The organism is Reella acinonychis (assembly GCF_052384575.1).
GTDB lineage: Bacteria > Pseudomonadota > Gammaproteobacteria > Enterobacterales > Pasteurellaceae > JBQSUQ01.
This window is the reverse complement of sequence record NZ_JBQSUQ010000015.1, coordinates 173015-224644: the sequence shown is the minus strand read 5'-3', so window position 1 is coordinate 224644 and position 51630 is coordinate 173015. Positions and strand designations below refer to the sequence as shown.

The following is a 51630-nucleotide window of genomic DNA, read 5'->3' as shown; positions in this document are numbered from 1 at the left end:
TTTTTAGTTAGCAATAAAATGCCAGTCAATACTGGCATTTTTTATGTTTATTTCGTTAGCACTACCATATCATCACGATGAACAGCGGCAGCGCCATATTCATAGCCCAATATCTGTTCGATTTCTTGCGATTTTTTACCTTGAATCTGTAATAGAGCATCGCTATTGTAACGAGGCATACCGAGCGCAATATCTTTACCTGATTGTGTGCGGATTTTTACCACTTCTCCGCGAGAAAAACGCCCTTCCACTTTGCTAATTCCAGCAGGCAATAAGGATTTATGCTGAATAAGCACCGCACTTTCTGCGCCTTCATCAATGGTTAATATACCAGCAGATGGCGCGGCAAATAACCATTGTTTACGACTTTCCAGATGATCTTTGGCGATAGTAAATTTGGTGCCAATGGTTTTTCCATAAGCTAAATCAACAATCACATTTTGTTGATTGCCAGGAGCAATGATGGTTTCAATGCCGGAACGAGTCGCCACATCGGCTGCGGCAATTTTAGTGGACATACCGCCGGTGCCTAAATTTGTGCCACTACCACCTGCAATGCTACGAATATGATCGGTAATTTGTTCCACCACAGGAATTAATTTTGCTTCAGGATTTTTGCGAGGATCACTGTCAAATAAGCCTTGCTGATCGGTCAATAAATAGAGCTGATCTGCTTGGACGAGAATGGCGGCTAAGGCGGATAAATTGTCATTATCACCTACTTTAATTTCTGCAGTCGCCACAGCATCATTTTCATTAATAACAGGAATAATGCGGTTGTCGAGTAAGGCTTGTAAAGTGTCGCGTGCGTTTAAAAAGCGTTCACGATCTTCAATATCAGCACGCGTTAATAAAATTTGCCCAATATGAATATCATAAATGGCGAAAAGCTGTTCCCAAGTTTGAATTAACTGACTTTGTCCTACTGCAGCCAGTAATTGCTTTGAGGCAATAGTGGGTGGTAATTGCGGATGATTTAAATAATCACGACCCGCAGCAATAGCACCAGAGGTAACAATGACAATACGAAAGCCTGCTTGGTGAAGTTGTGATAATTGGCGCACAATTTCAATCATGTGGGGGCGATTAAGTTTTGGTGAACCTTGCGTAAGGGTGCTAGTCCCAAATTTAACAACAATAGTTTTATCCATTATTTTATTGTTTTGCATAGAAAATCTCAGTTAATGTTAAATGAGAATTAAATTAGCATTAAAACGTGAAAAAATCATTAAATTTGTACCGCACTTTTTGTTGATTTAAGACAAATTATGAGCAGCTTAATGGGTATATAATCATCAACCTGATTAAAATTTGTATAAGCAGGACATGAATGATGATGGAACCCGATGAAAACCAGCGCGAAATGACAAGGCTGTGTATGCTGGTGGCGCAGCTTTTGCTGCAACATGGCGTCGAAAGTAGTGTAGTGGTGCAAAGTGCGGTGCGTTTAGGCAAAGCTTTGGGCGCGGAAAATGTACAATGCGGTTTGACTTCAAGTGCAATTATGATCACGACGATTCAAAATGGGCATTGCATAACGACAATTCGCCAAAATGCTGATAAAGGCATTAATATGCAAGTGGTGACCGAAGTGCAGCGTATTGTCGTTGCTGCTGAACATCGCATTTATGATATGCAATTGGTGCGAGAGAAGTTAGAAAAAATTAAAGCACTGAAATACAATCGCTGGTTAGTGGTGTTTATGATTGGATTATCTTGTGCTTGTTTCGCTCATTTGGCAGGCGGCGATCATGTGATTTTTATGCTGACATTTCTGGCTTCTAGCGTGGCAATGTGGGTGCGACAAGAATTGGGGAAACGGCATTTTAATCCGATGATTGTGTTTTGTGTAACGGCATTTGTGGCTTCTTTGATCTCAGGCTTAGCTTTGACCTTTAATTTAGGCAATCATCCGCAAATTGCACAAGCTTCTAGCGTTTTGTTATTGGTACCGGGATTTCCACTCGTCAATGCCTTAGCAGACTGCTTAAAAGGCTATATCAGCATGGGCATTGCGCGCTGGACATTAGCCACTTCACTGACATTTGCTGCTTGTTTAGGCATTGTTCTCGCCTTGAATGTCTTACACTTGGGGCATTGGGGAGGTTGATATGGAATTATTAGGTTTATTATTGGATGACATGATTTTTGCAGCGATTCCAGCGGTGGGATTTGCCCTAATCTTCAATGTACCGCCAAAAGCGTTGATTTATTGCGCAATTTTGGCTGCATTGGGTCATGGTTTGCGCACGCTATTGTTGCATTACCATTATTCCCTTGTACTTTCTACATTATTGGCTTCTTCTTTAATTGGATTTATTGGAGTGCATATTTCACAACGATTTTTAGCACATCCCAAAGTTTTTACGGTTGCGGCAATTATTCCTATGATTCCGGGAATTTATGCTTACAAAGCCATGCTTGCCATTGTTGAAATTCATAATGAAGGTTATTCGGCGGCGCTTGCGGAACAAATGGTCAGCAACTTTTTACAAACAACCTTTATTTTAGGCGCTTTGGTGCTGGGTTTAGCTTTGCCACGTTTGTTGTTCTATCGTAATCAGCCAGTGGTGTAGTGCCATAAAAACAGTATTAATTTTGACCGCACTTTTCTTAAAAAATGGAAAAGTGCGGTTATTTTATTAACCATTTCCAAAGGAAATAACAAATGCACCCCGACAATGGAGGTAGAACCGCTAATATCAATACGCCATAGGTTGTGCCGCCTCCTAATGTTTCGCCTAGTTGGGTGAGGTAGCCAATAAATTGGTCATTAGGCAAGGTAAAGCTAAAGTAGGCGATGAGCGCAAGTACGATTGCACAGGTAATCCCTGCTACACGCATAGCTGAAATCTCGTTTTTCATATTAATTGTCCATAATTGAATTTAAATCTGTCATTGCCCAACGCGGTTTCACCTCAATAGCTAAATCCGATTGTTCGCCATGTTTAAGGCGTAAAAAACCAGTATAAGCGATCATGGCACCGTTGTCGGTGCAAAATTGCGGCGCAGGATAAAATACCTCGCCTTTTAGCTCTTGCATGAGCTCAGCTAAACTTTGGCGTAATTGCTGGTTAGCACTCACACCGCCAGCAATTACCAGTCGATTGTAGCCTGTTTCTTTTAATGCTCGTTTACATTTAATTGCGAGGGTTTCCACTACCGCAGTTTGGAAGGCTAAAGCAATATCCGCTTTAGTTTGTTCTGTTAATTCGCCTTCTTGTTGGATCGCTCGGTTGATTGTATTGGCGGCAAAGGTTTTTAATCCTGAGAAACTAAAATCTAATCCTGGGCGATCTGTCATGGGTTTAGGAAAAGTAAAACGTCCTTTTTGTCCTTGTTGTGCCAAGCGTGCTAGTGCTGCACCGCCTGGATAATCTAAGCCCAATAATTTCGCTGTTTTATCAAATGCCTCGCCAGCCGCGTCATCAATGCTTTCGCCCAATAATTGGTAGTTGCCCACATTTTTTACTTGCACTAATTGCGTGTGTCCACCAGAAACTAGTAAGGCAACGAAAGGAAACTGCGGTCTATTTTCAGCAAGTTCTAACATTGGTGCGAGTAAATGCCCTTCCATATGGTGAACACCAATGGCAGGAATATGCCAAGCATAAGCTAATGAGCGAGCGATCGTCGCACCTACTAATAATGCTCCTACCAAGCCGGGACCAGATGTATAGGCTATCCCGTCAATGTCTTCAGGTTTAAGTTGAGCTTCTTGTAATGCTTGTAGAATGAGCGGAAGTGTTTTGCGAATATGATCACGTGACGCTAATTCAGGTACGACACCGCCATAATCGGCATGCAATGCAATTTGTGTATAAAGCTGATTTGCGATTAAGCCTTGTTTCTCATCATAAATTGCCACACCAGTTTCATCACAGGAGGTTTCAATCCCTAAAATCTTCATTTTATTCTCTTTTATCTGACTATTTCTAAAAAATTGAGCCAGATTTTACCGCACTTTGCGCATTTTGCACAGAAAAGATCAAAATGAGGCTTTACTTTTGGGGCGAAGTTAGATTAAAATTGCGACCCTTATTGAGTAAGTTACTCAGTAATTTTGCAAAATTAACTTAAACTTATTTATTCAATTTTATTAGAGGTGATGGCTTATGCCAGTAATTAAAGTTCGTGAAAACGAATCATTTGACGTAGCATTACGTCGTTTCAAACGCTCTTGTGAAAAAGCAGGTATCTTAGCTGAAGTGCGTGCGCGTGAATTCTATGAAAAACCAACAACTATTCGCAAACGTGAAAATGCAACTCGTGCAAAACGTCACGCTAAACGCGTTGCTCGTGAAAATGCGCGTAATACACGCTTATATTAATTAGAGCTTATTCTGATTAAAACTCGAGTTAAACAAACCGTGAAACCTTTTGGAATCACGGTTTTGTTCATTCTGTTCTGATCTTCGTATAAGGACGCATTATGTCAGGTATGATTCCTCGTTCATTTATTAACGATATTATTGCGAAAGCGGATATTGTTGATGTGGTGAGTTCTCGTATCAAATTGAAAAAAGCAGGTACTCATAATTACCAAGCGTGCTGTCCTTTTCATCATGAAAAAACACCTTCATTTTCCGTAAGTAAAAACAAACAATTTTATCATTGCTTCGGTTGCGGTGCCCATGGCAACGCAATAGGTTTCTTAATGGAATACGATAAATTGGAATTTGTTGAAGCGGTGGAAGAATTAGCTTCCATGCTCGGTTTAGATGTACCAAGAGAAGAAAGTCGCAAAGATGGTAAACCCGCTATTAGTTATCAAACTAAGCGTGATTTATACCAATTAATGCAGGAAATCACCGCACTTTATCAAGCGCAATTACCTAAATATCCAGAGGCACAAGCTTATTTACAACAACGTGGTTTATCATCAGAAATTATTCAGCGTTTTGCTATTGGTTTTGTCCCTGATCGTTTTGATTTAGTTTTACGACAATTTGGACAAAATCAAGAAGAACAAACGCGTTTATTTGCCCTTGGTATGCTAAAACGTAGCGAGCGTGGCAAAGCCTACGATACTTTTCGTCACCGTATTATGTTTCCTATTCGTGATAAACGAGGCCGTGTCATTGCCTTTGGGGGACGAGTTATTGGTGAAGGTACACCAAAATATTTGAATTCATCAGAAACCGTGACTTATCATAAAGGAAATGAGCTTTACGGTTTATTTGAAGTCTTACAATGTAATGATGAACCAGAAAAGTTATTGGTAGTTGAAGGATATATGGATGTGGTGGCTTTGGCGCAATTTGGTGTTGATTATGCGGTTGCTGCTTTGGGAACGGCTACAACACCTGAACAAATTAACCAAATGTTTCGAGTGACAGAACAAGTTGTGTGTTGTTATGATGGCGATAATGCGGGTAGAGCAGCGGCTTGGCGTGCATTAGAAAATGCTTTGCCTTATTTAGAAGATGGGCGACAGTTGAAATTTGTCTTTTTGCCTGATGGGGAAGATCCAGATACTTATATTCGTCAATATGGTAAGCAACAATTTGAAGAATATTTAGAGAATGCGCAATCTTTAAGTGATTTTTTATTTGAACATCTATTATTAGATGTCAAATTGGATAGTAAAGAAGGGAAAACGAAGCTAGCTGCTCTAGCAATTCCTTTAATTTCCCGTATTCCAGGCGAAATGTTACGCATTTATTTACGCAATATTTTGGCAAATAAATTAGGCTTGATCGATCCAAATATGATTGATTCATTATTGCCAAAAGCGCAAGAAACAAAAAGTGCGATTAAAAAAATGCCAGAAGTTAAACGCACACCAATGCGAATTCTGATTGCATTATTATTACAAAAACCCGCATTAGCCAATTTAGAATATGACGTGTCGATTTTCAGTAGTTTAAATGAGCCTGGCTTGGAATTATTTGATAATTTGACCGCACTTTGTCGTGAAAATTTAGGGATAAGCTTAGGGCAGATATTAGAATATTTTCGAGATTCTGAATATTACCAGCCTCTTGAAATTCTTGCGACTTGGGATCATTTAATCAGTGAACAAAATATTGATGAAACCTTTTCTGAAACACTCGCATTTTTGTTTGCCAAAATTGTCAATACCAGAGTGGAGCAATTAATTGCAAAACAGCGAGAACAAGGTTTAGATGAAACAGAAAAATTAGAGCTTGTTCAATTATTAAAGAATCTTCCAAATAAATAATTAGTGAAACTATCACAACAATGATAAAATCCACAAAATTTTATTTTCTATTTTAACGAATTTAATACAAGTAAAGGCGGAGCCATTATGGAGCAAAATCCACAATCACAATTAAAATTGTTAATCGCCCAAGGGAAAGAGCAAGGCTATTTAACCTTTGCTGAAGTAAATGACCATTTGCCAGAAGATTTGGTCGATACGGATCAAATTGAAGATATCATTCAAATGATCAACGACATGGGGATTCAGGTTTTAGATGTCGCCCCAGACGCAGATGATTTGATTTTAAATGAAAATCTTGAAAATATTACGGATGATGATGTTGTAGAAGAAGCGACCCAAGTGCTTTCAAGTGTAGAATCTGAGCTTGGACGTACAACAGATCCTGTGCGTATGTATATGCGTGAAATGGGGAGTGTGGAGTTACTCACACGCGAAGGCGAAATTGATATTGCTAAACGTATTGAAGATGGTATCAATGAAGTGCAAAGTGCAGTTGCAGAATATCCAGAGGCGTTGGTTCATTTACTTGAGCAGTATGAACAAGTGGAAGCAGGTGCAGTACGTTTAGCTGATTTAATTACTGGTTTCGTTGATCCTAATGTGATAGCAGAAGAAGAACTTTCTGATATTGAAGAAATGGAAGATGATGATGAAGAAAGTGATAGCGAGGTTGAATTAGAAGACGATGACGAAAATGAAGAGAGTGAAGAAAGCGAATCTAGCTCTGATGATAGTGATAATGCCATCGATCCTGAAGTTGCTCGTGAGAAATTTACTTTATTAAAAGAACAACATAAAAAAACAACAATTGTTATTGAGAAACATGGACGTACTAATAAAAAAGCGCGTGCAGAAATTCAAGCATTGTCTGATATTTTCACTCAATTCCGTTTAGTTCCTCGTCAATTTGATTTATTGGTGATCTCTATTCGCGATATGATGAAGCGGGTTAGAACAGAAGAACGTAAAATTCAACGTTGGGCAACAGATTATGCAAAAATGCCTAAAGACGATTTTTTGAAAGCTTTTACTGGTAAAGAAACAACAGATAGTTGGTTGGTTAAAATTTTAGATGGCAAGAAACCTTATGCTGAAAAACTAGCGGATTATGCTGATGATATCAGATTATCTATTGCGCGATTACAACAAACGGAAGTAGATACGAAATTAACTATTGCACAAATTCGCGAAATTGGTGAACGTGTTGCACAAGGTGAATTAAAAGCTCGTCGTGCGAAAAAAGAAATGGTCGAAGCCAACTTACGTTTAGTGATCTCAATTGCTAAGAAATACACGAATCGTGGTTTACAATTTCTTGACTTAATTCAAGAAGGTAATATTGGTTTAATGAAAGCGGTGGATAAATTTGAATATCGCCGCGGATATAAATTCTCTACTTATGCAACTTGGTGGATTCGACAAGCTATTACACGTTCTATTGCGGATCAGGCGCGTACTATTCGTATCCCTGTGCATATGATTGAAACTATTAATAAATTAAACCGTATATCACGCCAAATGCTACAAGAAATGGGACGAGAGGCGTCACCTGAAGAATTAGCAGAACGCATGGGTATGCCAGAAGATAAAATTCGTAAAGTGTTAAAAATTGCTAAAGAGCCGATTTCAATGGAAACACCGATTGGCGATGATGATGATTCACATTTAGGAGATTTCATTGAAGATAGCACATTAGAATTGCCATTAGATTCTGCTACGGCACAAAGTTTACGTGCAGCAACGCATGAAGTTTTGGAAGGACTAACTCCTCGCGAAGCGAAAGTATTACGTATGCGTTTTGGTATTGATATGAATACAGATCATACTTTAGAGGAAGTGGGTAAACAATTTGATGTAACTCGTGAGCGTATTCGTCAAATTGAAGCAAAAGCATTGCGTAAGTTACGCCATCCGAGTCGTTCAGAAACATTGCGTAGTTTCTTGGACGAATAATTGCTTAAATTTTATGAAAGAAGTATCAATAAATGTAAAAGCCCTGTATAATAGCGGGGCTTTTTTGTATCCCGTTTTAGCGTGCGGCTATCAAAAGTGTTTTGAAGTAAGCTAAAAGTGCGGTCAAAATTTAGAACATTTTTGCTAGTCGCAAATTGGACGCAAAAAAGAAATGAAATCATTTAGTTAGAAAAGGAAAACATTGTGAATCCAATTGTAAAACAGTTTAAATACGGTCAACATACCGTAACATTAGAAACCGGTGCTATTGCTCGTCAAGCGACAGCTGCAGTTATGGCAAGTATGGATGATACAACGGTATTTGTTACTGTTGTTGCTAAAAAAGATGTGAAAGAAGGTCAAGATTTCTTTCCATTGACAGTTGATTATCAAGAACGTACTTATGCAGCAGGTCGTATCCCAGGCGGTTTCTTTAAACGTGAAGGTCGTCCTTCTGAAGGTGAAACCTTAATTGCGCGTTTAATTGACCGTCCTATTCGCCCATTATTCCCAGAAGGTTTCTTGAACGAAATTCAAATTATTGCCACCGTGGTGTCTGTTAATCCACAAATCAGTCCTGATTTAGTTGCAATGATCGGTGCTTCTGCTGCCCTTTCTTTATCGGGCGTACCATTTAATGGTCCTATTGCTGCAGCACGAGTTGGTTTTATTGATAACCAATTTGTATTAAATCCAACGATGTCAGAACAAAAACTAAGCCGTTTGGACTTAGTGGTTGCTGGTACAGACAAAGCTGTATTAATGGTTGAATCTGAAGCAGATATTTTAAGCGAAGAGCAAATGCTTGCGGCGGTAGTATTTGGTCATCAACAACAACAAGTAGTGATCGAAGCCATTAAAGAATTTGCTGCAGAAGCAGGTAAACCACGTTGGGATTGGGTTGCGCCAGAACCTGATACAGCTTTAATTGGAAAAGTAAAATCAATCGCAGAAACACGTTTAGGTGACGCTTATCGTATCACTGAAAAACAAGTGCGTTATGAGCAAATTGATGCAATTAAAGCCGATGTGATTGCGCAAATTACTGCTGAAAACGAAGAAGTCAGTGAAGGAAAAATTATTGATATTTTCACCGCACTTGAAAGCCAAATTGTACGTGGACGTATTATCGCAGGTGAGCCTCGTATTGATGGCCGTACGGTTGATACAGTGCGTGCATTAGATATTTGCACTGGCGTATTACCTCGTACCCATGGTTCTGCGATTTTCACTCGTGGTGAAACCCAAGCATTAGCCGTTGCAACATTAGGTACTGAGCGTGATGCACAAATTATTGATGAATTAACTGGCGAAAAAGCGGATCATTTCTTATTCCATTATAATTTCCCTCCATATTCTGTGGGCGAAACTGGTCGTATTGGTTCACCAAAACGTCGTGAAATTGGTCACGGTCGCTTAGCTAAACGTGGTGTGGCTGCAGTTATGCCAAGTATCACTGAGTTCCCTTATGTGGTACGTGTGGTGTCTGAAATTACTGAATCAAATGGTTCTTCATCAATGGCATCAGTATGTGGTGCGTCACTTGCATTAATGGATGCTGGTGTACCAATTAAAGCAGCGGTTGCAGGTATTGCAATGGGCTTAGTGAAAGAAGAAGAGAAATTTGTGGTGCTTTCCGATATTTTAGGTGATGAAGATCACTTAGGTGATATGGACTTCAAAGTGGCTGGTACACGTGAAGGGGTAACAGCATTACAAATGGATATCAAAATTGAAGGTATTACACCAGAAATTATGCAAATCGCATTAAATCAAGCTAAAAGCGCACGTATGCATATTTTAGGTGTGATGGAACAAGCAATTGCCGCGCCTCGTGCAGAAATTTCTGATTTTGCACCTCGCATTTACACGATGAAGATTGATCCGAAGAAAATCAAAGATGTAATTGGTAAAGGTGGCGCAGTAATTCGTGCATTAACAGAAGAAACTGGCACATCAATTGATATTGATGATGATGGTACAGTGAAAATTGCTGCTGTTGATGGTAACGCAGTAAAAGCAGTAATGGCTCGTATTGAAGATATTACTGCAGAAGTAGAAGCTGGTGCTATTTATAAAGGTAAAGTAACTCGTTTAGCTGATTTTGGTGCTTTTGTTTCTATCGTTGGCGGCAAAGAAGGTTTAGTTCATATTTCTCAAATTGCTGAAGAACGTGTTGAAAAAGTGAATGATTACCTTGCAGTAGGACAAGAAGTTCAAGTGAAAGTAGTGGAAATTGATCGCCAAGGTCGTATCCGTTTAACCATGAAAGAGCTTGTAGCAAAAGAAAATACTGCACCAGCAACAGAAGAAGTTGCTGAACAAAACGTATTTGTTGAATAAACATAATTTGTAGAAAAAAGACCGCACTTTGTTGTTCTTAAGCAAAGTGCGGTTAATTTGTGGCAAATTATAAAGGTCTAATAAAGGCATTATAGGCAATGATACCGTTAAACTGGTTGATTAGATTAGGTAAATTTGGCTCGGGTTTATTTTTTATTTTATTTTTATCTGGCTGCGTCAGTAGCAATGGGTTTGTGTCTAAAAATAAAATTACCTTAGCCGAACAGTATCCGAATGTGCATTTTGATCAAGAAGTGATGATTGCACGTTTGAGCCAAATGTTAATTATTGGGCAATTGTCAAAAGAAGAACGCGCGAGTTTACATTTTGAACGTGGCGTTCTCTATGACAGTTTAGGGCTTTGGGCATTGGCACGCTACGATTTTACCCAAGCTCTGTCACTGCAGCCGAAAATGGCGGCGGTGTACAATTATTTAGGTTTATATTCATTATTGGATGAAAACTATGATAGTGCATTAGAAGCATTTAATGTGGTGTTTGAATTAGATCCGAATTATGAATATGCGCATTTAAATCGTGGGTTGAATTTTTATTACACTGCTCGCTATGCAGTTGCACAACAGGATTTTATGCAGTTTTATCAAGCAGATAAACAAGATCCTTATCGTGTAATTTGGTTGTATTTAAATGAGCTTAAATTTAAACCCAATGAAGCAGAACAGAATTTAGTGCAGAGAGCCGAAGGGCTTTCCACTGAATATTGGGGCACTTTTGTTGCTCAATATTATTTGGGCAAATTATCACTGCAAGATTTATTAGACAAAGCGAAAAACTTTGTGGATCCGCAATCTCCTCAGTATGCAGAGATTTTAACAGAAACCTATTTTTATCTAGCAAAACAACAACTCAATCAGGATAATTTGGCTGAAGCGGAAACGCTATTCAAATTGGCTGTGGCAAATCAGGTGTATAATTTCGTTGAGTATCGTTTTGCATTGTTTGAGTTAGCAAAATTGAAAAATATTGACGCTAATGATCAAACGGAAGTGGCGAAGCAGCAAGAATAACCCAAATTATTGGGCGTATCGCATAAAAGTGCGGTGTATTTTTGCATAATTATACAACTGGAAGCGATTGAGCTTTCCTTATTTACAATTCGAGTATTTTAATGACTGAAACAAAAATGACTTTTGGCGACTTAGGCTTGCCAGAATTTATCCTTTCTGCTGTTGCAGAAATGGGATTTGAAACCCCTTCTCCAATCCAACAAGCTTGTATTCCCCATTTATTAAATGGACGTGATGTGCTGGGTATGGCGCAAACGGGAAGTGGTAAAACTGCGGCGTTTTCATTGCCTTTATTGGCGCAAATTGATGCCGAAGAAAAATATCCGCAAATGTTGGTCATGGCACCAACACGTGAATTAGCCATTCAGGTGGCAGACGCTTGTGAACAATTTAGTAAAAATGCCAAAGGCATGCGTATTGTGACCTTATATGGTGGTCAACGTTACGACATCCAATTGCGCGCTTTACGTCAAGGTGCACAAGTGGTTGTTGGCACACCAGGACGTATTTTAGATCATATTAATCGTGGAACCTTAGATCTTTCTGCGTTGAAATTTATCGTGCTTGATGAAGCAGATGAAATGTTGCGTATGGGCTTTATCGAAGACGTAGAAACCGTAATGGCTGAGCTACCAGAACAGCATCAAACGGCATTATTCTCGGCAACAATGCCAGAGCCAATTCGTCGCATTACCAAGCGTTTTATGACCGATCCACAAGAGGTAAAAATCCAATCAACTCAGCGCACTAACCCAGACATTAGCCAAAGTTGTTGGTATGTGCGCGGTTTCCGTAAAAATGATGCCTTATTACGTTTCTTAGAAGTAGAAGATTTTGATGCGGCAATCGTGTTTACTCGTACCAAAACAGGCACATTAGATATTACCGAATTATTAGAAAAACATGGCTTCCGAGCGGCAGCATTGAATGGTGATATGACACAACAAGCGCGCGAACAAACGTTAGATCGCTTACGCAATGGTAGCTTGGATATTCTTGTGGCAACAGATGTGGCAGCACGTGGTTTAGATGTTGAGCGTATCAGCTTAGTGGTGAACTATGATATTCCGTTAGATGCGGAAAGCTATGTACACCGCATTGGACGTACGGGACGGGCAGGTCGTTCAGGAAGTGCGATTTTATTTGTTGAGCCAAGAGAACGCCGTTTATTAAGCAATATTGAACGCTTAATGAAAAAGCCAATTGATGAAGTGGATTTACCAAATCATGAACAATTGCAAGAATGTCGTCGTACTAAATTTGTGCGCAACATTACTAAGCAATTAGAACATCATGATTTGGAACAATATCGTGGTTTGATTGAAGATCTTTTCACCGCAGATCAAGATTTAGAAGATATTGCCGCGGCAATGTTAATGTTATTGCAAGGCAAACAAAAACTGATCCTTCCGCCAGATCCTCCAATGGAAAAATCAAGTCGTCGTGAGCGTGGAGAACGTCGTGGTGATAGACGTGAGCGTCGTGAAGAACGTCGTGGCTATGGCAACCCAATTCCAATGGATTTATACCGTATTGAAGTAGGACGTGCAGATGGCGTGGACGTGCGTCACATTGTTGGTGCAATCGCTAACGAAGGTAACATTGACAGCCGCAATATTGGTCATATTAAATTGTATGATGATTATTCCACTATTGAGTTGCCAAAAGGCATGCCGAAAGAGCTATTACAGGTATTCAACAAAACACGTGTTCTAAATAAACAAATTCGTATGACATTTGTAAGTGATGGCGGAGAACGCAGTGGTCGTGGTCGCGATGATCGTCGAAGCGGACGTCGTAATGAGGGTGATTTTAAGGGCGGACGCAAAAACTCCTCAAAAAATGACCGCACTTTTAAAGAAAATGGACGTCGAGAGTTTCGTGAAGACTCGAAAGGAAAACGTCGTAGATAATAAATAAAATAGGCACTGTTTAGTGCCTATTTTTGTTTTAGATTAAAGAATATCTAACAATTCTACTTCAAATACTAATACGCTAAATGGTGGGATTGAGGCGCCTGCGCCACGTTCGCCATAGGCAAGGTTGTGTGGAATGGTTAAGCGCCATTTTGAACCCACTGGCATAAGTTGTAAGGCTTCTGTCCAGCCTGCAATAACGCCACTCACTGGGAATTCAGCTGGTACGCCACGTACAACCGAGCTATCAAATGTCGTACCATCAGTTAATGTACCAGTGTAATGTACGCGTACTTTATCTTGCTTAGTTGGTTTTGCACCGTTTCCTTCCACTAGAACTTCGTATTGTAAGCCGCTTTCAGTCACTTTTACGTTATCTTTTTTCGCATTTTCAACTAAGAAATTTCTGCCTTCTTCTTCAATTTGTTTAAATTTGGCTTGTGCAGCTTCTTCCGCTTTTTGTTGTAATTGTTGTAATGCTTGAGAAACTTCGTTTAAGTCTAAAGCTGGTGGATTTTGGTTTAAGACATCATAGATACCTTTTGCTACCGCTTCAGCTGAAACGCCAAGCCCACTATCAGCAAGCTGTTGACCGATTTGTAAACCGATACCGTAGCCGCCTTTCTGTTCTGTACTTTCTAATTTGATTGAATCAAAAATTGACATAATGTTTCCTTTTATTTTTTATAAGCTAAAATTTCGCCAACACGCGTTTCGCTATCGACAGTTAAATCCTGTGGGAATGTCACACGATCTTGTTGGAACAAGTTGATCACAGTCGAACCCAATTGGAATGCGCCCATTTCTTGTCCTTTGCTCAATTTGATTGAGCCATCGTAATGCCATGTTTGTACGCTATTTGGACGTGGCGGATTGATAACCCCCGCCCAAGCGGTGCTAATACTTGCCGTAATGGTTGCTCCAACTAGAATTTGTACCATTTGACCAAATTCAGTATCGAAGACACAGATAACGCGTTCATTACGCGCCAGTAAATTTGGGATATGTTCATTTAAAAATGGGTTAACGGAGAACAAATCGCCGGGTACATAAATCATTTTGCGTAAGGTCGCATCACAAGGCATGTGTACGCGATGATAATCGCGCGGCGATAAGTATATAGTGGCGAAGTCTCCATTTTTAAAGGCCTGTGTTAATTCTTCGTCGCCAGCTAGCAAATCTTTTAGGCTAAAACTATGCTCTTTGGCTTGTAGCATGGTCTCATCAAAAATATGGCCACATTGGCTGATTTTCCCATCAGCAGGGAAGCAAAGTGCGGTGGAATCTTCATTAATTTTTCGTACACCTTCTTTTAACGGGCGAATAAAAAATTCGTTAAAGGTGGCGTAATCACTAAATTCTGGCTTCGCTGCTTCTTGCATATTAATTTGATATTTTTTAGCAAATAATTTAATGATGAAATGTGTCACAACACCCCATTGCTGTTTTGCCAGCCAACCTGCTGCTTGCGTGAGGTATTTTTGTGGCATAACATATTGAAAGGCAATTTTGACACGCTTCCAATAGCTGAGATTTAAGGTTTTTTCTAATAAATTCATCATGTTCCTTTATTTTGTAATATGAATTGATGGGCGATTATAGCAAGTTATGCTAGGGTTTTTAATAAAGATTTTTCATTTTAGGTCAATTTTAGTGTAAAAAATGATAATTTCCTTTGACTATTTTACTCGCAAAAGGTAATATTGCCGCCCTATGCAAAAGGTAAAACTACCCCTCACTGTTGACCCAGTAAAAGACGCTCAGCGTAGATTAGATTATGAAGGCTATTATGCCGCTGATCAGCTTAAGCGTTTATCTGCGTTAGTAGTAAAAGTGCTCAGCGATGCACAGGTAACATTATCGTTTTTCATTGATCCACAAAAATTAGTTGTGATGAAAGGACGAGCTGTTGTCGATGTTGAACTTGAATGTCAACGTTGTAATCAACCTTTTATTCAAACCTTGGAATGTGAATTTAGTTACAGCCCAGTGGCTAATTTAGATAAGATTGATGAATTGCCAGAAATTTATGAACCCATTGAATTTAATGAATTTGGGGAAATAGATTTAATTGGTACGATTGAAGATGAACTAATTTTATGTTTGCCGATTGTGCCGATGCATGATTCTGAACACTGTGAAGTGTCCGTGGCTGAACAGGTTTTTGGCGAATTGCCAGACGATTTGGCAAAAAAACCGAACCCGTTCGCTGTATTAGCTAGTTTAAAGCAAAAATAACTTAAATTTAGGAGTATAGCCAATGGCTGTTCAACAAAATAAAAAATCTCGTTCACGTCGTGATATGCGTCGTTCACATGATGCGTTAACTACTGCTGCTGTATCTGTAGATAAAGCAAGTGGTGAAACCCATTTACGTCACCACGTTACTGCTGACGGTTTCTACCGCGGTCGTAAAGTGATCAACAAGTAATTCCGATTATAAGGAAATAACTTGAGCCGTCTAACCCTAGCGTTAGATGTGATGGGCGGGGACTTTGGTCCCCGTATTACTATCCCCGCATCCATTCAAGCGTTGGAAAATGATCCAATGCTCACTTTGCTTTTATTCGGCGATAGCCAGCAAATTAATCCCTTACTTGATTCCCTACTGAAAAAGAAATCTCACTTAAAAGAACGTTTAGTGATTTGCCATTGTTCTCGCGTGATTGGTAATGATCAAATGCTTTCCTCTGCTTTACGTCATAGTAAAGGTTCTTCCATGCGTTTAACTATTGAGGCAGTGCAACGTGGTGAAGCTCAAGGTTGTGTAAGCGCAGGCAATACAGGTGCATTAATGGGATTGGCAAAGGTAATTTTACAGCCATTAAAAGGCATTGAACGCCCAGCGTTAATTGCGCTATTGCCTTCTCTGAATGGCGGAAATAGTGTTATGTTGGATTTAGGGGCAAACATTGAATGTAGCGCAGAAAATCTTTATCAATTTGCGTTAATGGGTGCAATTTTTGCAGAAAATCGGCTAAACTTAGTTTATCCTAAAATTGCCTTGCTCAACATTGGCGTAGAAGAGATTAAGGGGCATCAATCTATTCGTGATGCGGCGAAAATGTTAACAAAAGACACCGCACTTAATTATATCGGCTTTATTGAAGGCAATTATTTATTAAATAATAAAGCGGATGTGATTGTAAGTGATGGATTTGCTGGAAATGTGGCGTTAAAAACCTTAGAAGGTGCTGCAATTAATGTGATTAGCCTACTAAAAGGAAAGTCACGCAATTATTTGTTGAAACCTTTGTTTAGTTGGCTAATTCGTCGATTATTTAAGGACAGTTACCAACGGTTAAGAGAAATTAATCCAGATCAATACAATGGTGCATCTTTAATTGGATTGACTGCTGTGGTTGTTAAAAGTCATGGTAGTGCCAATATTGAAGCCTTTGCTAATGCAATTAAAGATGCTGCATTACAAGCCCGTCAGCAGATTCCACAAAAGATTTTGGACGGTTTACAGCGATATTAGAATTTACTGAATTGAATGAAGACGAGAAAGATATGTATAGCAGAATTTTAGCCACAGGAAGTTATTTACCAAGTCAAATTCGTACGAATGCTGATTTGGAAAACATGGTTGATACCTCTGATGAGTGGATTTTTACCCGTTCAGGTATGAAGGAAAGACGCATTGCTGCTCAGGATGAAACTGTTGCAACAATGGGTGCCAATGCTGCGCAAAAAGCCTTACAAATGGCCAATATTGATGCAAATGATATTGATCTCATTGTGGTAGGTACAACTACAAATTCCCATGCTTATCCAAGTGCAGCTTGTCAAATTCAAGGGATTTTAGGCATTAAAGATGCGATAGCTTTCGATGTAGCTGCAGCTTGTACTGGTTTTATTTATGCTCTTTCTGTTGCGGATCAATTTGTGCGTAATGGTCAAGCGAAAAAAGCGCTTGTTGTTGGCTCAGACTTAAATTCTCGTTATTTAGATGAAACCGATCGTAGTACCGTAGTGCTATTTGGTGATGGTGCTGGTGCCGTTATTCTTGAAGCGAGCGAACAACAAGGTATCCTTTCAACACATCTCCATGCTTCCGCTGATATGGACAATATGCTGTCTTTACCACAACAAAAGCGCGGTCAAGAACGTTCAGGTTTTATTGAAATGCAAGGCAATGCCACTTTTAAACTTGCGGTTCGCCAATTATCTAGCGTGGTTGAAGAAACCCTTGAAGCCAATCAGTTACAAAAATCAGATTTGGATTGGTTAGTTCCTCATCAAGCGAATTTACGTATTATTAGTGCAACAGCACAAAAATTAGAAATGGATATGTCACAGGTTGTGATTACTCTTGATCGCTACGGTAATAATAGTGCAGCAACTGTGCCAGTAGCGTTGGATGAAGCTGTTCGTGATGGACGAATTCAACGAGGACAATTATTATTGCTTGAAGCCTTTGGTGGTGGTTGGACTTGGGGTTCAGCATTGGTACGTTTCTAACAAATTAGTTATAATCTTCAAAATTGGTGCGGTAACGCACCATTTTCATCATTAAAAAGGATCAAATATGAAAAAATTTGCAATGGTTTTTCCAGGACAGGGTTCACAAGCAGTTGGTATGTTAGCTGAACTGGCAGATCAATATCCAGTTGTTATTGAGACGTTTAAACAGGCTTCTGATGTATTAGGTTATGATTTATGGGCATTAGTACAACAAGGACCAGCTGAAGAACTCAATAAAACTTGGCAAACTCAACCCGCACTTTTAGCAGCCTCTGTAGCGATTTATCGTGTATGGCAACAAAAATATCCAGAGTTAACACCTTCAATGATGGCAGGCCATAGCTTAGGTGAATATTCTGCGTTAGTTTGTGCGGGTGTATTAGATTTCCAAGATGCAATTAAATTAGTAGAATTACGTGGAAAACTTATGCAGCAAGCGGTACCAGAAGGTACGGGTGCAATGTATGCGATTATTGGTTTAGATAATGATGCTATTATCAAAGCTTGTGCTGAAGCAGAGCAAGGTGAAGTGGTATCTGCAGTGAACTTTAACTCGCCAGGACAAGTGGTTATTGCAGGTGCGAAAGCGGCTGTTGAACGAGCAGCAACAGCTTGTAAAGAAGCGGGTGCAAAACGTGCATTACCACTAGCAGTAAGCGTACCTTCTCATTGTGCGTTAATGAAACCAGCAGCAGATCAATTAGCAGTATCTTTAGAAAATATTGTGATTAAAGCACCTGCATTTGATGTGATCAATAATGTGGATGTGAAAGCGGAAACAGAAAATACTGAAATTCGCACCGCACTTGTACGCCAACTTTATAGCCCAGTTCGTTGGACTGAAACTGTAGAAAAAATGGCAGCGAATGGCGTTGAAGTTTTAGTGGAAATGGGACCGAATAAAGTATTAACTGGTTTAACAAGCCGCATAGTGAAAGAGCTTTCAGCTGTGGCAGTGAATGATATTAAATCATTAGATAATGCACAAGAAGCGTTATCTTAATAGGGCGAAAGAAACAACGATTTAATTTTAAGGACAACATAAGATGAAAGGTAAAATTGCATTAGTAACGGGCGCGACTCGTGGTATTGGCCGAGCAATCGCGGAAGAATTAGCAGCTAAAGGCGCATTTGTTATTGGTACTGCCACTTCTGAAAAAGGAGCAGAAAGCATTTCGGCTTATTTGGCAGAACAGGGCAAAGGTCTTGTATTAAATGTTTCAGATCATGCCTCAATTGAAGCAGTGTTAGAGCAAATTAAGCAAGATCATGGCGATATTGATATTTTAGTTAACAATGCGGGTATTACTCGCGATAACTTATTAATGCGCATGAAAGATGAAGAATGGTTTGATATTCTACAAACTAATTTAACTTCTGTTTTCTATCTTTCAAAAGCTATGTTACGTTCAATGATGAAAAAACGTGCTGGTCGCATTATTACAATTGGCTCTGTTGTTGGTTCAATGGGTAACCCAGGACAATCAAACTATTGTGCAGCTAAAGCAGGCTTAATTGGTTTCAGCAAAGCATTGGCCAAAGAAGTAGCTTCACGTGGAATTACTGTCAACGTAGTGGCGCCAGGTTTTATTGCTACTGATATGACGAATGCATTAACAGAAGAGCAAAAAGCCGCAACCTTGTCAGCTGTACCTGCAGGTCGCTTAGGTGAGCCAAAGGATATCGCAAAAGCAGTGGCATTTTTAGCCTCTGATGATGCAGGATATATTACTGGTACAACATTACATGTTAATGGCGGTATGTATATGGCTTAATCCTTAGGGATAAAGCTAGCCAAAATAAATATGAAGTGTTAGAATTCCAATTACTATGTAACTCAAAGCTGACTTAAGGTTATGTAGTTGGGAACACATAGCAGTATTTTTAATATGTGTTGTTTACAAAAGTGCGGTGTATTTTTTCATAATTTGAGGTTTGACCTTGTGAGAAAACACTTGCAACTTTTATAAAAATACATACACTTATAGCCCTAACCCTTTGGGCAAACTACAATAGGAAACAAACATGAGCATTGAAGAACGCGTAAAAAAAATCATTGTTGAGCAACTAGGTGTTAAAGAAGAAGAAGTAAAATCTGAAGCTTCATTCATTGAAGATTTAGGTGCTGACTCTTTAGATACAGTTGAATTAGTAATGGCTTTAGAAGAAGAATTCGATATCGAAATTCCTGATGAAGAAGCTGAGAAAATTACAACAGTTCAATCAGCGATTGATTACGTTCAAAATAATCAATAATTTCATAATTAGGCGGTGGATTCACCGCCTAATTTTTTATTGAATTAATTTTCCTTTCGGATTAAGTAAATTCCTGTCTTTTTGGCGACTTTTCTCAAATTCTTTGAGGGATTGTCCCTGTTTCAAAATATGTGGTGTGACAAAAATCACTAATTCCCGTTTTTTGTGTTTTTCAATTTCTTTACTAAATAGTTTTTTCACCACTGGGATATCACCGAGTAGAGGGACTTTATCAATGCCTTTTGTCATACTGTCTTGAAATACACCACCTAACACAATGGTTTCCCCATCTTTTGCGAAAACTTGTGTATTAATTTCTTGTTTATCAATGGTAAGTATTTCACCTTCTCCTGAATGAACAAATGGTCCAGGGGAATTTTGACTAACAATCAGATCCAATAAGATCGAATTATCTTGTGAAATATGCGGGGTAACTTCAAGTCCTAAAACCGCTTCACGAAATTCCACACTTTGCGAGCCGCTCTTTTCATTAATTGAAATATAAGGAATTTCAGTACCTTGCTTAATACTGGCGGATTTTTTATTGGTTGTCAGTAATTTAGGACTTGCAATGATTTTGACATTATTTTCTCTTTCGAGTGCTGTCAGTTCTAAATCCAACAATCGACCATTGATTTTAGCTACCTGTAATGCGATAGACCCAGCTGGCGTATTGACAGCACCAAAGTTCACATTCAAATTCTCTGCTATTTGATTAAAGCCATTAGCTACTAAGCCGCCTGATACCTTATGGGCTTGTTCAGTTGGGGTAAATAACCCCCAACGAACACCTAATTCTTGCAAGCTCTCATCGGAAATTGTCACTATTCTTGCTTCAATGGCAATTTGTTCTATGGGTTGATCTAATTGTTTGATAAGTTTACGAATATGCTGGAGTGATGAGAGTTCGTCTTTAATAATAAGCAGATTGCTTCTATCATCAAAAGCGATACTGCCATTAGCGGTCAGTAATGAGCCGTTGCCTGTAGTTAAAGATTTCATCACTTCTGAGGCTTTAGCAAAATGAAGTTTGATGGTTTCTGTTTTCAGATTCGGTTCTGTAGATAAAGGATTCAAAGGGATATTTGGATCGGATGATACTATGGCACTCGATGTCGTGGCGCTTAAATAATAAATACCATTTTCCTTATTCAGTTCCAGATTTTTTATTTTGGCGACTGATTTTAATAATTGCTGCAAGTTCGTTTTTTCTAGCTGCAAGGACAATGTGCCTGTTAGCTCATCATCAATGATCAGATTTGTATTATAATCAGACGCAAGTTGTTGCAATGTTGCCACTAATGGTGCTTGTTTTAATCGAATGGAGAAGCTGTCTTGATCTGATGATTGCGCAGCAAAGGCATAGGTAAAAATACAGAAAAATACACCGCACTTTTTTATAACATTTTTCCACTTCATTGTTTTCTCCTATAATTTTAATTTCATTATTTCGCTATTGATGCAATCTTTTTTCCAGACTTTAAATTGCGCCTCATTTTTATCAATTTTTGCTAACTGATAGCCTTCTGAACCGATAAAATCCTCTATTGTTGCTGTCGTGATAACCTGTTGGTCGTTTAATAATAAAATATGTGATTTCTCCGCTATTAAAATGCCTATCATTTTGAGTTGCTTAAAGTTGGTATCTGCCAACAATGTGTTTTTATCCTGATGGCATTGAGACACAACCTGTGTTTTGACAGTATTTATTGTTGCAGGTAAATCCCTACTATTTTTGTCAAAAGGATCATTGGCGTGCGCTACGAAGGGCAAGAGAGTTAATAGCAAAATACGTATTTTCATTGTGATTCCTTGTTTGGTTGTAGTTGTAATAAGATGTCACTTTCAATTGAATATTCTTTCTCTTCTGTTTGCTGAATTTGTAGAGAAATTAGGCGTAAATTCGGATGTTGAGCTAAAAGTGCGGTCAAAAAATCGCGTAAATTGGGAAAATTACTTTCAATATTCAGCACAAGCTGTGGTGTTTTATCGAAAAACCATTGGTTTGTGTTCAAATGAATTGAAGCGGAGAGTTGTTGTATTGACTGATTAATTGGCAATAATAACTGTGTTAGTTGCGGTGTAATTTGATGTTGTTCCGCTTGTTGTTTAAGGCTTTGTAGTAAGCGTTGCTTATGTTCTAATTCTGAACGAAGTTGTTGCTCATGTCGTTGAGTTTGTTCTGCTGTTTGATAGTTTTTCCAAGCTGTTTTTGCAGGCATATAGCAAATGATCAGGCTTAGCAACAATAATAGACCAATCTGTTTCGCAAGAGAAAGGGCTACCCATTTTCCCCAATGGTTATCTGGATTATTCAATATCGTCTGATTCATCATTCGGCTCCATACCAGTTAAACGTAATTTAAATTCAAAAAGTAAGCTTTCGTTTGTTTGTGGCGAAAACTGAGCCAATTGTAAATGGGGGATACTGGGTTGCTCTTTTAAATAATGGTGAATTTGCTCGAATTCAGTTTGGTTACTTGCCATACCAATCAATGATAATTCCTTTGCAGTAAAGTTTAATGTTGTTAATTCCCCTTGTTGTATTGGAAGGGAAGAGAGTAATTGAAAATGTTGACTGACTACATCAGATGCTATTGCTACGCTATCTTGCGTTTGTTTATGTTGTAAGCGTTGTTGTAACTGTTTTAATTTTTGTTCAGTTTGAGTTAGTTGTTGTGTGAGATTTTGTTGTATTTGTCCTTGGGTTTGTTGCGCTGAAAAATGATGTGAGATTGTCGTGAGTACAAACCAACTGCAGCCCCATATTATGCAGAATAGGAAGAATAAAATGATGCTATGACGACTACGTTTTTTATGTAAACTAAGACGCCAAGGTAAAAGGTTAACTGAGGTTTTCATTCTGAATAACATCCTTCTGCCATAATGCTGCACCTAAAGCGATCAGAGGAAATTTGGTCTCAATGACTTGATAATCTTGTTGCAAATCAATTGGCGTTTGTTGGGTTTGATAAAGTAATATATGACCAATATCTTCTTGATAACGTTGAATAAATTGATGATAAAGTGCGGTTAAATCTGCGTTAGTTTTGTGCATAATTTGCCATTCATAAGATTGATTGCGTGCGATTATACAGTGTTGTTGATCAGAATAAATCACTAGGGATGGTGTGCCTGATTGTTCCAGCTGCAAATAGTGAATGGCTTTAAAGAGACAATGAATAGCTGTATCTAACACCTCAATTTCTAAGGGCGCAAATAGAGCTAAATGCTGTTGTGCAATTTGAATTCTTATGGCGAAGATATCCAATCGCAATCCTTGTTTTAATGGTGTGGTGGTGTAATCAAACCATAATTCATCTAAGGGAACGGGCAACTCTTTTTCTAAGCTATAACGACATTGATGTTCACATTCTTGCTCATTTAGATGATGGGGCAAAATCAGTGACTTTTGCCAAATTTGATGAGGCAGAAGGGCGGTAACAAAGCATAATTTTATTGGCAAGTTGGTAGATAAAGAGGATTGTACTTTTTCAATGATAATTGCTGCAATTCCCTGTTCAATATGCTTATTCAGTAGGCAAAAGTGCGGTTGATTTTTGTCATTAAACCAAACAAATTCAAAATTATCCTCCGTCAACCAAACGCCAACTTGGATTTTTATGAGTTTCTTTATCTTTTTGAGCATGGCTATTCCTCTTGATGTTTTTGCTTTTTTTGCTTTCGCTCAACGCCATTAGTCTTTATACTTATTGCACAGAAAGAAGTATTCCCGAGAATGTTAATTAACACATTTATTTAGAGAGCGTTTTGGAATGAAGATCGCAAAATTGATATTAAGTACCTTACTCACATTGGTTGTGGTAGGATGCGTTGCTGTTGGTTTGTTTTATATGCATATCAAATCTAGCTTGCCAGATGTGGAAAGCTTAAAAACCGTTGAATTACAACAACCTATGCAGATTTTTACTGCTGATGAGAAACTTATTGGTGAAGTGGGGGAACAACGCCGTATTCCAGTCAAATTACAGGATGTGCCGCAACAATTAATTAATGCCATTATTGCAACAGAAGATAGCCGTTTTTATGAACATCATGGTTTAGATCCTGTGGGCATTGCACGAGCTGTGACCGTAGCGATTAGTAATCGAGGTGCTTCACAAGGGGCAAGTACGATAACGCAACAATTGGCACGTAATTTCTTCTTAACACCAGAGAAAACATTGATCCGTAAAGCAAAAGAAGCTTTTTTAGCGGTTGAAATTGAAAATACATTAACAAAAGATGAAATTTTAGAACTCTATCTAAATAAAATCTATTTAGGCTATCGTTCTTATGGTGTTGCAGCTGCAGCGAAAACTTATTTTGGTAAGAATTTACATGATCTTTCGTTATCAGAAATCGCAATTATTGCAGGCTTACCAAAAGCACCATCAACAATGAACCCGTTATATTCTGTAAAACGAGCAGAGAGTCGTCGTAATGTGGTTTTAGGACGTATGTTAGAAATGAAGTTTATTAGCCAAGCGGATTATGATTTGGCGACTAAAGAACCTGTAGTGGCACGCTATCATGGCGCTGCATTGGAATTTAGAGCGGATTATGTAACAGAAATGGTACGTCAAGAAATGGTTCGCCGTTATGGTGAAGATGTGTCTTATAACCGCGGCTATCGTGTTTATACAACTGTACTTTCCAAGGATCAATATGAAGCACAAAAAGCTGTGCGCGATAATATCATTGCCTATGATGTACGCCATGGTTATCGTGGTGGTACGGCATTATGGTCACCATCTGAGAAAGCTTGGGATAGTGAAAAAATTATTGATGAATTGCGTAAGTTACCCAATTCATATCCATTTATTCCAGCAGCAGTGCTAGAGGTTGGAAAAAGTGGTGCTCAATTACTATTAAATAATGGTGAAAATGTCACTTTATCTCATCAAGCAATGGCTTGGGCGGGTAAAAAAGGTGTCAAAAAAGGTGAGCAAATTTGGATTAGAAAAAGAGATAATGGCGAATGGACTTTAGGGCAAATACCAGAAGTTAATTCAGCGTTAGTTTCTCTAAATAGTGATAATGGTGCCATTGAAGCATTGGTTGGTGGTTTTAGTTTTGAACAAAGTAAATTTAATCGCGCAACTCAATCACTGGTACAAGTGGGCTCAACAATTAAGCCATTTATTTATGCGGCTGCTTTAGAAAAAGGTTTAACCTTATCTAGTGTTTTACAAGATTCTCAAATTATCATTAAAAAGCCAGGTCAACCAGAATGGCGACCTAAAAACTCACCTAATGTTTTTGAAGGTGCTATGCGATTACGTGTGGGGTTAGGCAAATCTAAGAATATGATTGCAATTCGTGCAATTCAAATGGCAGGGATTCCTTTTACTGCAGAATTTTTAGAACGTTTTGGCTTTAAACGCGATCAGTATTTTGCCAGTGAAGCTTTAGCATTAGGTGCAGCATCCTTTACACCGCTCGAAATGGCAAGAGCTTATGCGGTATTTGATAATGGTGGTTTCTTAATTGAGCCTTATTTGATTGAGAAAATCTTAGATAATACGGGCAAAGTTATTTTTGAGGCAAATCCAAAAATTGCTTGTATCACTTGTCATGACATCCCAACTATTTATAGCGAAACGGATGAAAAAATTGATGGTTTTGCAGAAAATACCAAGATTGTTGAAAGTGGTGATGTCGCTGTTAACAAAAGTGCGAATATAGAGGAAGAAGTCGAAGCGCTGAACGATGATAACCCGGAATTAAGTGGTAAAGATGGTCAATTAAAAGCAGAAGATCTTAGCGTAATTACCGCAAACAAAATTGAAAATTCAGATGTAATCTATGCACCTCGAGTAATATCTGGTGAGCTTGCTTTTTTAATTCGCAGTGCGTTGAATACGGCTGTCTTCGGTGAAAAAGGTTTGGATTGGAAAGGCACTAGCTGGCGTATGGCGAAAGAATTTAAACGTCGTGATATTGGTGGAAAAACAGGGACAACCAATAATTCAAAAGTCGCTTGGTATGCGGGCTATGGCGCGAATTTAACTACAGCGGTCTATATTGGCTTTGATGATAATAAACGTAACCTAGGTAAAGGTGAAAATGGGGCGAAAAGTGCAATGCCAGCTTGGATTACTTATATGAAAGCCAGTTTAAGTGATTTGCCTGAACGTCAATTAGAGTTACCACCAAATATTGTGGAAAAAAGCATTGATATTGGTTCAGGATTATTATCTTCAGGTGGCAGAGTAGAGTATTTCATCAAAGGCACTGAACCGAAACGGGCATTTGTTCAAGAGAAAGGTTACTATGTGCCACCAGGTTTACCTTCTAGTAGCCCAACACATAGAGAGGAATTATTCTAATGGGATAGAAAGTAAAAAAGTTAGCAGATAAGCTAACTTTTTTATTAATACCTAATAGCTAGGTCAGTCGATTGGATAGAAAAAGTGCGGTAAATTTTACCGCACTTTTTGTTTGAATTAATTGAATAAACGACGTTGTTTTTTAATTCTGCCACCGAAAATTTGGCTTAGTAAAATAATCACTAATAACACAGAATACACAGCGAAAATAAAAACAAGCCACTGTACCATAGTGAAATCTAAAAAACGCCAGCCAATTTCAGTACATAAACCTGTTGGATGAAATACATCAGGTAACCATTTATCCAATGGTAAAGTAGCAGGAAAATCAACGGTAACTGGACACTGATCCCATGGTTTTGGATCTAATTGATATCCAACATGTTTTGTTGATAACAAGAAACCTTGAATAGCACCCCATAATCCTAATGCTAATGCGATAAGTCGCATAATTAGATATCGAGGTGCGATCAATCCCCAAATGCCAGCGATTCCAACGCCAAATAAGGCGACACGTTCATAAATGCACATGACGCAAGGTCTTAATCCCATTCCATGCTGGAAATAAAGTGCGGTAGCTTCTAGGCAAATTACTGAAAAAAGTAATAAGAGCCAAGTTCCACGTTTAGTTGAAAGCACTTTAATTGAGTTGAACATTTGGTTTCCTTTTCTTGTTTTGTTATGCACCTTAATGCGCTACAGTACCAACTGCATTGAGCGGAATATGAGGTTCACTAACCAAACCTAATTCCATGAGCCATTGTGTTACACCAGGTAGAAAATATTCCACTGCTAGCAAGCCAACGATAGATAATACGATAGTATAAGGCAATGCCATATATACCATTCTGCCGTAGGATAAACGAATTAATGGTGCAAGTGAAGAGGTTAATAGGAACAAGAACGCGGCTTGACCGTTTGGCGTTGCAACTGAAGGTAAGTTTGTCCCAGTGTTAATTGCTACTGCTAAAAGTTCAAACTGCTGTGCTGAAATACTGTTGTTGATTAATGCTTGTTTTGCTTCATTAATATAAACCGTTGCAACGAATACGTTATCTGAAATGGCAGAAAGTACACCATTGAAAATATAGAATAACAATAATTGTACGTTTTCCGCTGCATCTAATACGTAAGTAATAATTGGTGCAAATAAATGTTGATCAATAATTACCGCTACCACCGAGAAGAAGACAACGAGTAATGCAGTGAATGGTAAGGATTCTTGGAATGCTTTACCTAATTCATGTTCGCTAGTTACACCACAATAAGCAGTTGTTAAAATGATGACACTTAAACCAATTAAACCAACTGCGGCAAGATGGAATGCTAAACCAATAATTAACCAAACACCCACAAACACCTGTACTAAGAGTTTGACGCGATCTTGGTTTGTCATCTTCATTTCGTTGTTATGATCATATTTGGCTAAGATTGACCAAACTTCACGCGGTAATTTAGCGCCATAACCGAATAAGTGGAATTTTTCTACGACGATACAAGTGAGCAAACCACAAACCAATGTTGGTAAGGTCACAGGCAACATACGTAAGAAGAACTCTTTAAATCCCCAGTTTGCTTGCTCTGCAATAATCAGGTTTTGCGGTTCACCAACTAATGTCATTACGCCGCCTAACGCTGTACCTACAGCCGCGTGCATTAATAAACTACGTAAAAATGCGCGGAACTCTTCCAAAGTTTGTGCATTATTTTTAATTTTGTCATCATTAGTAATATCGGATGGATCTTCAAAGGTTCCACCTGATGCCACCTTATGATAAACACCGTAGAAACCCATACCAACGCTAATAATAACTGCAATCACTGTTAACGCATCTAAGAAAGCAGAAAGGAATGCAGCGCTTAAACAAAATGAAATGGAAAGGACGAGTTTAGAATGGATTTTAAGTAATAATTTGGTAAAGACATAAAGCAATAATTGCTTCATAAAGTAAATACCGGCAACCATGAACATTAATAACAGGATAACTTCAAAGTTTGCCATGATTTCAGCTTTTACGTGTTCTGGGCTGGTCATGCCAATGGTGACTGCTTCAATGGCCAGCATACCACCTGGTTGTAGTGGATAGCATTTTAACGCCATAGCTAATGTAAAAATAAACTCGACGACTAATAACCAACCTGCAATAAAAGGATTCATCCAGAAAATAACAGGGTTGATTAATAAAAATGCAACAATAGTTACTTTGTACCAATTTGGACTTTTACCCAAAAAGTTGTTCATAAATGCTTGAATATAGCTCATATTAATTTACATCCTTAATATATGTTTTGCATATCTATTATTTTAAAGTGATAATATCTTGCTATTTTCACTTGTAAATGAAAAAATTGCCAGCGTATTCACTCATTTTGAGTATTTTTTTGATCTAAATTAAAGAAAAATAAAGATGACAAACCAACAAATTTTGTTAAAAGCACAAAGTCCAGCCGCTTTAGCGGAAGAATATATTGTTCAATGTATTTGGAATAATCATTTCCCAGCAGGCTCTGATTTGCCTGCGGAACGTGAGCTGGCGGATAAAATTGGTGTCACTCGCACAACCTTAAGAGAAGTATTACAACGTTTAGCAAGAGAGGGTTGGTTAAATATTCAACATGGTAAGCCAACTAAAGTGAATCAGATTTGGGAAACGGGTGGCCCAAATATTATTAGTACCCTTATCCAACTTGATCGTAGCCTGATGCCAACCATTATTTCGAATGTGGTGTCGTTGCGTACCAGAATGGCGGAATACTATATTCCAGAAGCGATTCGCACCAATCCTGAGGCTTCGCTGAAATTATTTGAAAATTTGACCGCACTTGAGGACGACGCTCAAGCTTATGCCGAGTTCGATTATCAATTATTCCGTCAATTCACCTTTGTGGGTAACAAACCTGTTTATGGCTTAATTTTAAATAGCTTTAAAGCGATGTATCATCAAGTGGCGAAGTTGTTCTTTTCTAATCCAAAATCACGCCAGCTTACCATGGCTTTTTATCTGTCATTGCTCCAAGCTTGCGAGGCAAAAGATTATGAAAAAGCAGCGGTTTGTATGGCGACAAATCGTGAGAGTAGTACGGCAATATGGCAAGAAATGCTGAAACATTTACCAGATGATTTTGGTTTATAATTCAAAACTAAGATGAAAGACACCGCACTTATTGACTTATTTCTCAATGAACTTTGGTTAGAAAAAGGCTTATCAGATAATACGATTCAGTCTTATCGCCTTGATTTAACCGCGTTGTCTGATTGGTCTGCGCAACAAACCTTAACCTTACTAGAATTAGATAGCATCCATTTACAGCATTTTTTAGGCGAACGTGTAGAAAAAGGCTACAAAGCAACCAGTACCGCGCGTTTATTAAGTGCGATGAGAAAGCTCTTTCAATATTTGTACCGAGAGCAATATCGTCAGGATGATCCCAGTGCTATATTAAGCTCGCCTAAATTGCCTAGTCGTTTACCTAAATATTTGAGCGAAGAACAAGTAGGGGATTTGCTGAATTGCCCCTGCACCGATGAGCCTTTAGAACTGCGTGATAAAGCCATGTTGGAATTATTGTATGCGACAGGGCTGCGCGTCACAGAATTGGTATCTTTAACCATGGACAGTATCAGCTTGCAACAAGGGGTTGTTCGCGTCATTGGTAAAGGTAATAAAGAACGCATTGTGCCTATGGGCGAAGAAGCAGCCTATTGGGTTAATCAGTTCGTTTTATATGGTCGCCCTATTTTATTGAATGGGCAAAGTTCAGATGTGGTTTTCCCTAGCAAGCGCGCAGTACAAATGACAAGGCAAACTTTTTGGCATCGCATAAAACATTATGCCATTTTGGCAGATATTGATAGCGACAGCCTTTCTCCTCACGTACTACGTCATGCATTTGCCACCCATTTAGTCAATCATGGTGCTGATTTGCGAGTTGTGCAAATGTTGTTGGGGCATAGTGATTTATCAACGACACAAATTTATACCCATGTCGCCAAAGAACGATTAAAGCGTTTACACGAAAAATTTCATCCCCGCGGTTAACAAAGTGCGGTGGAATTTGTCTAAGTTTTCGTATTTGGCAGTTTATGCATAAAAATACGGAAAATATTTCCCTTTTAGGTTGAAAAACAGGGCAATTTATTGCGATAATCTCGCAGTTTAGGAGATCTCATTTTATTGAGCTTTGTTGAAGCGATAAGAGATCACATTTTTACTCGAAGAATTTAAAAAAGATAATTAACAATGGCAGAAAAACGTAATATTTTCTTAATTGGACCAATGGGGGCTGGAAAAAGTACCATTGGCCGTCAATTAGCACAACAACTCAGCATGGAATTTATTGATTCTGATACTGAAATTGAAACACGCGCGGGTGCTGATATCAGTTGGATTTTTGATTTAGAAGGCGAAGAAGGATTTCGTAAGCGCGAAGAGCGTATTCTTAATGAGTTGACGCAAAAGCAGGGTATTGTACTTTCAACTGGTGGCGGTGCAGTTGTTTCCAAAGATGCACGTAATTATTTATCTGCACGTGGTATTGTTATTTATTTACAAACAACAGTAGATAAACAATATGAGCGTACTTTGCGTGACAAAAAACGTCCTTTATTGCAAGGCGTGGAAGATACACGTCAAGTATTAGAAGATTTAGCAAAAGTACGTAACCCATTATATGAAGAAATTGCAGACATCACATTACCAACGGATGAGCAAAGTGCAAAAGTGATGGCTAACCAGATTATTGATCTTATTGATAATTTTCATGGCTAATTAAGGATAAAGGTGCCGATAATGCAGTGTGTAAAGGTTGAGTTAAAAGAACGTAGTTATCCAATTTATATTGGTGAGAACTTGCTGACTGATACTTCAGTTTATCCACTGAAATCTGGTGATAAAGTGATGATCGTCACTAACCAGACCATTGCACCTTTATACTTAGAAACTGTTACTCATACCTTGCAACAAATTGGTTGTCAGGTAAGTCATGTGTTGCTTTCTGATGGGGAAAAATATAAAAGTCTTCAATCATTAGAGCAAATTTACACCGCACTTTTAACTGAAAATCATGGACGTGATACCACTATTATTGCTTTAGGTGGTGGTGTTATTGGCGATATAGCAGGTTATGCAGCGGCAAGTTATCAGCGTGGTGTTCGCTTTATTCAAATTCCAACCACATTATTAGCACAAGTAGATTCATCGGTAGGCGGTAAGACAGCAGTAAATCATCCATTAGGTAAAAATATGATTGGTGCTTTCTATCAGCCAGCAGCAGTGATTATTGATACTTTAACGCTTAATAGCTTGGCTAAACGTGAAGTCAATTCGGGACTAGCTGAAGTGATTAAATATGGTGCTATTTTAGATGTGGATTTTTTCCAATGGTTAGAGCAGCATATTGATAGCTTAGTTGCACTAGAACAAACTTCGTTACAATATTGTATTGCCCGCTGTTGCCAAATTAAAGCGGATGTTGTGGCTCGAGATGAAACTGAAAAAGGCGATCGCGCTTTGTTAAATTTAGGTCATACCTTCGGTCATGCCATTGAAACACATCTTGGTTATGGCAATTGGTTGCATGGTGAAGCCATTGCGGCTGGGATGATGATGGCTGCTGCGCTATCGGAAAAATTAGGTCATATTTCTATTGCAGATGTTGGACGCTTAGAAAAATTATTGGCGCGAGCGAATTTGCCAACAGTTAGCCCTGATACCATGCAACCTGAAGATTACTTACCTCATATGATGCGCGATAAAAAAGTATTGGCGGGTAAGTTACGCTTAGTTTTATTACAATCGTTGGGACAAGCTTATGTAGCAACAGACACAGATAAAAACTTGGTGTTAGCCGCTATTGAAGCTTGTTCTCAATTAGATTAGCCCTTATTCAAATGCCAAAATCAGTTAAAGGGAAGGATGTACCAATCGTTAAAAAACATCGCTCATTTTTGAAGTGGGCTGGTGGAAAATTCCGTTTAACTGATGACATTAATCGTTTATTGCCCAAACATAAAAAATGCCTTGTTGAACCTTTTGTTGGCGCAGGTTCTGTTTTTTTAAATAGTCAATTTGAACGCTATGTGCTCGCGGATATCAATCCTGATTTGATCCATCTTTTTAATACGGTTAAACAAGACGTGGATCGCTATATTGACGCATTAAGTCCCATCTTTTTTCATAGCAATGCGAATACAGCGAGCTATTATTACGCGAAAAGAGATGAATTTAATCAATCAACCGATCCTTTCTGGCGTTCTGTATTATTTGTGTATCTCAATCGATTTGGTTTTAATGGGCTTTGTCGTTATAACGCCAAAAATGAATTTAATGTGCCTTTTGGTTCCTATGCAACACATTATTTTCCTGAAAAAGAATTGCGTTTCTTTGCGGAAAAGGCACAAAGTGCGGTGTTTATTTGTGCAGATTTCCACCATACTTTCGCTTTGGCGGATGAAGATTCTGTTATTTATTGTGACCCTCCTTATGCGCCTTTAGAGCAAGATTCCAATTTTACGCAATATTCAGGTCATGATTTTGGCTTACATCACCAGCGAGCATTAGCGGAATTAGCCAAACAAACTCAACAAGAACGCCATATTCCTGTGTTTATATCTAACCATGATACTTCCTTTACGCGTGAGATTTATCGCGATGCTTATTTGCGTAAAATCAGAGTGCAACGCTCAATTAGTCAACGTTCCGATAAACGTATTAAAGTTGGGGAATTGATTGCATGTTTTAAAGTGAAGTAAATGTTACAAATTTTCATTCTATTTTGATTAAAGTTTACACTTTGTGATATATAGCTTTCATTTTTTCTGAAAACTGTTACACTTTCCAAAAAATTATCGATGATAAGGAAAGTGACTATGCAACATAACCCTTCTTCTGCACCTTATGCATTATCTGCAACTGCAATGCCTATTTTGCTATGCGATTTTTATAAAGTTTCTCATCGTGAGCAATATCCTGAACAATCACAGGTTATTTATAGCACCTTCACGCCACGCAGCAATAAACTTGCGCCTCATATTGATCGTGTTGTTTGTTTTGGTTTTCAAGGCTTTATTATTAAGTATCTCATCAATTATTTTAACCAGAACTTTTTTGCTCGCCCTTTAGATGAAATTCTCAATGAATATATTGATTTTATTGACCGCACTTTAGGCATGAAAACAACGGGAGAGCATATTGCCCAATTGCACAAGCTTGGTTATTTGCCTTTGCGCATTAAAGCTATTCCTGAAGGGCAATCTGTGGCGTTAAAAGTGCCAGTAATGACCATTGAAAATACGCATAAAGATTTCTTCTGGTTGACCAACTATATTGAAACGATGATCAATGTTTCTTTATGGCAACCAATGACATCGGCTTCAATTGCCCGTCTTTACCGCAAAACATTATTACAATATGCGCAAGAAACCTGTGATAACCAAGATCATATTCCTTTTCAATCCCATGATTTTTCTATGCGTGGAATGAGTTCGTTAGAAACCACGGAAAGTTCTGGCGCTGCACATTTAACTGCGTTCTTAGGCACTGATACCATTCCTGCGATTTCTTATGTTGAATATTATTATGGCTCAAAAGAACTGATTGGTACTTCCATTCCTGCTAGCGAACATTCTGTGATGAGTTCGCATGGCGTGGATGAATTGCCAACTTTCCGTTATTTAATGAAAAAATTCCCTAACAATATGCTATCGATTGTGGCTGATACAACGGATTTTTGGCATAACATTGGCGTCAATCTCCCTATTTTGAAAGATGAAATTATGGCGCGTCCAGACATGGCAAAAATTGTTATCCGCCCTGATAGTGGTGATGCCATGGATATTTTATGTGGTAATCTCAATGCAGAAACAGAAATTGAACGCAAAGGTTTGATCGAAAGCCTATGGGATATTTTTGGTGGCGTGGTGAATAGCAAAGGCTACAAAGTATTAGATCCACATATCGGTGTTATTTATGGCGACGGTGTGAATTTCGAGAAAATGATCAATATTCTCAATGGACTGAAAACAAAAGGTTTTGCTTCAAGTAATATCGTATTTGGCGTAGGTTCTCGGACTTATCAAAGCAATACGCGAGATACCTTAGGTTTTGCAGTAAAAGCCACTTCCATTATTATTGATGGCAAAGAAAAAGCCATTTTCAAAGCACCAAAAACCGACGATGGTTTGAAAAAATCGCAAAAAGGTCGCGTCAAAGTCTTGGATTGGGATCATTATATTGATGGACTTACCGCAGATGATGATTTCAGTGATGACAAGCTGCAACTCATTTTTGAAAACGGTATGCTACATAATCTCACAGACTTTGACCAAATTCGTCAACGCGTATTCGCTCAATGTTAAAAGTTATACAAAAAGTGCGGTGAAAAAGACCGCACTTTTTTATTGGCAATAGGAACTTTCCTATGTACGAAAAACTCTAAGTGAACGCTTTTTATATGCTTTTATTTTGGAGTTTAGCTATGAAATTGAAAAGACCTGCTGTGTCCTCTTCAATATTAATATTTTGGGTATCACTTTATTTTACTGTGGTACTAAATTATGCCTTTTACCGCAAAGTATTATCAGTCAATCCGCTAACAAATAGTCCAACGGATTATTTTATTTATACCATGCCCTTAGTGATTTTTGTCATTCTTAATGCGGCATTTCAGCTTATTGCAATCCCTGTTCTGCACAAAGTTATCATTCCTTGTTTAATTGTGATTAGCGCTGTTGTTGCTTATAACATGGTCTTTTTCGATATTTACTTTGATGCCACGATGTTGACGAATGTATTGCAAACAAATGCCGCGAAAAGTTTAAGGTTGGTTACCACGAATTTTGTGGTTTGGGTTGTGGGTTTAGGTATTATTCCTGCATTGCTCTATTGCTGGGTGAAAGTGCGCTATCGCCTTTGGTGGAAAGAAAGTGCGGTGCGTTTAGGCTTAATTTTATTATCCGTATTAGTGTTTGCGGGCGTTGCTAAAGTGTTTTATCAAGATTATGCCGCTTTTTTCCGTAACAATAAAAGCATAACCCATTTACTTGTACCTTCTAACTTTATTGGCGCAACCATTAAAAAGAGCAAAGAATGGCGTGAAAACAATATGCCTTATTTGCAACAAGATTTAGCAGTCGCACAAGATAAACCTGATCATTATCGCCATGTTACAGTTCTCATTGTTGGCGAAACGACAAGATCGCAAAACTGGGGATTAAATGGTTATGCTCGTCAAACCACCCCATTGTTAGCGAAACGAGGCGATCAAATCATTAATTTCAAAGATGTATCAAGTTGTGGTACCGCAACCGCGATTTCGGTGCCTTGTATGTTTTCCACATTGGATCGTAAAGATTTTTCTAATACACAAGCAGATCATCAAGACAATTTATTAGATGTGTTGCAACGTGCAAATGTTGATGTGATGTGGTTAGAAAATGATTCGGGTTGTAAAGGCGTGTGTAAGAACGTGCCTAATATGGATGTCACAGAATTAAATTTAGCGGAGTTTTGCCATAATGGCGAATGTTTAGACAATGTTCTATTGACGAAATTTGATGAAATTGTCAATAAAAGCCAACGCGATCTTTTATTAGTGTTACATACGATTGGTAGTCATGGACCAACTTATTATGAGCGTTATTCTCCGGAATATCGCCAGTTTACGCCAACTTGTGATACTAATGAAATTAACAAATGTTCAAATCAAGAGCTTGTCAATACATATGATAATGGAATTTTGTATATTGATCAGTTCATTGACAAAGTTATTGCTAAATTAGAAAAACGTGATGAATGGGAAAGTGCGGTGCTTTATGTGTCAGATCATGGTGAATCCTTGGGCGAAGATGGCGTTTATTTACATTCTGCACCTTATGCGATTGCACCGAAAGAGCAAACAAGCGTTCCTATGGTTATGTGGTTTTCACCAACTTGGCAAAAATATGAAGGCGTTGATTTAGCATGTTTACGTAAAAATGCAGCGGAAAAATCCTATTCTCACGATAATATTTTCAGCACCGTTTTTGGTTTGATGGATATGTCGCATATTAGTGATACTTATCGTCCTGATATGGATATTATTAAGGCTTGCAAGAAATAAAGTAGAAACAAAAAGTGCGGTGAAAAAGACCGCACTTTTTAGCTTAAAGCAGGGTTGATTTTAAACTGGAGGTGTTGGATATGGGGATGACTTTGCTGAATTTGTGTGAGCAATACTTTTTGTTGGAATAAAAAGGCTTGGCGTACCATGGCATTGGCGACTTCAAAATGCAATGTGTCTTCTGTGAAATTAGCAACACGATATAACCCTTTGAATTGACTTGGGAAAACTTTTTGGATATGTTGGTCAAAAGCATAAATTTGTAATCCTTTTTGCATGAGTTGTGCGAAATCGGATTTTTCTAACAACTGTTTCACATTGACTGTTTTTTGATATCTTTTTATGCTCATCGCTTGTTTTCTCGCCAATCATCCCAATATTTAACGACATTGTAACGAATTTTCGCTATAATTTAATTCAATTTTTTTAGGATCCGTAATTTTAATGATGTTAACAAAGGGTAAGCATAGTTTTTGGTCGCAATTATTTATTAGTATGATTGCGATTTTTGCTTTGCCTGATGTGCAAGCCGTTGATAGAACGGAACACTTAAATACCTATCAAAATCAGTCTATTCAGCAACAAACGCTACGAACTATTTATCAAGTTCATCAAGAAAAAGCGCAAGCTGCGCAAATTCAGCAGAGCGGTGTTGTTGCGGTAAAACTCACCGAATTTCAACCGCACTTTGTGGCGGCAATTCATTTCGCACACGCGCCAATTCGTGGTAGCCCTTTGGCATAATTCATCTCATTTTTATCCTTGTGCAATTGCACATTTTATTTTTTATTCAACAGAGAACAGAATTATGTTAAGAACTATTGTGACCAAAATTTTTGGTAGCCGTAACGATCGTATTTTACGTCGTTTAAATAAACAAGTTAAAAAAATCAATGCCTTAGAACCAACTTTTGAAGCATTAAGTGATGAAGAACTGCGGTCAAAAACAGCCGAGTTTCGTGAGCGTTTACAAAATGGCGAAGCCTTAGAGCAGCTCTTGCCAGAAGCTTTTGCGACCGTTAGAGAGGCGAGTAAGCGTACTCTCGGTATGCGCCATTTTGACGTGCAGTTAGTAGGCGGCATGGTGTTGACGCAACGTAACATTGCCGAAATGCGTACTGGTGAAGGGAAAACCTTAACCGCAACCTTGCCTTGTTATTTGAATGCTTTAACAGGTAAAGGTGTTCATGTAGTAACAGTGAATGATTACTTAGCGCGTCGCGATGCGGAAACAAACCGTCCGTTATTTGAATTTTTAGGCATGAGTGTGGCGGTGAACGTGCCAGGCTTGCCACATGATGTGAAACGTGAAGCTTATCAAGCAGATATTACCTATGCGACAAACAGTGAGCTTGGTTTTGACTATTTGCGTGATAATTTGGCACATTCTGCGGCTGAGCGTTTCCAACGTCCGTTACATTATGCCTTAGTGGATGAAGTGGATTCGATTTTGATCGATGAAGCGCGTACCCCGTTGATTATTTCAGGTCCTGCTGAAGACAGTTCAGAATTATATATTGCGATCAATAAATTAATTCCGCTTTTGGTAGAACAAGAGAAAGAAGATAGTGAAGAATTCCAAGGTGAAGGCGACTATTCACTTGATTTAAAACATAAACAAGCGCATATGACAGAACGCGGTCAGGAAAAATGCGAAAAATGGTTAGTTGAACAAGGTTTAATGGGTGAAGATGAAAGCTTGTATTCCCCACAACGTTTAGGCTTGGTGCATCATATTAATGCGGCTTTGCGCGCGCATACCTTATTCCAAAAAGATGTGGATTATGTGGTTAAAGATGGCGAAATCGTGATCGTTGATGAACATACTGGTCGTACAATGGCGGGGCGTCGTTGGTCAGATGGTTTACACCAAGCCATTGAGGCCAAAGAAGGTGTGGAAATTCAAGGTGAAAACCAAACTGTTGCCTCTATTACTTATCAAAACTATTTCCGTTTATACGAGAAATTAGCGGGTATGACGGGGACAGCGGATACGGAAGCTTTTGAATTCCAACAAATTTATGGTTTAGAAACCGTTGTTATTCCAACCAATTTGCCGATGATTCGTGATGATCGCACTGATGTGATGTTTGAAACCGAACAATACAAGTTTGATGCGATTATTGAAGACATCAAAGACTGCGTTGCTCGTCAACAGCCAGTCTTAGTTGGGACCATTTCCATTGAAAAATCGGAATTACTTTCAAATGAATTGAAGAAAGCAGGGATTGCACATAATGTACTGAATGCGAAATTCCATGCGCAAGAAGCAGAAATTGTGGCTAATGCAGGTTATCCAGGTGCAGTAACTATCGCAACTAATATGGCGGGTCGTGGTACGGATATTGTATTGGGTGGTAACTGGCGCGCTGAAATTGCTAAGTTTGAAAATCCAACCGAAGAACAGATCGCACAAATTAAAGCGGACTGGGAAAAACGTCATGAGATCGTAAAACAAGCGGGTGGTTTACATATTATTGGTACGGAACGCCATGAATCTCGTCGTATCGATAACCAGCTACGTGGACGTTCAGGCCGTCAAGGTGACCCAGGTTCTTCTCGTTTCTATCTGTCATTAGATGATGCTTTAATGCGTATTTACTTAAATGAAGGCAAACTAAACATGATGAGAAAAGCCTTCAGTACGCCAGGCGAAGCGATGGAATCTAAGCTATTAGCGAAGGTTATTGCTTCTGCACAAGCAAAAGTAGAAGCGCATAACTTTGATGGTCGTAAAAATCTACTTCAATATGATGATGTGGCGAATGATCAACGTCATGCCATTTATGCTCAACGTAATGAATTATTGGATAATGGCGATGTATCAGAAGCGATCCAGGCTATTCGTGAAGATGTATTTAATGCAGTGATTGATGAATATGTTCCACCACAATCGTTGGAAGAACAATGGGATATCCCAGGATTGACATTGCGCCTACAACAAGATTTTGCGCTTGATTTACCGCTTCAACATTGGTTAGAAGAAGATAACCAATTTGATGAATACAAATTACGTGATCGTATTTTAGAATCAGCGGTAAGTGAATACCAACGTAAAGAACAAATGGTTGGCGAAGAAACCATGCGTAATTTCGAGAAAGGTATTATGTTGCAAACTCTTGATGAATTATGGAAAGAACATTTGGCTTCAATGGATCGCTTACGTCAGGGAATTCATTTGCGTAGCTATGCGCAAAAAGATCCAAGACAAGAATATAAGAAAGAATCTTTTGCCATGTTCACCAATATGTTAGATGCGTTGAAATTTAGTGTGATTAGAACATTAAGTCGTGTTCAGGTTCGTACGCCAGAAGAAGTTGAACAAGCGGAACGTGCTTATCAAGAAGCAGCAGAGCGTCAAGCACAGGCTATGCAATATAATGGTGCTACTGAAGAGCAAAATGAACAAGTCGCCATCGCTGAAAATGAACGCAAGATTGGTCGTAATGAACCTTGTCCTTGTGGTTCGGGCAAAAAATATAAACATTGCCATGGCAATCGCGCGAGAGTATAAAAAAGTGCGGTAGAAAATACCGCACTTTTACTCACAGGATCTAATATGAAGAAAAAAATCGTTCAAGTTGCCGCAGGCATTATTCGTAATGAATTTGGGCAAATTTATCTTACGCAGCGTTTAGAAGGGCAAGATTTTGCACAAGCCTTGGAATTTCCGGGGGGGAAAGTTAATGCTAATGAAACGCCTGAACAAGCGCTAAAACGCGAGTTGGAAGAAGAGATTGGTATCCATGTGATAAGTGCGGTGCTTTTTGAACAATTTTTATTTGAATATCCCAACAAGGTTCTCCATTTTTATTTTTATCTGGTTGAACAATGGGTGGGTGAACCTTTCGGACGAGAAGGACAATCAGGCTTTTGGTTAGATCAAACGGAATTGGACGCAGGGCAATTCCCGCCAGCGAACGCCAAATTAATTCAACGCTTATTAGCAGAAAAAGTGCAGTAAAATCCACTGCACTTTATGCAAAAAATATCCTTAACAAAAGTACGCCAAGGCGTACTTTTGTTTATATGGCTTTAATAGCTTGCAAGGTTTTTTCCATTTCGGACTTTGAGCCAATGGTAATTCTAATACAATTTGCTAATCCTAATGCTTTATGCTGATTGCGTAAGATAATGCCTTGCTCCCAAAGCGTATTGAAGACTTTTTCCCCATCTTTGAATTTCACTAATATGTAATTGCCATCACTGCGATAAACTTTTTCCACAATTGGTAGTACTTCCAGTTGTTCAATAAGTGCGGTGCGATTTTGTAAAATTTCTTCTACTCGCTGTTGCATTGCCTCAATCCCAGCCGATTGCAAGGCTTGGGTGGCAATATCTGCCACTGGCACGGGCAAAGGGTAAGGGGCGATGACTTTTTGTAGCACGTTGATCAACGCTGGGTTAGCAAGGGTAAAACCACAACGCAAACCAGCCAAGGCAAAGGCTTTGGACAGGGTGCGGATAATAGCGAGATGCGGATAATGTTTCAGCTCCGTTGCCATTGTTGCTTGGGGGCAGAATTCGATATAGGCTTCATCCACCACCACAATGGCTTTGTTTTTCGTCATTTCTAATAAGGCTAACAAATCTGCTCGATTGACGAGGGTGCCTGTTGGGTTATTGGGGCTACACACAAACACCACTTTCACGTCCGCCAAATTGCGTTCGATTTCGGCTAAATTCAGTTGGAAATCCGCAGTCAGCGGCACGGTTTTTGAGGTGATACTGCAGGTTTCCGCACTCACGGCATACATTCCGTAGGTTGGTGGGCAATACAGCACGCTGTCGTCGGCCTCACAAAAGGCACGAATAATTAGCTCGATACTTTCATCGCCCCCACGGCTCACCAACACATTGTCCACGCTAACGCCAGCGTATTTGGCATACCCCTCAATCACCGCTTGCGGCTGTGGTTCAGGGTAGCGGTTAAAGGTTCGTTGGGTTAAATCAAAATCTGGCGAGGTTGGATATTCATTGGCATTTAACCAAATATCTCCCTTTCCCCCTAATCGCCGAGCCGATTGATAGGGCGTTAAGGCTTGAATATTTTTGCGTGAAAGTGATGAAATTGACATCAATTACTCCTGTTCCAATTTGGTTAAACGAATTGCCACGGCTTGCTTGTGAGCTTCTAACTGCTCGGCTTCTGCCATTAACATTACGGTTTCTGCAAGGTTTTTAAAGCCTTGTGGCGTGAGTTCTTGCACCGTCATTCGTTTGCTGAAATCGGCTAAACCTAAACTTGAATGAGTGCGGGTGTAGCCGTAGGTCGGCAGAACGTGATTAGTACCGCTGGCGTAGTCGCCCATACTTTCAGGGGAATACGCCCCTAAGAAAATCGAGCCTGCGTTATCTAAAAAAGGCAGTAAATTGCGTGGATTTTCGATTTGCACCACCAAGTGTTCAGGGGCGTAGGCATTGCTAATTCGGGCAGATTGTTGCAAATCATCAGAAATAAAAATGCGACTATGCTCAAGGGCTTTGCGAGCGGTCTCTTGGCGTGGGAGCAAGGCAAGTTGGCGTTCAATCGCTTGTTCGGTTTGCTGGGCAAGGGCTAAGCTGTCCGTCACTAAAATCACTTGGCTATCTGCCCCGTGTTCCGCTTGAGAGAGCAGATCGCTTGCTACAAAATCAGGATCCGAAAATTCATCGGCAATCACTAGCACTTCGGAAGGGCCTGCAGGCATATCAATCGCCGTGCCATTCATCATCACTTGGCGTTTGGCTTCGGTAACAAACGCATTGCCCGGCCCGAAAATTTTATCCACTTTTTGCACTGTTTCAGTACCATTTGCCATCGCAAAAATAGCTTGGGCACCACCAATGGTATAAATGGTTTCTACCCCACATAAATGAGCGGTATAAAGAATTTCATCGGCAATCGGTGGCGGCGAGCACAGCACAATTTGTTTGCAACCTGCAATTTTGGCAGGCACGGCAAGCATCAACACCGTCGAAAAGAGCGGAGCAGAGCCACCTGGGATATACAAGCCCACTTTTTCAATTGGGCGAGTTAGCACTTGGCAACGCACGCCTGCTTGGGTTTCAATATCCACTTCTTGATTTTTCTGCGCTTGGTGGAAGCGTTCAATATTGCCTTTGGCGGTTTGAATCGCTTTGCACAATGTTGGCGAGATCCGCCCCCTTGCAGCGGCAATTTGCTCTTCAGAAATGACAAGGCTGTTCAGTTTTACCTTATCGAAGGTTTCCGTCAGTTCAAACAACGCTTTATCGCCATTCGCCAGCACATTGGCTTTGATCTCATTCACTGCCACGGTAATTTGGTTGCCCACTGTTTGTGCAGGGCGTGAAAGTGCGGTTTGTTTTTCGGTTTCTGTTAAGTTATTCCAAATCAGTGTTTGCATTTTTTAACCCTAAGTTTTTATAACGATCTTTAGAATTTATTTTCCCTTCTGAGTTGCCCGCTTGTGATGAAATTTTTAGGTTAATTTTGAGTGTTTGAGCCAACGGAGTTGGCGAGTTGCAAAATTAGCCGTTAAAAAATTTCATCTAAGAGCGGAATAGCAACGAAGTAGGGTTGCCTTTCTTTTGGTTACTTTTACTCGCCTTGCTCGCCCTTCGGGCTGTTGCCTAAAGGCAACATTCAAATGTTTTCACATTTGTCTTTGGCAACGCAAAGACAAAATCCGTAGGATTTTGAACGTTGGTTTCGCCAACGGCACGTAGTGCGAACTTGTGAGTAAAAGTAACAAGCTATTCCATCATTTTCTCAATCGGCAGTACCAAAATAGAACTTGCCCCAATCTCTTTTAATTTCTCCATTGTCTCCCAAAACAGATTTTCTTGGCTGACAACGTGCATTGCGACTTTTTGCTCGTCTTGGGCTAGCGGTAAAATCGTTGGATTTTCTGCCCCTGGCAGAAGTGCGGTAATTTCCGCTAATTTGTCTTTTGGGGCGTGGAGCATAATGTATTTCGATTCTGCCGCTTGTTGTACCCCTTGAATGCGAGTGAGCAATTTATCCACAAGGGCTTGTTTTTCGGTATCTAAAGCGGTTGCTCGTTGAATTAAGCAAGATTTTGAACGATAAATCACTTCCACTTCTTTTAAACCGTTAGCTTCTAAGGTTGCACCTGAAGACACCAAATCACAAATGGCATCGGCAAGCCCTGCTCGTGGTGCGACTTCCACTGATCCTGTCAGCGAACAGGTTTTAAAATTTACTCCTTGCTGTTGCATATAACGTTTGAGCAAATTCGGGTACGATGTAGCAATACGGGCATTTTGTAAGTCGTTGATATTACGATAATGATCATCTTGTGGCACGGCGATAGACAAACGGCAACCGCCGAAGTCTAAACGGCGGAGCAGTTTATATTCCACCGTTTCGCCACTGGCTTGGCGATCTAATTGTGCTTCTTCCAACACGTTTTCGCCCACAATCCCAAGATCGACCACGCCGTCAAACACTAAACCTGGGATATCATCATCACGCACTCGCAAAATATCGATCGGCATATTTTCTGCGTAAGCGATAAGGCGTTGTTCTTGTAGATTAATTTTGACCCCACATTGTTTGAGTAAGGCTTGGGATTCTTGGCTTAAACGCCCTGATTTTTGCATTGCAATGCGTAATCTTGTTGTATTTGTCATATTTTATCCCTTGTATTATTGTAATTTTAGTTAATAAAAAACCTCTCGAAATCACTTCCGAGAGGTTGATGAATTGGGTTTGCCGCACACTCGGAAGAATTTTATCTTCCAAGCATTACAAAGCGCCTGAAAGATAAATCAGGTTTTGTAATGATGATGAAAAGCGCGGTTAAAAATCATGTTGTTTTCCTAATTGGTTAATTGCTATTCAACTTACTGCAAAAAAATGAGCTTGGCAAGAATTTTTTTGTCTTTTTATTAGTCGTTAAAATTAAAAACGAAAATAAAATAGCTAAGTTGTTCTTTTTTTTGACATTATGTTAGAGTTAAAGAAGTTTGAATTTAAGGAGAACAGTATGAAACTTGTACGAAGTCTAATGATATTTAGCATTATGTGGTATGTGATGTTTGAACTTGGCCTTTATGAAACGTTGGAAAATGCCACTTTTCTAGGTAAATGGTTGCCGATTCTCATCATTGCTATGTTTGGACTTTATGTCGTTTTTCAAGCCATTTGGGCGATTATGAAGAAAGTCATGGAAAATTCAGATGTGAAAGTGCCTTTCCAAATACTGTATACAAAAACGCCAAAATTACTTATCAATAGTGCTAACGAAGAAAAAGCTGTTTTAGCGAGCGTTTTATACGAATCTAGTGATATCGCAATTACGGATAATAAAAATCTTAAAAAATTAGCAGAGAATCCTTATTTTCAACCAGAGCATCGCGTTAAAGCTGGAGAATTCTTCTATATTAATGCGTTAGAGTATGCGACAGATCCATTGCAAAGTGGTGGTTTAAAGGATAGCTTTGAATTATCTTGGGAAATTAAAGATAGTGAATCAGCGATTGAAACTATTGAGGGGCTGTGGGAAGCTGTAAATGATGATCTAAAAGTAATGTTAGCGTCTGCTGATATTGAGGAAATCGATAATCTTATCACTGAATTTGGAATGAATTTTACTCCAAAGGCGAAACAAACCAATGCAGCTGCTTTCCATTTAATCAGATTAATTTGGGTAGCAAGAGCAAGCTATGCCTGTGGATATCTTGATGAAGATGAATTACGAAAACTATTAGCTACAACGGGAGAATGTATCGATGCCAATTATGCTAGCTGGCAAGAATTAGCTTACTCTTATTTAGTTTCTTTTGTGTCTTGGGCGATATCGGCGGAACAAGAAAAATATTTTATAAGAGAAAGAGTACTTTGCGTAAAAGAATGTTTAGAAAATCGAGTTAGTCCATTAGTGAAACATCCGTTCTAAACGCCTCATTAAAATAACCCATTGGATACAATTAGTTATTTTTTCTTTGCTTTCACAAATAATAAAACAGGGCGATGTTGCAGATCCCTAAATTCATTATGCCATTCAGGTTGATCTGCCAACATCGGCTCGACGATTTGTTCAATTTGGAACCCTGTTTGTATCAACTGATTAATAATCGTTGCCATGGTGCGATGATAAGTTTTAAAGGGTTGCTTAAACCAACTGCGATCGCGTTCGCCTTCTTCGCGATAGAAATTCAAACGATAAGCAACTTGTTGTTTATTCTCATCTTTTTCCCAGCGTTCTCCTCCTTGATAAGCGGTCACAATTGGATGTTCTTGGGAAAAAATTAAATATCCATTGGCGGATAATTTTTGATAAATATCCTGCAATAAGGTGGCAAAATCCGGCACATAATGGAAAGCAAAAGAACTTGTGATTAAATCAAACTGATTTTCATCAAGCTGAGAAAGTCTTTCCATTGGCAACTGCTGTAATGCAAAGTGCGGTTGAAAATCGGCAAGATTTTTTTCAGCTTGTTGTAGCATGGATTCTGATAGATCTATGCCCATGACAAATTTTGCTTTTCTTTGCAAATAAAGCTGTAAATGTTCGCCTGTACCACACCCTAAATCGAGCACTTTTTTACCTTGTAAATCAGGCAGTAAGGATAGCATTGTGGGTTTCTCCACAATGTTATTTAAGCTAATGGGATTGGCCCGCAATTTTTGATAAAGCGCAAAGAAATTTTCGCTATCATAAACCGATTTTTGCTGATTATTCATAAATTAAAGGCGCTCTTTTTCACCACCAAAGGCGTCTAATAGATTCTCTGTAAGTTGTGTTAATTCGCTGGTCATTAATAAAAAGTCAGCATCAAAACGTTGGGCGATATCTTCTTTTAAAATATCGTCATTCTTTTCACGAATTTGATCGGCAAATTTTAAGCGTTTTAGACAGCCGTCTTCCGACAATACCACACTTAAATGCTCATCCCAGTCTAGCAATAATTTCGTGACGAATTTTCCTTTTTCCAAGTGAGAAAGGATCTCTTCACTGTCTAAAGGCTGATTTTTACAACGAATAACACTTTGATTGTCCGCTGCTTTTAATTCAGCTTCTTCAAGTGCGGTGAAATAAGGCGGTAAATTGTCTTCACTAAGCCAATTTGTCATAACAACAGCAGGATCATTAGAGAAACTTAATGGCACTACTGGCAAAGAACCGAGGGATTTCCGCAATAATGCCAAAGCATCCTCTGCGCGTTTTGTTGAAGCACTATCCACATAAAGAAGATTTGTTTCTGTGTTGATCCAAATCGCAGTGCATTGATTTTTACTAAATGCACGAGGGAGTAACACTGCAACTACATCATCTTTCAGCGCCTGTTTTTCAGTTTTCTTTAATTTGCGATTTTCTTGCTGTTCAATTTGATTAATACGTTGATCTAATTCCGCTTTTATTACATGGCTAGGCAATATTTTTTCTTCTTTATGTGCGGTTAATAATATTTGTTTTCCATTGTTGAAATAAAGCGCTTCGCTGGTTTTTAATGGTGCTGCCCAACCAAATTTACTCATGTCTGATTGTTGGCAAGGGTGATATTCATGGGCGGCAAGAGCTTGTTGTAAATGTTGTTCTGACCAATCAAGCTGCTTAGTTAAACGGTAAATAAGCGCATTTTTAAACCACATAAAGAATCCTTATAAAATGTTATGAAAGTGCGGTCAATTTTAGCATAGTTTTATGAAAATCATGGTGAATTAATCAAAGTGACGTATAATCAACCACATTGTGTTTTTAGGAACGGGGAAAGTATGGAATATAAATCAATTTGTTTTATTGGCGGCGGCAATATGGCACAAGCGATTGTACTTGGTTTGTTGGCAAAAGGTTATCCATCAAACTTGATTACAGTTTGTGATCCTAACGAAGAAAAGCGTCAATTTTTTGCACAGAAAGGGGTGAATATCAGCGTTGATAATCGGACAGCTGTTGAACAAGCAGAAGTAATGGTATTAGCAGTGAAGCCTCAGGCAGCAGCGGAAGTTTGTTCTTTGTTGGCCGGATTGAATGTTGAGCATAAATTAATTATCTCAATTATGGCAGCGATTTCTGTTCAGCGTTTAACTGCGTTGTTGCCTTCTGCTCAGCATATTGTGCGAGTTATGCCAAATACGCCAGCTTTAGTATCGGAAGGTATGTCAGGATTATATGCTTCGCCACAAACTAGGGTTGAATATAAACAGTTCGCACAGGACTTATTGAATGCGGTAGGGCAAAGTTGTTGGGTGGACGATGAGCAAGATATGCATATTGTTACTGCCGCTTCAGGATCGAGTCCTGCTTATTTTTTCTTGTTTATGCAGGCGATGCAGCAAGCTTTACAAAATATGGATTTTACGGAACAACAAGCACGTTTATTAGTTCAGCAGTCGGCTTTAGGTGCGGCCAAGATGGTGGTGGAGAATCCACAGTTGTCTTTAGTTCAGTTGAGAGAAAATGTGACCTCTAAAGGTGGCACCACCGCTGCCGCCATTGCTGAATTTAACCAGCACCAACTGGATAAAATCGTTGAACAAGCGATGCAAGCTTGCATTGCGCGTTCAAAAGAAATGGAAAAATTGTTTTAGGCTAAGTAAACAAAAGGCACCTTCTGGTGCCTTTCTTTTTATTGACGATAATTTTCTAAGAATCTGGCGAGTTTGTTTAGCGCCTCTTCTATGGTAGAAATATGTGGTAAGGTCACAATACGGAAATGATCTGGGCTATGCCAGTTAAATCCGCGTCCATGCACTAATAAGACTTTTTCTTGACGTAATAAATCTAATACCATTTTTTCATCATCATAGATATTGAATTTTTTTACATCAAGTTTAGGGAACATATAAAGCGCACCTTTGGGTTTCACACAGCTTACACCTGGGATTTGATTAATCAATTCAAAGGCTTTATCTCGTTGCTCCAATAAACGTCCACCTGGCAAAATAAATTCATTAATGCTTTGATAGCCGCCTAATGCTGTTTGAATGGCATGTTGCATTGGATGGTTCGCACATAAACGCATCGAAGCCAGCATATCTAAACCTTCAATATAACCTTTTGCATGATTTTTTGGACCATTCAAAATCATCCAACCTTGGCGGAAACCGGCAACACGATAGGCTTTTGATAATCCATTAAACGTAATAGTTAATAAATCAGGCGCTAATGCCGCAAGATGATGATGTTCTGAGCCATCGTATAAAATTTTGTCGTAAATTTCATCAGCAAAAATAATTAACCCATGTTGACGAGCAACTTCAACGATGTCTTGTAATACTTGTTTGCTGTAAACCGCTCCCGTTGGGTTATTGGGATTAATTACCACGATTGCTTTTGTACGAGAAGTGATTTTACTTTTAATATCTTCTACATCTGGGAACCAATCGGATGATTCATCACAAAGATAGTGAACTGCTTTACCGCCTGCTAAAGTCGCTGCCGCTGTCCATAATGGATAATCAGGCATAGGAATTAAGACTTCATCGCCATTATTTAACAATGCTTGCAATGACATGGTTATTAATTCAGAGACGCCATTGCCAATATACACATCATTAACCGTCGCACCGCGAATATTTTTAGATTGGTAATATTGCACAATCGCTTTGCGTGCAGAATAAATACCTTTTGAATCACAATAGCCTTGTGCAGAAGGTAAGTTGCGCAAAATATCCACAAGCACTTCATCAGGGGCTTCAAAGCCAAATGGGGCAGGATTACCGATGTTGAGTTTTAAGATTTTATGCCCTTCTTCTTCAAGGCGTAGGGCTTCTTTATGTACCGGCCCACGAATGTCATAGCAAACGTGTTCTAATTTGTCAGATTTTGGGAAAAACTCCATACATCGTCCTCAGAAAATAGAAAAAACATAACCGCACTTTACCCCGATTTTTAAGAGAATAAAAGATTTACTAAAAAAATTTTTTTATTTGGGTTAAAATAATTTCATTTTAATTCATCATTTTTATATAAAATTCAATGGAAAATTTGTGTTCGAGCTTAATTGCACAGCTTAAGGATCATCAATTTCAACAAACTACCAGTGGTGTGACGCAATTCCAATCGGAATGTCAAATGTCAGCGCACTTATTATCTTGGTTGAAAGCGCAATCCTTGTATCCACAGTTTTATTTGAATTTCCGCCAATCCGCATTGCGCATGGCGACTATTGGAAAAGTGCGGTCATTTTTTGATGAGAAATCTGCACAAGCCTTTGTGCAAGCACAAAATTTGCAATTAGTTGGCGGCCTAACCTTTGATAAACAAGTGAATTTCTGGTTGCCGAGACTTGTGTTAACACAAGAGGGCGATAAAGTTATCGCTACTTTATATATTGATAATGAAAAAAATATTGTGGCAGAACAAGAAGCCGCATTGACAGCACTAAAAAATATCGCAAAATTCACCGCACTTGAGCCTATCCAACAAAAAGTCCGCTGGATAGGGCAAAAAGCGAATCAACAAACTTGGTGTCATTGGGTCGAACAGGCATTAGATGAGATTGAAAAAGGCACTTTTACTAAAGTTGTGCTGGCAAATGAAAATCAATTTGAAACTGTTCAACCTCTTGATGCAAAAGATTTTATTGCAGAAAGTGAGCAACAAAATACCGGTTGTTATCATTTTTTATTGGCACTCGATGAGCATCAAAGTTTTGTGGGATCAACTCCAGAGCGTTTATACCAACGTCATGGTACAGAACTGAATACTGAAGCATTGGCAGGGACGGCGATGGTGAGTGAAGATCCGCTTCAAACTCAGCAACAAGCCGATTGGTTACTGAATGATCCTAAAAATGATCATGAAAATTTATTAGTGGTGAAAGATATTTGCGATAACTTGGCAAATTATGTTGAGGATATTCATGTTGCACCTGTGGAAGTGAAACGCTTACGCCGAGTTCAACATTTACGACGTGCCATTCAAGGGCAATTAAAGTCTGATTTCAGTGATGTCGCTTGTTTAACTGCAATACATCCTACCGCAGCAGTATCGGGATTGCCACAACAAAGTGCGGTGCAATTTTTACAAAAAACAGAAAATTTTGACCGCAGTTGGTATGCAGGCACGCTTGGCGTAATGAGCCAGTTACAATCTGAGTTTTGTGTCACCATTCGGTCCGCATTTATTGAACAAAATAAAATTCGCGTTTTTGCGGGCGCTGGCATTGTGGCGGGGTCGGTTCCCTTGTTAGAATGGAACGAAATTGAAAGAAAAGCTTCAGGTTTGGTCAGCTTGTTAGCGGTAGAAAAAGAATAATAGAGGGCAGCTTAAGGCTGCCTTCAAGAAATTGGAGAGCAATATGTCATCAGTAAGTACCTTCAACCGTTGTTGGTCAAAAGTGATTTTGGAAAGCCTGATACGTTTCGGTGTAGAGCATATTTGTATTGCGCCGGGTTCTCGTTCAACGCCTTTAACTTTAGAAGCAGTGCGTTTACAAGAACAAGGGAAAGCGCATTGCCATACGCATTTTGATGAACGTGGTTTAGGCTTTTTTGCATTGGGTTTAGCGAAATCCACTTCATCGCCAGTGGCGGTTATTGTTACGTCTGGTACCGCAGCAGCGAATTTGTATCCAGCGATTATTGAAGCGCGCCAAACCGGTGTGAAACTAATGATATTAACGGCAGATCGTCCAATTGAATTATTAGAGTGCGGTGCAAATCAAGCGATTTTACAGGAAAATATGTTCTCTCATTATCCTGTGGCAACCTTGAACTTGCCGCGTCCTAGCCAAGAATACCCAGTGAAATGGTTGGTGTCGAGTTTGGATCAAGTTTGTTTCCAACAAAATCAAAAACCGGGTGTTGTTCATATTAATGTGCCTTTCGCTGAGCCTTTGTATGATGCTCAAGTAGAGGAAATAGATCGCCATCCTTGGCTCGCGCCTGTGCAACGTTGGCTTTCTAAAACGAGCACTTGGGCAAATCATCAAAATGCGCAACATGAAGTGATGACGCATGAACATTGGGATGATTGGCGCACTAAGCGTGGGATTGTTGTGGTTGGACAGCTAACACAGCGACAAGCTATGGGGATGAAACAATGGGCGGATACGTTAGGCTGGGTGCTGATTACTGATATTCAATCAAATGTGGAACCAAGTCTGCCTTATGC

Annotated in this window: 49 protein-coding genes and 1 other annotated feature (1 of these 50 running past the window's edge); of the genes, 30 read left to right on the top strand and 19 right to left on the bottom strand. The window is 39.1% G+C overall.

Annotation, left to right across the window (positions count from 1 at the left end):
* Positions 1 to 47 precede the first annotated feature (47 nt).
* Positions 48 to 1169: a glutamate 5-kinase gene (gene proB, locus ACT2CV_RS07945; protein ID WP_464972990.1), complete on the bottom strand. Its 1122-nt coding sequence runs from the start codon at positions 1167 to 1169 to the stop codon at positions 48 to 50.
* Between the two features lie 161 nt (positions 1170 to 1330).
* Between proB and ACT2CV_RS07940 the strand changes: the two genes are divergently transcribed.
* Complete coding sequence (locus ACT2CV_RS07940) at positions 1331 to 2110, top strand: threonine/serine exporter family protein (protein ID WP_464972989.1); 780 nt, start codon at positions 1331 to 1333, stop codon at positions 2108 to 2110.
* A gap of 1 nt (position 2111) precedes the next feature.
* A complete protein-coding gene (locus ACT2CV_RS07935) occupies positions 2112 to 2576 on the top strand; it encodes a threonine/serine exporter family protein (RefSeq protein WP_464972988.1) in 465 nt (154 codons plus the stop codon).
* 58 nt (positions 2577 to 2634) lie between these two features.
* On the opposite strand, the gene ACT2CV_RS07930 is transcribed toward ACT2CV_RS07935, so the two are convergent.
* Positions 2635 to 2865, bottom strand: coding sequence for a hypothetical protein (locus ACT2CV_RS07930; protein WP_464972987.1), 231 nt, complete (start codon positions 2863 to 2865; stop codon positions 2635 to 2637).
* A gap of 1 nt (position 2866) precedes the next feature.
* Entirely contained in the window at positions 2867 to 3910 is a 1044-nt protein-coding gene (tsaD, locus tag ACT2CV_RS07925; protein ID WP_464972986.1) for a tRNA (adenosine(37)-N6)-threonylcarbamoyltransferase complex transferase subunit TsaD, read from the bottom strand.
* Between the two features lie 205 nt (positions 3911 to 4115).
* On the opposite strand from tsaD, the gene rpsU reads away from it, so the two are divergent.
* The 6 genes from rpsU (at position 4116) to ACT2CV_RS07895 (ending at position 13424) form a co-directional block, all read left to right on the top strand.
* A complete protein-coding gene (gene rpsU, locus ACT2CV_RS07920; protein WP_005701713.1) occupies positions 4116 to 4331 on the top strand; it encodes a 30S ribosomal protein S21 in 216 nt (71 codons plus the stop codon).
* A gap of 101 nt (positions 4332 to 4432) precedes the next feature.
* A complete protein-coding gene (gene dnaG / locus ACT2CV_RS07915; protein WP_464972985.1) occupies positions 4433 to 6184 on the top strand; it encodes a DNA primase in 1752 nt (583 codons plus the stop codon).
* An 87-nt stretch (positions 6185 to 6271) separates the two neighbouring features.
* Entirely contained in the window at positions 6272 to 8140 is a 1869-nt protein-coding gene (gene rpoD / locus ACT2CV_RS07910; protein ID WP_464972984.1) for an RNA polymerase sigma factor RpoD, read from the top strand.
* A 204-nt stretch (positions 8141 to 8344) separates the two neighbouring features.
* Positions 8345 to 10483, top strand: coding sequence for a polyribonucleotide nucleotidyltransferase (gene pnp, locus ACT2CV_RS07905; RefSeq protein ID WP_464972983.1), 2139 nt, complete (start codon positions 8345 to 8347; stop codon positions 10481 to 10483).
* A gap of 98 nt (positions 10484 to 10581) precedes the next feature.
* Positions 10582 to 11511, top strand: coding sequence for a lipoprotein NlpI (nlpI, locus tag ACT2CV_RS07900; RefSeq protein WP_464972982.1), 930 nt, complete (start codon positions 10582 to 10584; stop codon positions 11509 to 11511).
* Between the two features lie 101 nt (positions 11512 to 11612).
* Positions 11613 to 13424, top strand: coding sequence for a DEAD/DEAH box helicase (locus ACT2CV_RS07895; RefSeq protein WP_464972981.1), 1812 nt, complete (start codon positions 11613 to 11615; stop codon positions 13422 to 13424).
* 42 nt (positions 13425 to 13466) lie between these two features.
* Here the strand turns inward: ACT2CV_RS07895 and ACT2CV_RS07890 are convergent, their stop codons facing one another.
* Both ACT2CV_RS07890 and asd read right to left on the bottom strand, forming a co-directional pair.
* A complete protein-coding gene (locus ACT2CV_RS07890; RefSeq protein ID WP_464972980.1) occupies positions 13467 to 14093 on the bottom strand; it encodes an FKBP-type peptidyl-prolyl cis-trans isomerase in 627 nt (208 codons plus the stop codon).
* Positions 14094 to 14104: 11 nt separating this feature from the next.
* Entirely contained in the window at positions 14105 to 14986 is an 882-nt protein-coding gene (gene asd, locus ACT2CV_RS07885; protein ID WP_464974030.1) for an archaetidylserine decarboxylase, read from the bottom strand.
* Between the two features lie 154 nt (positions 14987 to 15140).
* Here asd and yceD point away from each other — a divergent pair, with 154 nt between their 5' ends.
* The 7 genes from yceD to acpP all read left to right on the top strand — a co-directional run bounded on the left by yceD (position 15141) and on the right by acpP (position 20150).
* Positions 15141 to 15665 carry a 23S rRNA accumulation protein YceD gene (yceD, locus tag ACT2CV_RS07880; RefSeq protein ID WP_464972979.1) on the top strand — a complete coding sequence of 175 codons (525 nt, stop codon included), beginning with the start codon at positions 15141 to 15143 and terminating at the stop codon, positions 15663 to 15665.
* Positions 15666 to 15687: 22 nt separating this feature from the next.
* Positions 15688 to 15858: a 50S ribosomal protein L32 gene (gene rpmF / locus ACT2CV_RS07875; protein WP_132302023.1), complete on the top strand. Its 171-nt coding sequence runs from the start codon at positions 15688 to 15690 to the stop codon at positions 15856 to 15858.
* A 21-nt stretch (positions 15859 to 15879) separates the two neighbouring features.
* The gene (gene plsX / locus ACT2CV_RS07870; RefSeq protein ID WP_464972978.1) at positions 15880 to 16908 is read left to right on the top strand and encodes a phosphate acyltransferase PlsX; all 1029 of its coding nucleotides are present in this window, start codon (positions 15880 to 15882) and stop codon (positions 16906 to 16908) included.
* A gap of 32 nt (positions 16909 to 16940) precedes the next feature.
* On the top strand, positions 16941 to 17891 hold the full coding sequence (locus ACT2CV_RS07865; RefSeq protein ID WP_464972977.1) for a beta-ketoacyl-ACP synthase III: 951 nt from the start codon (positions 16941 to 16943) through the stop codon (positions 17889 to 17891).
* Between the two features lie 67 nt (positions 17892 to 17958).
* Positions 17959 to 18897, top strand: a complete 939-nt coding sequence (gene fabD / locus ACT2CV_RS07860; protein ID WP_464972976.1) for an ACP S-malonyltransferase — start codon at positions 17959 to 17961, stop codon at positions 18895 to 18897.
* Between the two features lie 43 nt (positions 18898 to 18940).
* On the top strand, positions 18941 to 19669 hold the full coding sequence (gene fabG / locus ACT2CV_RS07855; protein WP_464972975.1) for a 3-oxoacyl-ACP reductase FabG: 729 nt from the start codon (positions 18941 to 18943) through the stop codon (positions 19667 to 19669).
* A gap of 250 nt (positions 19670 to 19919) precedes the next feature.
* Positions 19920 to 20150, top strand: coding sequence for an acyl carrier protein (gene acpP / locus ACT2CV_RS07850; protein WP_115637124.1), 231 nt, complete (start codon positions 19920 to 19922; stop codon positions 20148 to 20150).
* Positions 20151 to 20186: 36 nt separating this feature from the next.
* Here acpP and ACT2CV_RS07845 read toward each other — a convergent pair whose 3' ends face one another.
* The 5 genes from ACT2CV_RS07845 to ACT2CV_RS07825 are packed head-to-tail and all read right to left on the bottom strand — an operon-like array spanning position 20187 to position 23799.
* Positions 20187 to 21569 carry a type IV pilus secretin PilQ gene (locus ACT2CV_RS07845; RefSeq protein WP_464972974.1) on the bottom strand — a complete coding sequence of 461 codons (1383 nt, stop codon included), beginning with the start codon at positions 21567 to 21569 and terminating at the stop codon, positions 20187 to 20189.
* A 9-nt stretch (positions 21570 to 21578) separates the two neighbouring features.
* Positions 21579 to 21953 carry a hypothetical protein gene (locus ACT2CV_RS07840; protein WP_464972973.1) on the bottom strand — a complete coding sequence of 125 codons (375 nt, stop codon included), beginning with the start codon at positions 21951 to 21953 and terminating at the stop codon, positions 21579 to 21581.
* Positions 21950 to 22486 (bottom strand): hypothetical protein, encoded by a 537-nt coding sequence (locus ACT2CV_RS07835; protein WP_464972972.1) that lies wholly within the window; start codon positions 22484 to 22486, stop codon positions 21950 to 21952. The genes ACT2CV_RS07840 and ACT2CV_RS07835 overlap by 4 nt, the downstream gene beginning before the upstream one ends.
* On the bottom strand, positions 22461 to 23012 hold the full coding sequence (locus ACT2CV_RS07830; protein WP_464972971.1) for a hypothetical protein: 552 nt from the start codon (positions 23010 to 23012) through the stop codon (positions 22461 to 22463). The genes ACT2CV_RS07835 and ACT2CV_RS07830 overlap by 26 nt, the downstream gene beginning before the upstream one ends.
* Positions 22996 to 23799 (bottom strand): competence protein ComA, encoded by an 804-nt coding sequence (locus tag ACT2CV_RS07825; RefSeq protein WP_464972970.1) that lies wholly within the window; start codon positions 23797 to 23799, stop codon positions 22996 to 22998. Before ACT2CV_RS07825 ends, ACT2CV_RS07830 begins: the two co-directional genes overlap by 17 nt.
* Before the next feature lie 127 nt (positions 23800 to 23926).
* On the opposite strand from ACT2CV_RS07825, the gene ACT2CV_RS07820 reads away from it, so the two are divergent.
* Positions 23927 to 26482 (top strand): penicillin-binding protein 1A, encoded by a 2556-nt coding sequence (locus tag ACT2CV_RS07820; protein ID WP_464972969.1) that lies wholly within the window; start codon positions 23927 to 23929, stop codon positions 26480 to 26482.
* Between the two features lie 117 nt (positions 26483 to 26599).
* Here ACT2CV_RS07820 and dsbB read toward each other — a convergent pair whose 3' ends face one another.
* Together dsbB and nhaB are read right to left on the bottom strand one after the other, a co-directional pair.
* Positions 26600 to 27139: a disulfide bond formation protein DsbB gene (gene dsbB / locus ACT2CV_RS07815; protein ID WP_464972968.1), complete on the bottom strand. Its 540-nt coding sequence runs from the start codon at positions 27137 to 27139 to the stop codon at positions 26600 to 26602.
* A 31-nt stretch (positions 27140 to 27170) separates the two neighbouring features.
* Positions 27171 to 28745, bottom strand: coding sequence for a sodium/proton antiporter NhaB (nhaB, locus tag ACT2CV_RS07810; protein WP_464972967.1), 1575 nt, complete (start codon positions 28743 to 28745; stop codon positions 27171 to 27173).
* A gap of 145 nt (positions 28746 to 28890) precedes the next feature.
* On the opposite strand from nhaB, the gene fadR reads away from it, so the two are divergent.
* From fadR to ACT2CV_RS07775, 7 genes are all read left to right on the top strand, one after another.
* Positions 28891 to 29616 carry a fatty acid metabolism transcriptional regulator FadR gene (fadR, locus tag ACT2CV_RS07805; protein WP_464972966.1) on the top strand — a complete coding sequence of 242 codons (726 nt, stop codon included), beginning with the start codon at positions 28891 to 28893 and terminating at the stop codon, positions 29614 to 29616.
* Positions 29617 to 29628: 12 nt separating this feature from the next.
* Complete coding sequence (xerD, locus tag ACT2CV_RS07800) at positions 29629 to 30522, top strand: site-specific tyrosine recombinase XerD (RefSeq protein WP_464972965.1); 894 nt, start codon at positions 29629 to 29631, stop codon at positions 30520 to 30522.
* Between the two features lie 201 nt (positions 30523 to 30723).
* Entirely contained in the window at positions 30724 to 31251 is a 528-nt protein-coding gene (gene aroK, locus ACT2CV_RS07795) for a shikimate kinase AroK (protein WP_464972964.1), read from the top strand.
* A 21-nt stretch (positions 31252 to 31272) separates the two neighbouring features.
* On the top strand, positions 31273 to 32361 hold the full coding sequence (aroB, locus tag ACT2CV_RS07790; protein ID WP_464972963.1) for a 3-dehydroquinate synthase: 1089 nt from the start codon (positions 31273 to 31275) through the stop codon (positions 32359 to 32361).
* 11 nt (positions 32362 to 32372) lie between these two features.
* Positions 32373 to 33233 carry a Dam family site-specific DNA-(adenine-N6)-methyltransferase gene (locus ACT2CV_RS07785; protein WP_464972962.1) on the top strand — a complete coding sequence of 287 codons (861 nt, stop codon included), beginning with the start codon at positions 32373 to 32375 and terminating at the stop codon, positions 33231 to 33233.
* Between the two features lie 117 nt (positions 33234 to 33350).
* The gene (locus ACT2CV_RS07780) at positions 33351 to 34838 is read left to right on the top strand and encodes a nicotinate phosphoribosyltransferase (RefSeq protein WP_464972961.1); all 1488 of its coding nucleotides are present in this window, start codon (positions 33351 to 33353) and stop codon (positions 34836 to 34838) included.
* A 119-nt stretch (positions 34839 to 34957) separates the two neighbouring features.
* Positions 34958 to 36580 carry a phosphoethanolamine transferase gene (locus tag ACT2CV_RS07775; RefSeq protein WP_464972960.1) on the top strand — a complete coding sequence of 541 codons (1623 nt, stop codon included), beginning with the start codon at positions 34958 to 34960 and terminating at the stop codon, positions 36578 to 36580.
* 38 nt (positions 36581 to 36618) lie between these two features.
* Here the strand turns inward: ACT2CV_RS07775 and ACT2CV_RS07770 are convergent, their stop codons facing one another.
* Positions 36619 to 36930, bottom strand: a complete 312-nt coding sequence (locus tag ACT2CV_RS07770; protein WP_464972959.1) for a DciA family protein — start codon at positions 36928 to 36930, stop codon at positions 36619 to 36621.
* Positions 36931 to 37024: 94 nt separating this feature from the next.
* Between ACT2CV_RS07770 and secM the strand changes: the two genes are divergently transcribed.
* The 3 genes from secM (at position 37025) to mutT (ending at position 40544) form a co-directional block, all read left to right on the top strand.
* A complete protein-coding gene (gene secM / locus ACT2CV_RS07765; RefSeq protein ID WP_464972958.1) occupies positions 37025 to 37324 on the top strand; it encodes a secA translation cis-regulator SecM in 300 nt (99 codons plus the stop codon).
* Between the two features lie 64 nt (positions 37325 to 37388).
* Positions 37389 to 40094 (top strand): preprotein translocase subunit SecA, encoded by a 2706-nt coding sequence (gene secA / locus ACT2CV_RS07760; RefSeq protein WP_464972957.1) that lies wholly within the window; start codon positions 37389 to 37391, stop codon positions 40092 to 40094.
* Positions 40095 to 40139: 45 nt separating this feature from the next.
* A complete protein-coding gene (mutT, locus tag ACT2CV_RS07755) occupies positions 40140 to 40544 on the top strand; it encodes an 8-oxo-dGTP diphosphatase MutT (RefSeq protein ID WP_464972956.1) in 405 nt (134 codons plus the stop codon).
* A gap of 61 nt (positions 40545 to 40605) precedes the next feature.
* On the opposite strand, the gene hisC is transcribed toward mutT, so the two are convergent.
* The 3 genes from hisC to hisG form a co-directional block, all read right to left on the bottom strand.
* Positions 40606 to 41658: a histidinol-phosphate transaminase gene (gene hisC / locus ACT2CV_RS07750; protein ID WP_464972955.1), complete on the bottom strand. Its 1053-nt coding sequence runs from the start codon at positions 41656 to 41658 to the stop codon at positions 40606 to 40608.
* A 3-nt stretch (positions 41659 to 41661) separates the two neighbouring features.
* Complete coding sequence (gene hisD, locus ACT2CV_RS07745; RefSeq protein ID WP_464972954.1) at positions 41662 to 42948, bottom strand: histidinol dehydrogenase; 1287 nt, start codon at positions 42946 to 42948, stop codon at positions 41662 to 41664.
* A gap of 349 nt (positions 42949 to 43297) precedes the next feature.
* On the bottom strand, positions 43298 to 44197 hold the full coding sequence (hisG, locus tag ACT2CV_RS07740) for an ATP phosphoribosyltransferase (RefSeq protein ID WP_464972953.1): 900 nt from the start codon (positions 44195 to 44197) through the stop codon (positions 43298 to 43300).
* 33 nt (positions 44198 to 44230) lie between these two features.
* Positions 44231 to 44357: a sequence feature (His leader region), on the bottom strand.
* 196 nt (positions 44358 to 44553) lie between these two features.
* Here hisG and ACT2CV_RS07735 point away from each other — a divergent pair.
* Positions 44554 to 45465, top strand: coding sequence for a DUF1266 domain-containing protein (locus ACT2CV_RS07735; RefSeq protein WP_464972952.1), 912 nt, complete (start codon positions 44554 to 44556; stop codon positions 45463 to 45465).
* Between the two features lie 35 nt (positions 45466 to 45500).
* Here the strand turns inward: ACT2CV_RS07735 and ACT2CV_RS07730 are convergent, their stop codons facing one another.
* Together ACT2CV_RS07730 and rdgC are read right to left on the bottom strand one after the other, a co-directional pair.
* Complete coding sequence (locus ACT2CV_RS07730; protein WP_464972951.1) at positions 45501 to 46253, bottom strand: class I SAM-dependent methyltransferase; 753 nt, start codon at positions 46251 to 46253, stop codon at positions 45501 to 45503.
* 3 nt (positions 46254 to 46256) lie between these two features.
* Positions 46257 to 47162, bottom strand: coding sequence for a recombination-associated protein RdgC (gene rdgC / locus ACT2CV_RS07725; RefSeq protein WP_464972950.1), 906 nt, complete (start codon positions 47160 to 47162; stop codon positions 46257 to 46259).
* Positions 47163 to 47285: 123 nt separating this feature from the next.
* On the opposite strand from rdgC, the gene proC reads away from it, so the two are divergent.
* Positions 47286 to 48101, top strand: a complete 816-nt coding sequence (proC, locus tag ACT2CV_RS07720) for a pyrroline-5-carboxylate reductase (RefSeq protein ID WP_464972949.1) — start codon at positions 47286 to 47288, stop codon at positions 48099 to 48101.
* A 38-nt stretch (positions 48102 to 48139) separates the two neighbouring features.
* Here proC and ACT2CV_RS07715 read toward each other — a convergent pair whose 3' ends face one another.
* Positions 48140 to 49354 (bottom strand): pyridoxal phosphate-dependent aminotransferase, encoded by a 1215-nt coding sequence (locus ACT2CV_RS07715; RefSeq protein WP_464972948.1) that lies wholly within the window; start codon positions 49352 to 49354, stop codon positions 48140 to 48142.
* A gap of 137 nt (positions 49355 to 49491) precedes the next feature.
* Between ACT2CV_RS07715 and ACT2CV_RS07710 the strand changes: the two genes are divergently transcribed.
* A complete protein-coding gene (locus tag ACT2CV_RS07710; protein ID WP_464972947.1) occupies positions 49492 to 50772 on the top strand; it encodes an isochorismate synthase in 1281 nt (426 codons plus the stop codon).
* Between the two features lie 43 nt (positions 50773 to 50815).
* Positions 50816 to 51630: the 5' end (the start) of a 2-succinyl-5-enolpyruvyl-6-hydroxy-3-cyclohexene-1-carboxylic-acid synthase gene (gene menD, locus ACT2CV_RS07705; RefSeq protein WP_464972946.1), read on the top strand. The gene runs 901 nt beyond the window's last position; the window shows 815 of its 1716 coding nt (coding positions 1–815); it begins with the start codon at positions 50816 to 50818; the stop codon falls past the right edge of the window.

Coding starts and splice junctions, on each gene's coding strand:
- proB (WP_464972990.1), bottom strand. CDS start 1,169: ATGCAAAACAATAAAATAATGGATAAAACTATTGTTGTTAAATTTGGG.
- ACT2CV_RS07940 (WP_464972989.1), top strand. CDS start 1,331: ATGATGATGGAACCCGATGAAAACCAGCGCGAAATGACAAGGCTGTGT.
- ACT2CV_RS07935 (WP_464972988.1), top strand. CDS start 2,112: ATGGAATTATTAGGTTTATTATTGGATGACATGATTTTTGCAGCGATT.
- ACT2CV_RS07930 (WP_464972987.1), bottom strand. CDS start 2,865: ATGAAAAACGAGATTTCAGCTATGCGTGTAGCAGGGATTACCTGTGCA.
- tsaD (WP_464972986.1), bottom strand. CDS start 3,910: ATGAAGATTTTAGGGATTGAAACCTCCTGTGATGAAACTGGTGTGGCA.
- rpsU (WP_005701713.1), top strand. CDS start 4,116: ATGCCAGTAATTAAAGTTCGTGAAAACGAATCATTTGACGTAGCATTA.
- dnaG (WP_464972985.1), top strand. CDS start 4,433: ATGTCAGGTATGATTCCTCGTTCATTTATTAACGATATTATTGCGAAA.
- rpoD (WP_464972984.1), top strand. CDS start 6,272: ATGGAGCAAAATCCACAATCACAATTAAAATTGTTAATCGCCCAAGGG.
- nlpI (WP_464972982.1), top strand. CDS start 10,582: ATGATACCGTTAAACTGGTTGATTAGATTAGGTAAATTTGGCTCGGGT.
- ACT2CV_RS07895 (WP_464972981.1), top strand. CDS start 11,613: ATGACTGAAACAAAAATGACTTTTGGCGACTTAGGCTTGCCAGAATTT.
- ACT2CV_RS07890 (WP_464972980.1), bottom strand. CDS start 14,093: ATGTCAATTTTTGATTCAATCAAATTAGAAAGTACAGAACAGAAAGGC.
- asd (WP_464974030.1), bottom strand. CDS start 14,986: ATGAATTTATTAGAAAAAACCTTAAATCTCAGCTATTGGAAGCGTGTC.
- yceD (WP_464972979.1), top strand. CDS start 15,141: ATGCAAAAGGTAAAACTACCCCTCACTGTTGACCCAGTAAAAGACGCT.
- rpmF (WP_132302023.1), top strand. CDS start 15,688: ATGGCTGTTCAACAAAATAAAAAATCTCGTTCACGTCGTGATATGCGT.
- ACT2CV_RS07865 (WP_464972977.1), top strand. CDS start 16,941: ATGTATAGCAGAATTTTAGCCACAGGAAGTTATTTACCAAGTCAAATT.
- fabD (WP_464972976.1), top strand. CDS start 17,959: ATGAAAAAATTTGCAATGGTTTTTCCAGGACAGGGTTCACAAGCAGTT.
- fabG (WP_464972975.1), top strand. CDS start 18,941: ATGAAAGGTAAAATTGCATTAGTAACGGGCGCGACTCGTGGTATTGGC.
- acpP (WP_115637124.1), top strand. CDS start 19,920: ATGAGCATTGAAGAACGCGTAAAAAAAATCATTGTTGAGCAACTAGGT.
- ACT2CV_RS07845 (WP_464972974.1), bottom strand. CDS start 21,569: ATGAAGTGGAAAAATGTTATAAAAAAGTGCGGTGTATTTTTCTGTATT.
- ACT2CV_RS07840 (WP_464972973.1), bottom strand. CDS start 21,953: ATGAAAATACGTATTTTGCTATTAACTCTCTTGCCCTTCGTAGCGCAC.
- ACT2CV_RS07835 (WP_464972972.1), bottom strand. CDS start 22,486: ATGATGAATCAGACGATATTGAATAATCCAGATAACCATTGGGGAAAA.
- ACT2CV_RS07830 (WP_464972971.1), bottom strand. CDS start 23,012: ATGAAAACCTCAGTTAACCTTTTACCTTGGCGTCTTAGTTTACATAAA.
- ACT2CV_RS07825 (WP_464972970.1), bottom strand. CDS start 23,799: ATGCTCAAAAAGATAAAGAAACTCATAAAAATCCAAGTTGGCGTTTGG.
- ACT2CV_RS07820 (WP_464972969.1), top strand. CDS start 23,927: ATGAAGATCGCAAAATTGATATTAAGTACCTTACTCACATTGGTTGTG.
- dsbB (WP_464972968.1), bottom strand. CDS start 27,139: ATGTTCAACTCAATTAAAGTGCTTTCAACTAAACGTGGAACTTGGCTC.
- nhaB (WP_464972967.1), bottom strand. CDS start 28,745: ATGAGCTATATTCAAGCATTTATGAACAACTTTTTGGGTAAAAGTCCA.
- fadR (WP_464972966.1), top strand. CDS start 28,891: ATGACAAACCAACAAATTTTGTTAAAAGCACAAAGTCCAGCCGCTTTA.
- xerD (WP_464972965.1), top strand. CDS start 29,629: ATGAAAGACACCGCACTTATTGACTTATTTCTCAATGAACTTTGGTTA.
- aroK (WP_464972964.1), top strand. CDS start 30,724: ATGGCAGAAAAACGTAATATTTTCTTAATTGGACCAATGGGGGCTGGA.
- aroB (WP_464972963.1), top strand. CDS start 31,273: ATGCAGTGTGTAAAGGTTGAGTTAAAAGAACGTAGTTATCCAATTTAT.
- ACT2CV_RS07785 (WP_464972962.1), top strand. CDS start 32,373: ATGCCAAAATCAGTTAAAGGGAAGGATGTACCAATCGTTAAAAAACAT.
- ACT2CV_RS07780 (WP_464972961.1), top strand. CDS start 33,351: ATGCAACATAACCCTTCTTCTGCACCTTATGCATTATCTGCAACTGCA.
- ACT2CV_RS07775 (WP_464972960.1), top strand. CDS start 34,958: ATGAAATTGAAAAGACCTGCTGTGTCCTCTTCAATATTAATATTTTGG.
- ACT2CV_RS07770 (WP_464972959.1), bottom strand. CDS start 36,930: ATGAGCATAAAAAGATATCAAAAAACAGTCAATGTGAAACAGTTGTTA.
- secM (WP_464972958.1), top strand. CDS start 37,025: ATGATGTTAACAAAGGGTAAGCATAGTTTTTGGTCGCAATTATTTATT.
- secA (WP_464972957.1), top strand. CDS start 37,389: ATGTTAAGAACTATTGTGACCAAAATTTTTGGTAGCCGTAACGATCGT.
- mutT (WP_464972956.1), top strand. CDS start 40,140: ATGAAGAAAAAAATCGTTCAAGTTGCCGCAGGCATTATTCGTAATGAA.
- hisC (WP_464972955.1), bottom strand. CDS start 41,658: ATGTCAATTTCATCACTTTCACGCAAAAATATTCAAGCCTTAACGCCC.
- hisD (WP_464972954.1), bottom strand. CDS start 42,948: ATGCAAACACTGATTTGGAATAACTTAACAGAAACCGAAAAACAAACC.
- hisG (WP_464972953.1), bottom strand. CDS start 44,197: ATGACAAATACAACAAGATTACGCATTGCAATGCAAAAATCAGGGCGT.
- ACT2CV_RS07735 (WP_464972952.1), top strand. CDS start 44,554: ATGAAACTTGTACGAAGTCTAATGATATTTAGCATTATGTGGTATGTG.
- ACT2CV_RS07730 (WP_464972951.1), bottom strand. CDS start 46,253: ATGAATAATCAGCAAAAATCGGTTTATGATAGCGAAAATTTCTTTGCG.
- rdgC (WP_464972950.1), bottom strand. CDS start 47,162: ATGTGGTTTAAAAATGCGCTTATTTACCGTTTAACTAAGCAGCTTGAT.
- proC (WP_464972949.1), top strand. CDS start 47,286: ATGGAATATAAATCAATTTGTTTTATTGGCGGCGGCAATATGGCACAA.
- ACT2CV_RS07715 (WP_464972948.1), bottom strand. CDS start 49,354: ATGGAGTTTTTCCCAAAATCTGACAAATTAGAACACGTTTGCTATGAC.
- ACT2CV_RS07710 (WP_464972947.1), top strand. CDS start 49,492: ATGGAAAATTTGTGTTCGAGCTTAATTGCACAGCTTAAGGATCATCAA.